The organism is Pampinifervens navoyensis (genome assembly GCF_046159715.1).
GTDB lineage: Bacteria > Aquificota > Aquificia > Aquificales > Aquificaceae > Pampinifervens.
In genome coordinates, this window is the sequence record NZ_JBJXCT010000006.1 from 56,180 (window position 1) to 111,382 (window position 55,203).

A 55,203-nucleotide genomic window follows, 5' to 3' on the forward strand; every position below is an offset into this window, starting at 1 on the left:
GCTTATGGACTTCAGCACCAGCCCACTGCCTGCGACTGAGAGGTTAAACTCAAGGTCTGAACCGCTGGTGTTTCTGATAATGAGTGTCTGGGCATAGGTGTTGAGCCTTTTTACAGCTCCAAAATCTATGTATGTGGGGCTCACGTATATGTAGTTTCCTGTAAGAGAACCAGCCACGCCTACGAAAGACCTCCGGACAGGCTCTGCTCCTATTATGGGTATTATAATACTACCGGGAAAGACGCCGGGCGTCTGTGGAGCAAAACCAATTATGGCAGTGCAGTCAACGGTCGTATTTTCCCTGCAGGTGTCGGGGCATGAGTAGTTTATCAGCCTGAAGTATGTTCCCACAACCGAGGGAGTTCCTATTTGAATAGTTCCATTCTGGGGGTTAGGTGGAACAGTAGCGGGGTCATCTGGACAAGTAAAGGTTACCCTGACCGCCTCTTGAGCTTGCCCACCCACTGGAGCGTATATATACTGCCCCAGCTGAGACCTTCCGCTAAGATAAATCGTTGCATTGGAAGGTCCACCTCCTGGACCACTGTTAAGGTCTCTTAACCTCAAATAACCGTAGTAGAGTTCTTTTTCTGGACCGCCTATACCTCCCTGTGGAGAGAAAGAGACGCTTATCTGGCAGAAGTTTTTAGAGCAGTCAGCGTTATCCGTGGCATACTGAAGCACTGCATCGTTGCAGGTGGTTGCAGTTATTCCAAAAGAGGCGTAGTCTGGACTGTCCTGTGAAAGAATTACTGCAGGGGAGGAAAACCTGAGGGGGTCACCGCTGGCATTGCATATGCGAAGGGTCATGTTTCTCTGCTCGTAGTAGGCTGTTGATGGAAACTCAAAGGCAAAGCCTGTCTGATATGGGTTTGTATCTATTCTGACGACCCTCAGCGCGGTCCCACTTCCTATCAATTGCTGCACATAGGTTTTCTGGGTGTTGCAGACTGTTCCGTCTCCATCATCGTCGTAAACTATGGCGATATTTCCCGAATAGTTCTGCTTGAACCTTGGAGTAAACCTGACGGTAAACCTGCAGTCCTGTCCATAGTTGAGGCTTGTGCTGTTGCAGGAGTTGGATATGATATCAAAGTCCGGGTAGCCGGAGCTTACATTAACAGAACATATCCTCAACACTGCATCACCCACATTGGTTATGGCAAACTCCGCCTGACTGGTGGAATCTATGGTCACAGTTCTGAAATCGTAGGGGCTTGAAGGGAAAACCCTTATTTGTGGAGCGGAAAAAACCGCAGAGCTCAGAATTGACGTTGTCAGAATAATGCCTTTCACTTTCATATCAACCCCTCCTTACTGACATGGTGTATCTGTAAAGGAACCATAAGGACTACCCTTAGGGAAATCTGCAAATTGCACTGTAAAGGGCACCCTGACAACTTTCTCTTTTCCACTGTAAAGCTCCCTTCCGTAGAATTCTATCACACCGTTGTACAGGCAGTTGTCCAGTACAGTGGTGCAGTAGTTGACCAGAGTGTTAGATTTCCATGAAGAGGGGACAACCGTGATTTCCTGAATTGACTCTCCTTTCTTGATCTCTATCCTGACCTCATCACCGTTTGCGTATTGTCTTTCAAATCTGCCTTCCGGAGATTCCGGATGAACGCTAAAACCCACGAGTCCCTCATAACCACCTGCCATTAACTGTCTGCAGTCCGGATATCTCTCGCAGTTGTTTGTGGGGGAGGCGGAAAGAAATGATACTTTATAGCGGGTAAAGGCTACAGGCGAGGGATTTTGAGTTACTGGGTTGCCCAGAGCATCTTTTATGGTCTCCGCTTTAAACTTTATAAGGACTGTGTCAGTCTGAAAGTTGTATACATCTCTCCCATTACTGCATGTGAGAAAGAAAATATCGCTCTGTAAAGCAGAGCCCGTTCTGGTCTCAAAACCCAAAACATAAACTAAAGTGCTTCCATAGACCCCGCCTATGCTTGAACCGCCACCTCCTCCTCCACATCCCGCCAGTGCCATTACTATGAGTCCAACTGGAAGCAAGAGCCTATTCATATTCCCCTCCTTGCATTGTTATAGTTATTATAATCATAAACCATTATTTCCCCTCCTGCAAGAGTTCCATGAGTTTTTTCGGTGGTTGTCTTATGGGCTCGTCACCTCTTCCTGCTGGAGCTTCCGCAGGTTTGGCGACACCTTGACCTTTCTCCCAGCTAATTTTAATCCTCTTTACGCCTTCCTCATCCCTAGCAAGGATAAAACCCCTCTGCACCCCCAGTATTTTCATACCCATGAACTCATCACCTCTTCTTAACCTCTTTACCTTGCCCTCCTCTCTCACCAATACGTAAAGCTCATTTTCTGAACTCACGTATCCCAGTATTTGCACCTTATCAATCTGAGGTTTATCGCCTTTTATCTGTGTAGGAGGATACCTTCTCTGTGGAGAAAAGGGATAGTTTTCAAGTATGGCCTGAACAGATGCAAAGCCATGAAAACTAATCAGTAGGCAGGCAATGAAAGCCCTCATACAAAAATTATAACTCAATCCCTAAGTCGCATAAGAACAATGAAGTAGCCAATAGTTCCATCCTCATACATGTTACTATGAATCCTCCATCTGTATATGAATTCTTTTAAAGTGTCCTCATGAATATGTTTAATGACTTTATCATACTGAGCAGCCAAGGCATCGTAGAAAACATACCTTGTTTTTATCACATTTTGAGTTATTTCCTGCAGGACCATAATCTCAAAACCTTCTCTTTCCGCATAGCCAATAAAATCTGATACGATATGAAAATTTGCTCTTTCGTCGAACCTCTTTAAAAACTCATCACACAGGAGTGTATATCCTCCAAGCCTTAACAAGTTTTTGGCTCTGCTAAAGAGAACTTGTTTATCTTTTATGTACTGAGCAGATTCACAGAAGAGCAAGAGGTCATATTGTTTTTCCCTCTTATATTCTTCAAATGTGGTTATGTAAAATCTGTCTGCACATTTTTTGTGTGTAGCCTTAGCGTAGTTTACAAGACCTTCATCTGGTGATATGCCCTCTGGGTCGTATCCCCTGTGCAGAAGCTCGCATACGCTTGTTCCCAGACCACATCCAACGTCAAGTATGCTATGAACCCCCTGTGGTATTAAGCCATATAGCCTTTCCGCCAATCGTTCCTGGGCGGTAAGTATAGATATGTCTGAATCACTATCCCAGAAACCATAATGCAGGTATCTAACCTCTCCATACTTACTGAGAAGTAGAGCATAGAAATTAAACGGGAATTCAAGCAGCCGGTAAGCCTTCTCTGAACCTTTCCTGCCAAAAAGCATCTTTAATCTCTTGAACATGATAGCATTATAATAAAGCACATGCGTGCAGTTATAATTGAAAACTTTGGGGGTCATGAAAATCTTAAATATGTTGAGGATTTTCCAGAACCACATATAAGGGAAGATGAAGTCCTCATAAGGGTAGAGGCTGTAGCCCTCAATCACCTTGACATATGGGTCAGAACTGGAGCCCTTGCGGTGAAGCCAGAGCTTCCGCACATACTCGGCTCTGATGTGAGCGGTGTGGTGGAAAAGGTGGGAAGCCTCGTAAGGGACATAAAGGAGGGGGATGAGGTGGTAGTGGCTCCAGGTCTTTCCTGTGGGGTGTGTTACGAGTGCCAGTCAGGGCACGACAACCACTGCAGGCACTACGACATTCTTGGTCTGAAGTCCAGAGGAGGCTACGCCCAGTATGTGAGCGTGCCTGCAAGGAATGTGATAAAAAAGCCCTCAAACCTGAGCTTTGAGGAGGCAAGCTCTTATCCCCTTACATTCCTCACTGTTTGGAATGCCTTTGTGAACAAGGCACGGATAAAGCCTTACCACAGAGTTTTAATATGGGGAGGCTCTTCTGGCGTGGGGGTGGCGGGCATCCAGCTTGCAAAGCTCTTTGGTGCCTTTGTTATAGCCACCGCAGGCTCAGAGGAGAAGGCAAGAAGGTGCAGAGAGCTTGGAGCGGATGTGGTCATAAATCACTATGAAGAGGATGTGGTCAGAAGGGTCAGGGAGCTCTTCAAAGAAGGTGTGGACATAGTTATGGACCACGTGGGGAGCAAGACCTTCTGGAAGAGCGTGGAGTGCCTCAGAAGGGGTGGAAGGCTTGTCTTTTTTGGAACCACTACCGGCTCAGAGGCTCGTATAGATATAAGACATATCTTTGTCAGGGAGATTGAGCTTCTCGGAGTATACATGGGACCAAGGGCTGACCTTTTTAAAATAACGGAGCTCTTTGAAAGGGGTCTTTTAAAGCCCGTTGTTAGCAGGGTTTTTAAGCTTGAGGAGTCTCAGGAGGCCCACAGATACTTGGAGGAGTCAAAGCACTTTGGAAAGGTGGTGCTGAGAGTGGAGTGATGGGTTCCTAATTATAGCCTTTAAGGCGTTTACACGAGCGGCATCTATTCTGAGTGAGATTTTCGCTTTTGAAAGAACGAAGTACCTACCCACGTGAAACACAGTTTTATCTGGCAATTTCTTTATGATGTAAGAGGCAAAGCCATCTGGTATATCCCATAAAATGATATTTTCTGTATTAATATTTTTCAATAAATTTACCAGACTATATATATCCTCAAAGTTAAGCTGAACTATTAGAGAGGATTTGAAGTTAATCGGACATTCTAAACTACAACTTGAGGTAATCAGCACAGAATCGCTCAGATCTTGTGTAATCAACCACTCAACCGCAGTAATTTCTGGAACAGGATTTCCATCCAGGTAGGCTATGCCGTATCTTCTGTCAAACTCCCCTAGGGGGAGCATTTTTTGCCAATCCAGATCCTTTTTCTCGGGAAAGGGTGGTAGTAAAAGGCTACCGTATCCTATAAAGGTTATAAAGTTCTGTGAAACGTATTCTACAGCACTCCAACTCATATGATTTCTGGTCCAGTTTATGCCTACAGGAAACGGACTTTCAACTACCTTGAGGAAACCTTTAGCCCTTATTACATTTCTTGGGAGTTTATTCAAAAAAACCTCAATATCGTACATGGAATAATATCCGCTCAGGTATAATGTTGTCTGAGAAAACCTATTTCTGGCACTTTCTGACAGCCTATTCTTGAATTTATCGGTTCTTCTCATGGGTATTGCTTCAACAAAGTTAAAAAAGTTGTCTTCCACTACACCCTCGCAGCACAGGAAAGCTGGTTTTTCGTCAAGAGCTTCCATGAGCTCTTTTAGTTCCCTGTTAGTTACCGTATCACATTTAGTTATAACTATGCAGTCTGCATACTGAAGCTGTGCTGTAAATACGGGCTCGTTTCGTAAATCGCACCAATTATCTGCAGGTACCACACATATAACTATGTAGGAATTAAAGCCCGATAACTCCATAGCTTCCATAACAGGGAAAGGGTCAGAAAGCCCAGATGTTTCAATTATGAGTGCCTCCGCAGTATTTCTTACTCTATACAGAGCTTCAAGTAGCTCTCCAGAACCATCACAACAAAAACACTTACCCTCAATCCCCATTACTGGGAGGCTTTCCAGATAGAATCTTATCCTGTCGTAACTAACATCCCCAAAGTCGTTTACTATGATAGCAGGTTTTCTGTCCTTATACTGAGCCAATAAACTGTTAAGTATGAATGTGGTTTTACCACTACCTAAAAACCCTGTTACTAAGAAGGCAGAAGCATTCATATTAAGAAGGCTCTCGCTACCCTTTCAAATACTTGATAAAAGTCTCTCACCACCTGCCCCTGAGCCTGTCCAGATGCAGCAGTCTGAATCCTTTTGATTATTTCCCAGTTAATTGTATCTACTACAAATACGCTGTCAGCCAATCTGTTCGTTATATACATTTTGTTTCCAACAAAAACAGCATGCCCCATGTGCCTGCCAACACCAGTATCCACAACTTTAACTGTTCTCCTCTGATTCAAATCAATAACCTCAAACTTAGTATCTCCATACTGTGTTATAACAGCATACCTGTTATTCGGTGTCACGTAAGCATGTCCCACACCTTTTACAGCCGAGTTTATTTTCGCAAGTTCCAGTCTCGTATCGGAGTCATATATAGCTATTGTTGTACCTTCAAAGGGACTTGCCCCTCTATTGCACAGAATAAATAGCTTTCCATCGTTTGTAAAATTGCCATGATGTCCCTCTATCCTCTGGATATTTTCTGTCTCTGGTGGACTTAAGGATGGAGCAAGTATGGTTAACAGAGATGGTGATGCATAATTCGTTACGTTGAAAATATATACATAGGGGACAGACGTTGTAACCTTAGGCTCGTTAAACTCAACAGTGACCCAGAGCTCCTTTCCTCTCCAGTCAAAGTAGTGTGGATTTCCTGCTACGTTAACCTCTGCAAGAACATCCCCATTTCTGCTGATAAGATAAAACTTATTATCTGCGTAGTTGCCGATAGCGTATACTGCACCGTCTGGTGACCAGGAACCATGCATTGTAAAATCGCCAGTATGAGTCGTATTTTGAACTGGTAGGTCTACAGTTCTCACAATCCTATTATCGGAAGTTCTTATAAAGACTACCCTCGTAGCATTACCGTCCAGACCAGAGTGATTTACAGCAACTAAAGCTCCGTCCGGGGACACAACAGGATGTTTTGGTCTGTTGCCTGTTTCCACGTTTGAAATTAATTGAAGTCTTTCTGTATCTATAATACTGACGGTTCTATTGCTAGGTGAATTGTTTGCTACATATAAAAACTTACTATCCTTTGATACAGAACCCAACGTGCCACCAGCACCATTAGTTTCTATGACTCTTATGATTTCATCAATATCTGGGTCAATAACTACAACTTTACCATCTCCCCTTAATGCAAAAACTGGAAGTTTTCCGCCTCCATTGCCCCCACATGATACAGCGTTAATACTGAGTAAGAGATAGGCACCGCTGAAACCTGCTGTCACCAAAAGCTGTCTTCTAGTAACCATGCTTTTTACCTCCTGGAATTTTGTGAATTGAAGTATACATAATTATGTATGTAATGTCAATAATTTTTGATTATAGGACCTAAACCTTGTATTATATAGTAAATTCAAAATATTTGTATAAATAATTTTCTTTAGATAATTGACCTTTAAAATGTTTATATTATAATATTTAAATGCCCATACAGGAAAGCTACAGGCAGGTGGCTCTTGAGAGGCTTGAAAATCTATGTGGTGAGCTGAAAAGCAGGCTAAAGAGCCTGATTGAGGAAGTTGACCCAGAAGACCTTGAGTTTGGCGTAAGGCTTGAGCTGGAGGCACCGGAGCTGGAGGAGCTCTGGAGGCTGGCGGTGGAAGAAAACAACTACATGGAGGTGGTTTTTACAGAAGTCATGGAGCATCACGACGGGGCTTATCTGAAGGCTACTTTCAGAAATTCTTTAGAGGGATGTTATTCGGAGAGATATGTGAACATCTGGAGCTCCGGCAGAGTGGAACTCTCTCATGCCTTATTTATGGAGCTTGAGGGTATTAGGGTAAGGATTGAAAAGAAGGGAGAAGGCATCTTCAGCGTGTTTGCCCAGTCTGAATGAATGTTTTTGTATCTATTGGTGAGAGGTCAGCCAGCAACTACGTGTATGAGATATTCAGGGATGTAGAGGGTATACACTTCACGGGCATAACGGATGAAAGGCTGGAAGCCATAGGCTTCAAGAGCATTGCCCGTATAGAGGACCTTTCAGTGGTGGGTATAGTGGAAGCACTGCCAAAAATCCCTCAGGTCCTGAGTCTCTGGAAGAGAATAGAAAACATACTTCCACAGATGGATGCCCTTATTCTGTGCGATGCTCCAGCTTTTAACCTTCCACTTCTAAAAAGGGCAAGGGGAAAGGTTAAGAAGATAATCTACTTTATTTCCCCACAGGTCTGGGCGTGGAAGGAAGGGAGAGCAAGACTTATTTCAGAGCTTGTGGACCACCTGGTGGTCATCCTTCCCTTTGAGGTGGACTTTTACAAAAAATATCGGAGGGATGGATTCAGGGTGCACTTTGTAGGTCACCCCCTCGTGGACATGGCAAAGCCAAGCCTGAAAGAAGTGGAGGTAAAGTCCTTTGCAGGCTCTGAAAGCTACATTGCTCTCCTGCCGGGCAGCCGCTGGAGTGAGATAAGAAGGCACACACCATGCCTGAAAGAGGTTCTCCGCTGTCTCAGACCCCAGATGCCTATACTCATACCCACCTTTCAAAACTTCAGGGCTTACCTTACAGAAGAGTTCAAAGACTATTCCGTAAAGGTAATAACTCAGCGGGATATGGAAAAGCCCTCTTACAACGCCATGGCTTATGCAGAGCTTACCCTCCTTGCCAGCGGAACTGCAGAGCTCGAAGCAAGTCTTCTCTCTTCTCCCCACGTAGTCTTTTACAGGGTAAACCCCATCACCTATTTTTTGGGGAGACTCCTGGTTAGGGTTAGGAATATAGCTCTTACCAACCTCATACTACAGAAGGAAGTGGTGCCTGAGCTTGTGCAGAAGAGTCCTTCAGAGCTCTGCAGAGTTGCACAGGATTATCTAAGAGATGGGGGGCTGAGAAGCTCAATGAGGGAAGAATTTAAAAGGCTCAGAGAGTTGCTGGGCGGTGAGGGAGCCATCCACAGGCTAAGAAACCTCCTCCTCCAGCTTCTTTACGAGGGCTAAGGTGCTTTTGAAAGGCTCTTGGTCCTCTATCTGAAAGCTCATTTTCTCTCCAGTGGCGGGGTGTTCAAAGGAAAGGTGGTAGCTCAGAAGCATATGGCAATCGCCCATTGCCTGAAGGACTCTTCTGTCCACAGAGTTTCTCCTGAAACCGTAGGTGGTATCACCAAGGACGGGAAAGCCCAGAGATGAGAGGTGAACTCTTATCTGGTGAGTCCTGCCAGTGTGAATCTTCACCTTCAGCAGGCTTATACCCTGACGGAAGAACCTCTCCAGAACCCAGATTTCACTCTTTGCTGGCTTTCCATCATCTTTTATGGAAAACTTCTTCCTGTCTGCTTCATGCCTGCCTATGGGTGCTTCTACGAACCTGTAGTCCCAGTCTGGAAGACCTTTCACTATTGCCCTGTATAGCTTTTCAACCCTTCTTTCCTTGAACTGCTCTGCCAGCCTTCTGTGTGCCGTGTCCGTCTTTGCCACCACCATGAGCCCCATTGTATTCCTGTCAAGGCGATGAACTATGCCGGGCCTTTCCACGCCTCCTATGGAGGAAAGCTCCTTTACATGATACAGAAGGGCGTTCACAAGAGTTCCGGAAGTATAGCCCGGAGAAGGGTGCACCACGAGCCCACAGGGCTTTATGAGAACTAGTAGGTGCTCATCTTCATAAACTATTTCCAGAGGGATGTCTTCTGGCAAAACTTCAAGAGGCTCAGGTTCTGGGATATGAAGGGTGATATTCTGTTGTGGTTTCAGTTTCTTTGAGGGCTTTCTGACCTCCCTCCCATCAAGGAAAACATAGCCCTCTTCTACCAGCCTCTGAAGGTAGCTCCTTGAAAGCTCTGGATATACCTGTGCCAGAAACTGGTCAAGCCTGAGTCCTTCCTGCTCTTCCTGAACTTCAAAGCTCAGGCTTTCCTGAATTTTCTTCTGAAAGTCTGACATAAACCTGTATTTCCTCTGGTTGTTCCTCAAGGTTCAGGCTGTTTACGTAGCCAAGGAGAAGGTTGTAAAGGACCCTCTTTGGAAAATCTTTGAGTCTGACTTCCTTGCCATTTATGAGAATTTTTACCTGCATCTTGGCACTATCTGACACAGTATAAATTCTACTGCCTTAGCTGAAGTCTTTCAAGGGTGCCGGATATGGTGAGGCTCATACCCCCACCTGATACACGACCGTTTATCTGGGATTTTAGCGGGTCTGAAGGTTTATAAACTATTTGCCCATCACCCACAAGTTCAAAACCCATAAATTTAGCCCTTGCGGTGAAAACTCTCCCCCTCATTTCAAGGGAAAGCTGGTCTAGCTTCGCATCCTGAAGTTTTAAACCGTTCATAAGGAGAGTGCCGTATATACCCTCTCTGAGGGTTATGTCTGCAGTGGTGCTATCAGCACTAGAGAAACACGTAAAATCCTGAGCTCTTAGCTTGATTGCCCATGGAGACAATTCCCCTTTCAGTGTCTTTCCTTCGCATAAACCGTAGAAGTTCAGCTTTAAAAAACCAGCGGATATGTTTAACGCGTCAAAGCGCAAAAGCCTTGATGTCTGGTCGTAGATGTTCACGCCTCTGAGGTTCAAGTTCAGATAACCCTCATGCACGCTGTTTGCAGTGAGATACAGACCACTTTCTGATAGCTTTTTGTCAAGAAAGAGAAACTTTGGAAAAGTAAGAAAGGTCAGGAGAACAAAGAAGACAAAGACGAGAATAACATAGAGCAGGAAGGATTTAGGGCCTGGTCTTTTCATTCTTTCTCTGGCTCTCCATAAGCCTTCTAAGTTCTTCAGCAATTTTCTGATGTTCCTCGGTTATCTTGCTGAGTTCCTCTGGGCTCTCCACCACATAGGGAGTCAGGAATATAAAGAGAGAGACCTTGTCTTCTGTCTGCGAGTCTCTCCTAAAAAGTCTTCCAAAAAGGGGGACATCCTTGAGCCCAGGCACTCCCTCCTGACTGTTTATACTCCTTGTGCTTACAAGCCCACCTATTATTATGGTCTGACCGTTTTCCACCACCACGTCGGAGTTTACCTGCCTGTTGGATGTTACCGGCACCGCATAGCTTAGCTGACCCACCTGAGGTCTTATAAAGTCCACAATTTCCTGCACCTGAAGCCCTATCATAAGCCTGAGGTTGTTCTCCGCTATGGTGGGGGTGATTTTGAGGTCAAGCCCCACCTCTTTATAGTCATAGGTTATGACAGGCTGTCCGTTTATGTCAAACTTAACGCCCGATGCGAAGGGCACCACCTGACCTACCTTTATCTCAGCAGTCTGGTTATCAAGGGTCAGCACCTTGGGGTTTGAGATGAGGTTAAAGCCCGAGCCCTTCTCAAGAAGAGAAAAGAGGAGCACAAGGTCAGGGAAAAAGAGGGTGGACCCTCCTATGGTGATGGTCCTTCCCACGTTGTTGATAAAGCCCAGAACGAAGTTCCCCGCAAGTATGGAGCTGTAGAGGTCCTGAACGCTCCCAACACCAAAGCCACCGCCACCCTTTGAGCCTATTGCCTGCCAGCGAACACCCAGCTCAAGAGCTCTGCTTGTGGACATCTCTACAACAGAGGCGGCGATAAGCACCTGCCTTCTGCGGACATCAAGCCTTTCAATCAGCGACTTGAGCCCTTCAAACTCCTGAGGGGTGGCGTAAATAAGCACTGAATTCGTTCCTCTGTCAAAGCCTATACGCAGTCCTTCTTTTGTTTGTATGGCAGGTATGGGCTGGGGCTGTCTGGGTTGTTGGGTTTGCTCCCTTCTCAGGGGAGTTTCAAGACCTCTTATCTCCTGAGGCTGGGGCTGGGGTGCGGGGGATGGCTGTGCCACCGCCGGACTTACACCGGACAGAAGGCTCTGGAGGCTCCTCTGAAGCTCCTCTGCGGAGATGAACTTTAGGGGCAGAACATAAAAGCTCCTGTCTTCGATGACCTGCGTGGACTGGTCTATGGTCTTTATGACCTCCTCCACCACTGCCTGCACATCCTCGCGGGCAACCACTATAATGGCGTTGGCATCCTTGCTTATGGTGGCTATGCCCGGAACTCCTGTCTGCTGTTGAAGGGCAGTTATAACACCCTGCACGCTCTGAAGCACGTTCTCAGCCTTTGCCCTCTGCAGGGGATATAGCTTTACCCTCAGGGTCTTCTGGGGAGAGTCAAGCTCTCTGAGAATCCCCTTTATCTTTTCTATGTTCCTTGCTATGTCGGCGATTATTATGGTGTTGGACTGGGGATGGATGCCTATCTTGGCAAAGGGAGAAAGGAAAGGCTGAATAGCCTGCTGGAGCTGAACCGCCTGTGTGTTCTCTGCGGTAAATAGGTATATCACTATGTCCGCACCCGTTGTGGGCTTTCTGGGTTCTGCAAGGGGGACTGCCTGAGCAATAGGAACTATGCGAACGAAATTTCTGTCCTCCACCACTCCATAGCCCTGAAGGGTGAGAGATATGACAAAGAGCTCCCATGCCTGCTGGAGGCTTACAGGCTTTGCGGAGCTAATGGTAATATTACCCTTCACATTGGGGTCGAGCACTATGTTTTTGCCCGTGAGCTCTGACATGAACTTGACCACAAGGGATATGTCAGCGTTGTTGAAGTTAAGGAAGACCCTCCCAGTCCTTTTCTGCTCCTGAGCCTGTTTTTGCAACTGCTCTGCATCCTGAGCCCTGCCGGCAGGCGCCAACAGAAATATCAGCAAAAGAAAAGCCACAAACCTTCTCATCATTCCACCCTCAGGGAAAGGTCTATGAGTTCATTTCCTCTCTGCAGGTTCAATTTTATACTGCTTTCGTTGCGTAGCACCTGAAGAATCCTGAAGGCGTCCTCACCGCTCTTTATTTCCTGGTTGTTTATGGAAAGGAGCACATCCCCGGGTCTTATTCCAGACCTTTCAAAAACGCTTCCCGGCTCCACCCACTCAAAGAGAAAGCCCCTTGTCCTACCATCCTGCACAAAGGGCACAAGCCTTATCATCCGAAACATTATTCCCGGGTCAGCGGTTATGCGTTCAAGTTCTCCCTTTGGAATGCTTGCCTGAAGGCTTCTTGAAGCCTGTGGGGAGGGGAGGGTGGGGGATGGTGCAGACGCCTGAGGAAGGGGCTCTGGACCAAACCTGAAGCCAATAGCCACCTTCTGCTCACCCTTTGAGAGCAAAAGATAGTTCCTCTCTATATTTACAACCCTGTAGCCACCCACCTGAGAGCCTATGCGGAGGGTTTTTGTCTGCCCATCCACCACCGCAAGGGCAAGGCGGGCTGAGCCGGTGGCGGTGGCAAGAAGGGTTATTGAGGGCATTTTTTCTTCTTCTTTCTTCTCTTCTTTTGGATAAAGGCTATCAAACTTTGCAAAAAGAGTCTGAGGCTGAACCTCCTCCCTGTGGAGCTGTGGTGGGGTGAGTTTTATACCATTTAATAAGAATGTATAAAGGAGCAAAAGCACACCAAAGGAAAACAGTAGGGCTGGATAAATCGTCAGCATCGGGAAGATATTATAAACTTAGCTTTAAACTTCTGCCCCCCAACCTTACCTCCACCCACTGGGGAATGCCCCTGAACTCTTCCAGATACTGCCCGTTGGCATAAACCCTGAAAGAAAACTCATCAAATCTCCCCAGCTTTATCAGTCTGTCCTCTTCATAAAAGGTTATTTCCCCATAAGGATATGGAAACTCATAGTAGTAGAGCCAGCCATCCTTATACAGGTATGCACACTTTACCACACCCTCATAGTAGTCCCCGGAGGATGTTATCACAAAAAGGGCATCCTTCCTCATATACAGGTCCACCGCACCCACAAGCTTTTTCTGGAGATTCCAGAAGAGAAGAGCTTCTTCCTTTGTGAGTTCTGCAGATTCAAGAAGAAGGTAAGAGTTTCTGACAGAGGAGTAGAAGCTGTAAGAGAGCACACCAAAGAAAACCCCTATCAGGGTAATAACCAACAATACCTCAAGAAGAGTAAAGCCCCTTTTCATCTTCTGAGCTGATAGACAAGTATCTGTGCAGAACCCAGTTTGTAGGAGACCTCCTCTATCTCCGGGTAGTCCTCAAGGGTTTTCCTCTCTATTTGAAGTCCCTCAGTTTTTCCCTCCACCAGGGCGTTGTTGAGTTCCAGCATATCCCTCTCAAGCTCCTGCGCCTGAGCGTAATCAAGCCTTGCCCCTGAAATGGTCTCAAAGACCACAGAAAAGCCCACCGCAAGGACCACGATGGCAACCATAAGCTCAAGTAGGGTAAAGCCCTTACTTTTCTTCACCCTCTGGAACATCAAAAAGCCTCTCTATCCATTCTTTTCTCAAGGTTTGCCACTGCCACTGTTCTTTCAAACATCTGTATATTACTTCCAAACATCTATGTCGTCCTCTGTGCCTTCTTTTCCGTCAGGACCCACAGACCTAAGCTCAAAGGGTCTTCCAATGCCCGGAGACATGTAAATAAAATCCCTGTCCCATGCATCCTTTGGCACCTTATCCAGATACTGCCTCCAGCGGGTGGGCACGGGAGGGGTGGCAGGCTTTTCCACAAGGGCTCTTAGCCCCTGCTCCGTGGTGGGATAAAAGCCGTTGTCCAGCTTATACTGCTCGAGGGCATCCTTTACTGCCTTTAGCTGAACCCTTGTGGCTTCTACTTTTGCCTCGTCCACCCTTCCGGTAATGCGCGGAACCACAATTGCGGCAAGAATGCCGAGGATTATGATAACCACCAGAAGCTCTATAAGCGTAAAACCTTTCTGTCTCATAGGAAAATTATATCTGACTTGTCCTCGTGCTACCTTCTGACCCCCGCCGATATCTCCGAAAGGGGTAGGACAACGCTGAGGACCACCACCGCCACCAGAGCTCCCACCACCAGCATGGCAATGGGTTCTGCAAACCTGAGCCAGAAGGATATGGTCCTCTCCGCCTGACGCTCGTATAGCTCTGTAAGCATCTGAAGGCTCCTTTCCAGCTCACCACTACGCTCACCCATTGAAAGAAGGTTTACAAAGGTCTCAGGAAGCACCCCCCTATCTCTCAGAGATGCACTCAGGCTTCTGCCTCTTGAAACCTCAAGCTCCAGACCTTCTAAGGATTTTCTCAGGTATGCGTTGGAAAGACTGCCCACGCTCAGGCTTATTGCCCTTGTGAGGGGAATGCCAGAAGAGAGTGCCATAAGCATAGTGCCCGCAAGGCGAGAAAGGTTATAGTATAGAGATAGCCTCCCAAAAAGGGGAAGCCCGAGAAGGTATCTGTCCCAGACCTCCCTTCTTATAAATTTGTGACGGAAGACATAGGCGAGCAAAAGGAAAGGCAGAAGGTAAAGCCCATACGAGAGCCCCTCTGCAAAAAGCACCAGAGCCTTTGTGATGAGAGGAAGCTCCTTTCCAAGCCCCTGAAGGACGCTGGCAATCTTTGGCACCACCACCCTGACCACCACCAGCACAGCCAGCAAGCTTGCGCATATGACAAAAAGGGGATAGGCAAGGGCAGTCAGGAGCTTTGCCCTTGTTTCTGCAGTCTTTTGCAGGTATTCGCCAGCAATCCTGAGAACCTGCTGGAGGTTTTCCCCCCGCTCTGCGGTCTTTAGCATCTCAAGGAAAAACTGGGGGAATACGCCTGCCTGAGAGAAAGCCTTGTGTATGCTCATACCCTTCTCTATGGCTTCCCTGACCCTGAGGAGAGCCTGCTTTATAGTTCTGTTTTCAGTCTCTGAGGAGACTACTTCTAGGGCTTTCAGAAGGTTGAGACCTCCAGCTAAAAGCATGGATATTTCAAGGAGTATATAAGACATTTCCTGTGGCGTGTAACTTTCGATAAGTGTATTTCCTGTCCTTCTATGTTTCTTTAGAAATTGAAGAATGTCGTCAATTACATCCATTGTTACTATATAATTATTACTCATGGAAAAGCGAAACAGTTTAGGATTCACACTGATAGAGATACTAATAGTCGTTATTATTATAGGCTTACTTGCAGCATTGGTAGCGCCAAGACTCGTAGGCAAACTTACAGAGTCGAAAGAAAAAATAGCAAGGCAACAGATAGCTATGCTTTCTACTGCTTTGGACCTTTATAGAGCTGATGTGGGCAGGTATCCAAGTACTCAAGAGGGATTGGAAGCTCTAATTAAGAGGCCAGAATCCGTTCCCGTAGATAGATGGAAAGGTCCCTATTTAAGGCAAAATAAATTACCTCTAGATCCATGGGGACATTCCTATGTTTATTATGGTCCAGAAGACCCTCGGGCGATTGAGAAAGGCGTGGATTATATAATAATATCCTATGGAGCAGACGGTAAAGAAGGAGGTAGTGGTGAAAGCAAGGATATATCTAATTTAGATTGAGTATGTCTTATGTCTTAGAGGCAATTGGTTTAACCAAGATATACAAGATATACAGAAAGCCAGCGGATAGATTAAAAGAAATAATTACAGGTAAAAAGTATCATCAGGAACACGTGGCGTTGAATAATGTTTCGTTAAAGTTAAAAAAGGGGGAAGTTCTTGGTATTATAGGTGAAAATGGAGCGGGGAAAAGCACCTTACTTTCAATACTGGCAGGAGTTCTCCCTCCTACCAGAGGTATAGTTAGAGTAAATGGGAAGATAGCCGCAATATTAGAGTTAGGTGCAGGATTCCACCCAGACTTATCGGGTTATGATAATGTATTTATGTATGCTAAACTCATCGGCATGTCTGGAAGTGAAATCAAGAAGAAAATGGATTTTATAGAAGATTTCTCAGAACTAAGGGGCTTTCTAGATAAGCCGATAAAAACATATTCTACTGGTATGGTCGTGAGGTTAGCCTTTTCAACTGTGCTTGCAGTTGAACCTTCAATATTTATAGTGGATGAGGCCCTTGCGGTAGGTGATATACACTTTCAATACAAATCTTTTAATGCACTCAGAGAATACAGAGAAAAAGGAGGAGCTATCATCTTCACTAGCCATTCTTCTTACCAGGTTACCAACATATGCGATAGAGTAATTTGGCTTAGACATGGGGAAGTAGTAATGGAGGGTGACCCACTTCATGTGGTCAAAGAATATGAGGATTATATGAGAGAAAAAAATAAAATAGGGGATAATACAATAAATCAAAACGTTCAATTTGAAAGCCCTGCATCTGCTCCTGCTTGGATTTCATATGTAGCAACTAATAAGGAAATAATAAAGCCAGGTGAAAGTCTTCAGATAAGGGTAGAAATTAGCTCTAAGAACCATACCAAATTGCATATAGGAGTTGTCTTTAAGAGAAATGATGGATTGTGGGTATCGGTTTATAGCACCAAACATGAAAATAAGCTGGTTAATATGATTAAAAAAGCTACAGTGTATTTTTCGTTTCCAGATTTTCCAATACTCCATGGACTATACAACATAGAGATATATTTATTGGACGAAACAGGTAGTGTGATATACGATGTAAAAACTTTGCCTTTAAACGTGCAAAAAAGTGATTTGTTAGACATGGGTGTTTTTAGATTACGAGGCAATGTTGAAATTGAAAACAAACCCAGCTAAGCCACTAGTAAGCCCCTTCCCCTCTTATTACAGCCCATACGGTTTTTATGATTATAAAAAAATCAAGCCATAGGGACCAGTTTAGAATATAGAAAACATCCATGGCAACCCTTGTCTCATAGTCAACTTTACTTCTACCACTCACCTGCCAATATCCTGTTATCCCAGGTTTTACCTGAAGATAGAGATTTGAAAATTCTTTGTAATATTTTTCTAGTTCATCCTCTGTTACAGGTCTTGGGCCTACTAGACTCATCTCGCCCTTAAGCACGTTTATGAGCTGAGGAAGTTCATCAAGCGAGGTTTTTCTTAAAAATTTTCCAAATCTGGTAACTCTTGGATCATTTGTCATTTTCCTTTTTTCTTCCCACTCACTCCTCAAATCCTCATTTGTAGCTAAAATATCTTTCAGAATCTTCTCAGCGTTCTTATACATAGTTCTGAATTTATAAACCTTTATTACTCTACCGTCCTTTCCTATTCTATTTTGACTTATTATAATAGGCCCTGAGCTATCTAATCTTATACCTATGGATATAAAAATACCTATTATTAACGCAATTGGCAGCATAATAATAGTTAAAATGTAGTCAATTAAAGTTTTTAATGCAATATTTACTCCTGATTTGAGATTGTCTTTAAATTTTAAAAAGAGGAACTGAGGGAAATACATGGGTATTATTTCTAAATTCAGCACATTATATGTCCTTATGGAAGGTATAATAATAACTTCTTTGGCTACTTTCTGACATTGTATAACAAGGCTTGACAGTTTTTCATTGCTAATGCCCTCTGAGAATATGGCAACTGTATGTATTCTTTTTAAAAGATTCAATTTCCTTATGATATCATAAGTTCTCACTTTATATTTTGTGTCGTTTAAAACCAGATTGCCTTTCTGTTCAGCTACTATTCCTATTAGTCTGTATCCCAAATACACATCCTTAAGCAACTTTTCTATATCTTCCCTGTATCTTTCTTGAAAACCAATAAGTAAAAGAGTTTTAATTCCTATTCCTAACTTATGAAGCAATAGTTTGAACAGCAGTCTGGCCATGGGAAGTAAGATAAAAAGGTAGGAAAAGGTAAAGAAAACCAACAGTCTTGATATTTCGTGCTGAAGTTTTGCCACTCCAACTATAAAAAATACAGTTATAAAAGAAAATACTACAGCTTTGAGCGTTCTTCTTAATTCTTCCTGATAGGGGAATTTTTCAGAATAAAGCCTTTCATAGAATAAAAAAAGCAATAATGTAAATGGTATCCAAACTATCTTAATAACATCATCAAAATCATTATTAAATTCTGGTAGTATATTTTTAAACTTATTCCCAATACTCAATCTACTTTCAAAGGCAAGATAAAGAGAAATATAATAGATGATTAAATCACATAATAACATACCCAAAACATATAAAATGTCCTTATGATTGTAAAACTTTCTCATATATGTTCACAAAATTATTTGTTACTCTCTCAATGCTAAAGATATTAGCTCTTTCTTTAGCTTTTTTACTGTAGATATTATAGTTTTCCTCATTTTCAAGTATTTTTATTATTGCTTCAGCTAAACCTTTACTGTCTCCCGGTTCTACACATAAACCTGTTTCTCCATGCAGATTTACTTCACAAACACCTGATCCTCTTAGTTTTGTGCTAACAACTGGCTTACCAAAACACATGGCTTCTACTTGAACTATACCGAAAGCTTCTGTTTTATATTTGGACGGCAGGCAGAAAACATCACACCTCTTGTAACAAGTTACTAGTTGCTTTTGATTTAATTTTCCGAGTAAAAAAACTTTTCCCTTTAATCCAAGAAACTCTACCATTTCCTCTAAATTTTTTTTTAGAGGCCCATCTCCAGCAATCAGAATAACAACATTTTCTGGTAAAAATTTGGCCGAATTAATGAGTACATCAAAGCCCTTATAATACACAAGTCTTCCCACAGAAAGGACAATTTTTCTGCCCATTGAGAGTTCTCTTATATAATCCGCATAATAGTAGTCTTCCTCATATTGATGCAACTCATTTATGTCAATTCCGAGGGGTATAACAGTTGTTTTATTCTGCATAAATTTAGAAAATTCTGATTCTTCTCTTAAATTATTTGATGATACTATTATATGCTCAGCCCTATTAAAGAGCCATTCCAAAAGAGGTTTATAAAATATCATAAGAAGCCTATATCTGTATATTTCCATGTGCCACTGTAAAATAATTTTTGCTTTAAGTTTAAGTTGAGAGAAGAACAACGCAAGATTTGCCATAGGATCGGGCATATGGACATGTATTATATGATATTGATTAGAAATTTCTTTAAGTTTTGTAATCATATGCGGTGCTATGCTCGTGGATGCTAAACGAAAGTACGTTGGTACTTTGATGACTCTATAATCATCATAGTTTATTTCCTCATAAGCCGCACTGTCATTTGCACATAGAACATCGCATCTTATGCCTTTCCTGTTCAAAGAGACTGTTAGTTCTTTTATAAATCTTTCCGTGCCCCCAATAAATGGAGGATAATGTTTCCCTAGCTGTAATACTTTATACATCTTCATCACCGTAAGTGTAAAAAAATTTCCCTTTAAGTTCTTCAGCCCTCGGTCCGGTTACGGCATTTGCAACTAGGGTAGGGCCATCTATTACTTTAAGTATCTTCAATCCTCTGAGTTTATCCAAAGCCCAGGGCATGAACCTCATGTTTAGCGGAGTATTGTATAATTTTGCCACCGCATTTAAGGACTCACTTAAATATTTTATAGAACCAACATAATCGTATATCTTTTTTACTTCTGTATCTTCCCTTACTACTAAAAATGACACGGGAGAAAGAAACTTAAAAGTGCAGTAGAAAGAAAACTTTGCACCTGGTTGAGAATACCTCCATGCTAATGTCCTGTAATCTCTATAATTTATTATTAAATCATACATTTCTTTCTTCATTACGTCCCATAACGGCTCAATGAATTCCTCCGTTAGGGTGCATTTCCTAACTGAATAAATAAATTTAAGCAGACCGTTACCATAAATAAATTCAACTTCAGTAGAATTCTCTACTTCTTCATAAAGTCCAAGTCTTACACCAATATCTCTGGCTCTAATCGTTGGAAAGCCATACGGGAGAATTATTTTTCTTTCGTCTGAGTTTGGGCAAAATTTTATTATAGACTGCTCAACTAGCCTGAAAAAAATCCCTCTTTTCGTAAAAGCTCCTCTCTTTGAAGAATGCACCATGACATCGGAGACCACTGCAGAAAGGCCCTCTAATTTTTCAAATTTCACCCTTCTTGGAACCAATCCATAGTGACCTATTATAGCATCTCCTTCTTCAGCCACTGTTACGAAAGTCCCCAATCCATGGTTCATATATTTCCACTTCCAAAGTTCTATAGGCAAATCCTTGCCAAAAACCTCGTGAAAAAGATTTAATATTCTCACTTCATCGCCATGCTTATACTCCCTTATGATAACATGTTTACCCATTACCCATTAACCTATCGTAAAGATTTCTGAGTATCCCACCCTTCGGCATGATAAAATCTTTAATTTTCTGGTATTTCATCATAATTTTATAGAACTTAGAAGCTTTTATACAAGCAAGCTCTTGTTCCATGTTGTTTTTGATATGCATAAGTGAGTTGTAATTATGCCATAAATCCTCCAGTTCCTTCTTATAGTGTGCCAACTCCTCATTTTTCTTCTGTAATTCATTTTCTAAAAGTCTAATGTTTCTTAATATATCAAGATAAAAAAATTCTCCAAGGAGGTATACTACTAAGTCTTGAACTTCCCAACTATCCTCCAGTAGTATAAAGCTTTCGTAGAATCTTCTAGGGTATCTAAGAATTAAACCATTAAATTTTCTAATACTTATGAACTTATCTCCAATACCATAAAGCTCCTTGAGGCTATTTTTATACATGGAAATACTTTTTATTAATCTGTCCATATATTTTGAAACATCTACATTAAAATTGCCTATAATATCATTATAAACAGAATAGAATGAAAACTTTATGGTGGGTAGTTCAGTATGAAGTTTTATACATAAACTTCCTAAAATCCTATGGTCTTCATGAAAATCATAAGGCGCTGTGGAGAATATAAAATCAACATCTTGTTTTATTGCATAAGTCTTTATTTTTTCCTTTATATCTTGCTCGTAGAACTTTAGACCCCCATCTGGATATGTCCAAAACTCCACGCGGTCATAGCCAAGTTCCTCTCTTACCTTAAGTGCTTCCATCTTTCTAATTTCTGGGTTTCCTGCCTTCTCTCCTACGGATAAAAAGATTGTATGTATTTCTTTCCCCATTTCCTTAAGAACGCATATGGTTCCACCGCAACCCAAGAGCTCATCGTCGGGATGTGGGGCAAGCACCAATATTTTCCTTATTTTTTCAAGGTCTAAACTTGCCGGTGTATTGAAGCCAATCATTTTACTTTGGATACTTTTCTGCTATATTTTTAATCATGCTCTTAATTATACCTCATACAAGGCAAAGCTATTTTATCAAAAGAAGTATATAATTCAATAGGGATGTTAAGCCTGAGTTTAATTTTCAACAATATAAAAAGGGAGTTGAAATTTAATTTCGCTGGTTCTCAACTGGGTCTGCTCTGGTTTCTTATTACTCCACTAATCCAGACATTCATTTTTTACTACATTTTTGAGCATGTCCTTAAGGCCAGATTTCCAAAAGAAGTAACGGCAAATATACCTTATGCAGCTTATCTAATAATCGGTATAGCTTTTTGGAATGGTTTCTTGCAAGGTGTTAGTAAAGGCTCAATTGCTATATTGGATAATAGATATTTAATTAAGAAGACTCCTATCCCTCCCTATACATATGTTGTATCCTCCTCCACAGTAGGTTTTATGTATACACCTATCGTGCTTTTATACACAATACCATTACTTAAAGCAGAGGCTATTAGTATAATTTTTAAATTGCTACCAATGATTTTTTTGTGGTATTTCCTATGTATAGGGTTTTCTCTAATACTTTCGTCTCTGGCTGTGTATATAAGAGATTTACCATATGTAATCGGTCCCATAATGAATTTCCTGTTTTATACTGTTCCAATAGTGTATCCATATTCTTTCATTCCAGAAAAAATAAGAATATTTATAAACATAAATCCGTTTTTTCACATGGTTAAAGGCATCTATCTCCAAGCTTCTGGAGAAGCGACCCTTACTACCTTAATAACCTGTTTTGGAATATCCATTATATCGTTATTAATAGGCATTGTCACATATACAAAGCTTAGGCAGGGTTTCTTAGACGTACTCTAAGAGCTGCATAACGCTAAGTATAATGCTATAATAAAAAGCATGAGAAAATTTGCAGGCATAGAATTAAGCAAAGCAGGTCTAGATGTGCTTTTAAGCAGCGGAGAAAGGTATTTTTTCAAAACTATAGATGAATTCTTGGTTTCTCCATACTCTAATATAGAATCTGCAGTCGCCATAGCCAGAGATTTATTAATTGTTAGAAAATGGAAATTACCTAAAGAAGCGGAAAACAATATTAAGGAAGCCATATCTTTAAATGCTGATGACATCTTTCCTTATAATATAGAAGAAATAGAATTTTTATATCAAATCATTGATCATGATAACAATATAGAAGTGATAATAATTGCAGTGGAAAAGACGCTGATAGAAAGCATTAGAAGGATTAAAAAAGTAAAACTGATAACTCCTTCTGCATACATATATCCCGTGATTGATGCCGAAGAGTCATTTACGATAAAAAGAAGAAACTACAGCGAAGTAGTTAAGTTTAAGCACGGACAACTCATAGATTGGTTTATAAGAAATGGTATAGAAGAAGGAATTGAAATAGATACAGCAAAATTACTTATTGATGTATTGAAAAGAAACTATGTTCCAAAATTGACCTATCTGGATAGAAGGCTTATCTTCAATAAATCACATGTCGCTTACGCTGCTTTTGTAAGTGCAATAACTTTATTCACGCTGATGGTGTCAGTTGGAAATTTTATATACTGGAAGTATAAGATAGCTAACGTAGAAGGGAAATTAAAAGAAACAGAAAATCTAGTTGCTGAGTACACAATGCTCAACGACAGGCTTTCATCTAGTAAGCATATTGTTGAAAAAGTATCTGGTATAAAAACTCTTGAGTTGATTTCATTGATGGCAAAGATGTTACCTAAAGATTCATGGATAATAGGTCTATCTATCAAAAAAAGCGAAATCAGTATAATGGGAGAAACAACTGATGCTCAAACGTTAGAATCAAAATTCAGACAGAGCTTTAGGAATATAGAGTTTCAGGTAAGAAATAAGACTGGAAATGTTTATGAATATACAATTAACATTAAGGCGGGGAAAATATGATGGAATACAAGTATAAAGCATTCTACAACGGGCAATTAATAGAAGGGGTTGCTGAAGGAGAAAGTAAATGGGATGTGGTTAGTCAGCTAAAAAATCAGGGTATTATGGTGCTTCATATAGATGAGTTGGCTCCAAGAGATGCTTCCATAGATTATAAGTTCTTAGAAAAATTTACAAGACAGTTGTATCAACTCTTAAAATCTGGTTTAACCACAGATAGAGCTATACTGTTCCTTTGTAAGTCAGAAAAAAAATATGGAAGAGAACTAAATGAAATCCTGAATTCACTTAGAGCTGGTGATGCCTTCAGCACTGCCTTAAAAAAGGTTGGTATATTTCCTAGAAGCTATACTGAGATGGTAAAATCTGGAGAAGAAAGTGGTAATCTCGAAGATATCTTGGAACTATTACTTTATGCAATACAGGAAAGAAATGAATTAAGAAAACATATAATAAACGCATTAATTTATCCATCTTTTTTGTTCATTGTCAGTATATTATCCTTTATGCTGATAAGTTTATACGTCATACCAAAATTCAAAGTTGTACTACAGAGTGCAGACATAAAACTACCATTTTTAACTAAAATTGCTTTTGCCATATCTGATATTTTTAGTTATATAGTTATTTCTTCGTTAATATTTTTTCTTTTAATCTTAATTTCTGTGAGAATATTAATCAAGAAATATAGACAACCTTTAGAAATTTTTCTACTCAAGATGCCTTTTGTGGGAAATGTGATATTAAAACTTGAATTAATAAAGTTTTCACAGAGCATGTATTTTTTATTGAAAAGTAATTTGCCATTAAATATTGCTATAGATATAGCTACAGGAACTGTGAACATGTTGGCTGTAAGGAATAAGTTAGTGGAGGTTAAGGCTGAAGTTTTAAAAGGTTCAAGCCTGAATCAGGCTATTATTAAACAAGAGTTGTTCCCTGATATATTTACAGAAATTATATCAATAGGTGAACAAACTGGTGAGTTACACCGCGCATTTCACACGCTATACACACAGTTCAGTAACGATTTTAAAGATATGACCAAGAAATTTATTAGCCTTTTAGAACCTGCAATAATAATCGTAATGGGTCTTCTTATTGGCTTTTTAGTGTTTTCAATGATGCTTGCAGTGTTCAGTATATCCTCCGGTATTTAATTTAAGCTTTTTTTGTTGTTTATTGCTCCGAAGAAACGATAAAACCGAGTAAAAGTTAGAAGATAGAAATTCAATCAGCTAGGTGACGCTGAACAATTTGAGAAGTGTGGTATAATTTGAGTCGATGCCCTGGAGTAATCCATCTCAAATAAGTAAAGTTCTTGAAATAGTTCTTCGTGAAAATCCTTATAAAATACTTGACTTAGGTTGTGGTATGGGGATTTATGGCTTTTTATGCAGAATATTTCTTGAGCAAATTGACCTTGTTATTATAGACAATATAGAATCTGCTATTCTAAAGTTTAATTCAAAATCCTATGATATGGTTCTATTTCTGGATGTGATTGAACACTTTGACAAAGATACCGGTATGTGGATTTTGAAGGAGGCATTCAGAGTGGGAAGACAAGTTATTGTAACTACACCTAAGGAGTTTTTCGCGCAGGTGGTTGAGGAGAACCCTCTTGAAAACCACAGATCACACTGGAGTAAGCAGGATTTTATGACATTCGGAAAAGTGGAATTTTTTGACCATCCCGAGAGCTTAATAGCCCTTATCTCAGGATGATTCTTTAATGTTATAATTTCAAATATGCGCATAGAAGACCTAAGGCATTCTGCGTGGAGGTTTAACGAGAGGCTCAACTTCCTGAAAAACAGAGGGCAGGTCCTCACAGAGGAATACGAGCCAGTGGTGAAGGAGATAATTCAGAGAGTCCAGAAGGAGGGGGACGCTGCAATCATAGAGTATACGGAAAAGTTTGACCGCATAAGGCTCACGCCAGAGACTGTGGAGATTCCATACGAAGAGCTTGAGAGAGCCTACAATGAGATAGAGGAGGATGTGAGGTCTGCCCTCGAGATCGCCCATGAAAGAATAAGAAGGTTTCACGAAAAACAGCTTGAAAGAAGCTTTTTTGTAGAGGAGGAGGGCATAATCCTTGGAAACAGGGTTCTGCCACTGGATAGGGTTGGTATATACGTGCCGGGTGGTAAGGCGGCATATCCCTCCACTGTGCTCATGAACGCAGTTCCTGCGGTGGTGGCTGGTGTCGGGGAGGTGATAATGGTCTCCCCAAAGCCAAACCCCTACACCCTTGCGGCGGCTTTTATAGCAGGGGTAAGCAGGGTCTATCAGATAGGTGGAGCTCAGGCGGTTGCAGGGCTTGCCTTTGGCACAGAAAGCCTCCCAAAGGTGGACAAGATAGTGGGGCCGGGAAACATATACGTTGCCCTTGCCAAAAAGCTCCTTTATGGAGTGGTGGACATAGATATGATAGCAGGACCCTCTGAGATACTCATAATTGCAGATGGGACCGCTGACCCGAGATGGGTTGCCGCTGACCTCCTGTCTCAGGCAGAACATGATGAGCTTGCCGGTGCCTTTATGGTGACCACAGACGAGGAGTATGCAAGGGAGGTTTCTCAATGGGTAGAGAGGCTCCTTGAGGACTTCCCCAGAAAGGAGATAGCTCAAAAGTCCATTGAGAGGTTTGGCACTTCCTTTCTGGTTGAGGACCTGTATCAGGCATGTGAAGTGGCAAACTACATAGCCCCGGAACATCTTGAGGTGCTTACAGAGGACCCCTTTTCCCTCCTTCCCTACATAAGGCATGCGGGTGCTGTCTTTCTTGGAAAATACGCCACTGAGCCCCTTGGTGACTATCTGCTTGGCCCAAATCACACTTTACCAACTGGTGGAACTGCAAGGTTTTTCTCTCCGCTGGGTGTTTATCACTTTCTGAAAAAGAGTTCCGTCATATACCTCTCCAGAGAGGGCTTTGAAAGGGTTGCAGAGCCTGCTGAGAGTATTGCTAGGGCGGAGGGGCTCTATGCCCATTACTATGCAGTCAGGGTAAGGAGGGAGCTTTAGCCATGAAGCTGTTTGTTCTGTTTCTTCTCTTTCTGGCCTCCTGCGCACCCCTTGTGTGCCCTGAGGGGGAGGAGGTAAAAAGGGCCTACTCTGAATATGGTGCTCCACAATCCTATACTGCGGCTCTTTCTCTCAGGTATGGACTTCTGAGGATTCCTGTAAGTGTTCAGAAGTCTGAGGGCAGGTTTACAATAAGTGGTGAGGGGAAAAGTGCTGAAGTGTCCCTCAACAATCTCTGTGTGGGAGGTGCCTGCGTTGACCTTCCTGTCAGCCCGGACGGCATAATCTTTGGCAGAGTGCTCAGAGGTGATGAGAAGATGGGTTGCTCTCCCTCTGGAGTCTATTTTGAGAGGGATGAGGGACTTTTCAGGTCAAGGTATGTCTTCAGAGATGGAAGGCTCAGCTTTGCAGAGTTTTACGATAAGAATAGAGACAGAAAGCTTACTCTCAGCTATCTTGAATGGTCAAGGGAAGGTTATGCAAGAGCCATAAGAATTCATACAGAGGGTATAAGCCTTACCCTCACAGTGGATAGTTTAAAATTTTAGCTATGTATCCTGTACTGATAGAAGTATTTGGCATAAAGATATACACCTACGGGGTTCTCGTGGCCCTGGGGGCGCTCCTTGCCTACTGGCTCATGCTCAGGTTTGCAAAGAAAGAAGCCATAAACCCAAACCACGTGGAGAATACGCTTCTTCTTGCCCTTCTTCTTGGCATAGTGGGTGGAAGGCTTTCTTATGTGATAGAACACCCCGAGCAGGTTCAGAGCCTAAAGGACATACTCGCCATATGGAATGGGGGTATGAACTTCTTCGGGGGTCTTGTGGGTGGAGTGCTTGGGGCGCTTGTGGGAATGCTAAAATACCGCCTGCCCTTCTGGAAGACCGCAGATATGGCGGTGGTTTCCCTCAGCATAGCCCATGCCATTGGAAGACTGGGATGCACCTCTGCGGGGTGCTGTTATGGTAAGCCCTTTCCAGTTGATGGTTCTGTCCTTCCGGGTATACATATTTCTGACAGGTTTCCCTTCTTCTACGTGGTCTTTCCTCCAGGTGCGGTTGCACCTCCCTATATGCCCCTCTATCCCACCCAGCTCATGGAATTCTCCGGTCTGATTCTTATCTTTCTTATACTCCTCCTGGCATACAGGAGAAAGCCCTTTGATGGCTTTGTCTTTTCCCTCTATATGCTCCTGTATGGTATTCTCAGGTTTTCCCTTGAGTTTTACAGGGGGGTAACGCCCCCAATTCCTGGAGTTGGGCTCACGTGGAATCAGGTGGTTGCCCTGCTTATGGTCTTCGCTTCTGTGGTTCTCGCCCTCTGGCTTCTGAGGGAAAAAAGACATGAAAAAGTGGCTTAGAAGGCTTTTAATTTTTGGCATAATAGTTCTGGTGCTTGGCTTTCTGAGTTCTTTGCTTTCAAGAGTTCCCGTCGGCGACAGGGTGGCAGTCATAAAGGTAAAGGGTGCCATAATTGAGCCCGACAGGATAGTATCAAGAATTCAGCAGGCAAAAGAGGACAAAAGCATCAAGGCCCTCGTGCTGAGAGTTGACAGCCCGGGAGGCTCTGTGGGAGCCTCTCAGGAGATATACAGAGCCCTTGAGGACTTTAAAACTTCCGGAAAGCCTCTGGTGGTCTCCATGGGAAATGTGGCCGCCTCTGGTGGGTACTACATATCTGCACCTGCGGACGTGATATTTGCCAACCCCGGAACCATAACAGGCAGTATAGGAGTCATAGTTCAGCATACGGAGCTCAAGGACCTCTTTGAAAGGCTTGGAATAAAGACCACAGCCATAAAGACGGGCAAGTTCAAGGACACCCTATCCCCCTTTAGGGAACTGACGCCCGAGGAAAAAGAGTATCTACAGAGGACCATAGAAGATGCCTATGAACAGTTCCTTCAGGCTATCCTTAAATACCGCTCAAAGAAGATAAGTGAACAGAAGCTAAAGGAAATAGCAGACGGGAGAATCTTCACGGGCAGGGTAGCAAAGGAGCTGGGTCTTGTGGACGAGCCTGGAAACCTTCAGGATGCCATAAACAGGGCGAGACAACTGGCAGGGGTGCCCGGGGCTAGGGTCTTCTATATGGAGGAAAGAAGAGGTCTTATAAGAAGGCTCATGGAGGAGGACTTTGAGGGCTTTTTAAATCATTACCCCTTCATGCTCTATTACATCATGAGATAAAGGCATATCCCCCATATCCCACAACTCTGCTCCTGTCCCCAGATGCCTTTGCTGAGGTGCTGTAATGCACAAGGATTGCCCTCATATTTTTTCCCTTTGCATAAAGCAGAGCGCCCTCTATGCCCTTTTTACCACAGGCTTCACACCATCCCTTTTGCTCTTTGTCCCCGTACAGAATCCACGCATGGCAGTGGCTGTCAAGTCTTTTTGCAGTTTGTTCATCATAGTAATGGCTGAGGTCCGAGCTTATCACAAAGAGTGTATCCTCCTTGCAGAAGTGTTCAATAAGTTTCTTTAATTCCTGTGCCCTGACCCTTCCATAAACTACAGGGATTAGCAGAAATTCACCGAGGGCAAGCTGGAGGAAGGGGAGCTGAACCTCAAGGGAGTGTTCCCACAGGTGCGGCTCATCCTGGAAAAATTCCCTCCTTTCCCCTGCATATTTCTCAACGCTTAACCTGTCCACAAACACCCTTCCCAGGGGTGTTTCAAAGGCTTCAAAGCTCCCAAAGGAATAACCATCAAAGTCTACAAAATGAGAGGGTCCGATGAGAAGCACCCTCCTTATGAGTTTGTCTTTGATGAGGGAGTAGACTTTCCCTGCAGTTCTTCCAGAGTAATCGTATCCCGCATGGGGTGCTATAAGACCCATTACTTCACCCCTGGGCTCTAAGGTCTCTTCCATCAGCTCTTCTACCCTTCTTTTCAACTCATACGGGTCTGAAGGGTAAAAGTAGCCCGCCACCGCTGGTTTTCTGACTATCATGGGTTTAAATTTAAACCTGTGAAAGCTGTTGCATGGCTCAGTGAAAGGAAAGATGGAAAGATATTGTGTAAAGCCTGCCATCAGAGATGCCTTCTTGGAGAAGGAGAATACGGGAAGTGCGGGGTGAGGGTAAAGGAAGGCGATAGCCTCTACCTGACAGTTTATGGACTTGTGTCCGCCATAAACGTTGACCCTATAGAGAAAAAGCCCCTCTATCACTTTCTACCTTCTACCCACAGCCTTTCCATAGGCACAGTGGGCTGTAACTTTTCCTGTCAGTTCTGCCAGAACTGGGAAATTTCCCAGTATCCCCAGACGCACAATTACGAGGTTTTTGGTGAAGAGATGAATCCGGAAGAAATCGTGAGACTCGCAGAGCTTTACAGAACCCCCTCCATATCCTACACCTACAATGAGCCTGTAATCTTCTTTGAATTTGCCTATCATGTGATGAAACTTGCAAGGGAGAAAGGTATAAGGAATGTTTTTGTCACGAGCGGATACGAAACTGAAGAGGCAATAGACACAGCCTTACCCTGCCTTGATGCCATGAACATAGACCTGAAGTCCTTTTCAGATGATTTTTACAGAAAAGTGTGCGGTGCAAGGCTAAAGCCAGTTCTGAAGACCATAGAATACGCTTTCAAGAGGGGAATATGGATTGAGATAACCACGCTTCTGATACCGGGATACAACGACTCTGAGAGGGAGATAAAGGAAATAGCCCGTTTTATAGCAAGTCTTTCTAAAGACATACCCTGGCACGTATCCAGGTTCTTCCCCGCATACAGGATGCTGGATGTTCCCCCAACCGCAATAGAAAAGCTGAAAAGAGCTTATGAGATTGGCAAGGAGGAGGGGCTTAACTTCGTCTATGTAGGCAACTACTGGAATGAGGACCTTGAGTCCACTTACTGCCCAGGCTGTGGTAAAAAGGTAATAGAAAGGCTTGGCTACAGGACAGTGAACCACCTTAGAGACGGAGCCTGTTCTCAATGTGGATACAAACTACCTGGCGTATGGTCATGAGCGTGCCCGGGGGGATTTGAACCCCCGACCTTGGGTTCCGGAGACCCACGCTCTGTCCAGCTGAGCTACGGGCACTGAGGGGAATTATAATATACCCATGTTCAGAGAAAAGGTCAAAAGCTTTCACTTTGTGGGAATTGGCGGAATCGGAATGAGTGGTATAGCCCAGATACTTCTTGAGCTCGGCTATGAGGTCTCTGGCTCAGATATAAGGGAGAACAAGAACACGGAACTGCTAAGAAAAAAGGGTGCGAAGGTTTACATAGGACACTCGGAAGAAAACCTGAAAGATGCTCAGGTTGTAGTCTACTCCTCGGCGGTTTCGGAAGAAAATCCAGAGATAAAAAGGGCTAGGGAGCTTGGTATACCCGTCATACCCAGGGGTGAGATGCTCGCAGAGCTCTTCAGGCTGGGCGAGGGCATAGCCATATGCGGCTCTCACGGGAAAACCACCACCACCTCCATGATAGCTCATGCCTATCATGAAGCCGGACATGACCCCACTGTTCTCATAGGCGGGGTCCTTCAGAGGTTTGGCTCCAACGCAAAGCTGGGTAAGGACAATCTCATAATCTCAGAGGCGGATGAGAGCGACGGCAGTTTTCTAAAACTTCTGCCCACAGTGGCAGTCATAACCAACATAGACAGGGAGCACATAGGCTTTTACAGAGACCTTGAGGATATAAAGCAGGCATTTCTCAGGTTTGCAGATGCTGTGCCCTTTTATGGCTTTGTAGTGCTCAATTGGGACGACGAAAACTGCAGGTGGGTAGCAGAGAGGACTCATAGAAGGGTGGTGAGCTTTGGTATTCGGTCAGTGGCAAACTACACTGCTGAGAATCTCAGGCTCGTAGATGGCAGATATGCCTTTGAGGTCTGGCACGATGGGCAAAAGCTTGGTGAAGTTCATCTTGGTGTGCCTGGCAGGCACAACGTTTACAACGCCCTTGCCTGCTTTGCCGTATGCCATCAGGCAGGGCTCAGTTCTGAGGATGTGGTCAGAGCTCTTGAAGGCTTCAGGAATGCAGAGAGAAGGCTTGAATTCAAGGGCTACTTCAGAGAGGCCCCAGTTTATGACGACTACGGACACCACCCTACGGAGATAAGAGCGGTTATAAATGCCATAAGAGATATGCATCCTGAAAAGCGTCTCTTACTCGTTTTTCAGCCTCACAGGTATTCAAGAACTTACCATCTTTTTGAGGACTTTATCAGCGTGCTGAAGGAGGCAGACCTCTGCCTTCTTGCGGACATATACCCTGCTGGTGAGAAAAACTCCTATGGAATAAAAGCAGAAGAAATTGCAGCCAGGGCAGGCTGTGTTTACTGTCCTACAAAGGAAGAACTCTTTGAAGCCCTTGAGGAAAAGGTTTCTGATAACCATGTGCTTCTCTTTATGGGTGCAGGCAGCATATCAAAGTGGTGCGAGGAGTTTCTGGCTCTGAAAAGGGTATGAAAGGTATTTCTGGAAAAGAATGGGTTCTTCTCAGCGAGTTTATAAAGCCTGAGGCGGACCTTTCTGAAAGGCTTGGACCTCTGAAAGCTCAACTCCTCGCCAACAGAAATCTCGGTGAAGAGGCTCTGGAAAGCAGGCTCAGTAGGCTTCTTCCACCCTTTGGCATTCCAAACATACAGGAGGCTGTAGAACTCATAGGTAGCTACGTAAAGAGGGGCAAGAGGATAGTGATATTTGGAGATTACGATGTGGATGGTATAACGGGCACAGCCATACTCTACCACCTTCTGAAAAAAGCTGGTGCAAGGGTTCTGCCTCTTCTCCCTTCAAGAAAGAGGGGCTACGGGCTTACAAAAGAGCTTGTCATCAAGCTCAGCAGGTATGCGGACCTTCTCATAACCGTGGACAACGGAAGCACTGCAGTGGAAGAACTGAGCCACTCAACTATACCCGTTATAGTGCTTGACCACCACAATCTGCCTGAGGATATGCCAAGAGCTCTAATGGTGAACCCAAAGCTCGGAGAGGGGGGAGAACTCAGAGAGATAGCCTCCTCAGGACTTGTTTTTTATATGTCTGCACTTCTGAGGAGGAGCCTGGAGCTTGACCTGGATGTGCGTAACTATCTGCACCTTGCCTGTATGGGAACTGTGGCAGACGTTATGCCCATGAACTTGATAAACAGGATACTTGTCTCTAACGGTATAAGACTTCTGAACCATGTGCTGAAGGGTGGCTTCCATGCACCCGGCATAAGGTTTTTGATGGAAAGGTCAGGCATTAGGGACGAAGTGAGCTCAAGGGACATTGCCTTTTCCCTTGCACCGAGGCTGAACGCACCCGGCAGGGTTGCCAAGCCTTATGTGGCACTCAAGCTGCTTCTCGAAGATAAGGAAGAAAAGGCAAGGGTCCTGGTGGAAAGGATAGACAGGCTAAACCAGCACAGAAGGCAGTTGAGCCATCTGGCCTTTGATAAGGCTATCCAGCAGGCTCGTGAGCAGAGCCAGCAGAGTGTTATCATAGTCAAGCTTGAGGACTGGGCTGGAGGTGTTGCGGGTATAGTGGCTGGCAGGCTCTCGGCACTCTTCTCAAAACCTGCCGTTGTCATATCAGTGGGTAAGGAATATTCAAGCGCCTCCGTGAGAGGAGTGGAAGGTATGGATGTGCACTCAATACTCAAAAGACTTTCCCATCTTTTTGTTAAATGGGGTGGACATGCCTCTGCGGCAGGCTTCACCATAAGAACAGAAAACATACCAGAATTTGAAAGCCTGGCAATACCTCTTTTCTCCGAACTCTCTTCAGAGGAAGGAAAACTATACATAGACATGACCCTTCCCCTGTGCCATGTGGACCAGGAGCTATACCAGACCATTAAAGAGCTTGAGCCCTACGGTGAAGGTTTTCCTGAGCCTGTATTTCTGTCTGAGCCCCTGAACCTCAGGCTTGTGGGTGGCAGCAGGGAGAGGCTCATGTTTAGGGTTGAGGGCTTCAATCTGCTTTCCTGGGACAGCAATATAAATGGAAGACTACCCCTTCCCGGGGCAAAACCAAGAAGAATAGTCTATCAGCCAGACAGGAGAAGACCCAACACGCTCCTGCTGGTGGATGTGGAGGTCTGATTGGCTCTGGGAAGAAGTCACGACTTTGTGAACCTCCTTGCCCTCCCTGCATGTCTGTATTACCTGCCAAAGGAGTTCTACCTTCCCTTCACAGCTGGATACCTCTTTGGAACCTTCTTTCTCTCTCCAGACCTTGACCTTTCCCGTTCAAAACCATCAAAAAGGTGGAAGACTCTGAAAATTGTCTGGAGACCTTATCAGCTCCTTTCAAAGCACAGGGGAGCATCCCACATACCCCTTCTGGGCACTTTTCTAAGGCTTGCATACTTTTCCTTCATGTTTCTGTTCCTTTACTTTGTCCTGCTGGGTATTTCCTCTGAGTATCTGCCCCAGTTGAAGGACCTTCTCCTTAGCTTTGACCCCTTTGACTTTTTCTCAGAGCTTGCCCATAGAGAAGAGGTCTTCTACTTTGCACTGGGAGTGGTCCTCTCTGAAGTTTTTCATGTGCTTCTTGACCTTTTGACCAGCACCTTTAAAAGGTTTAAAATATAGAGGGTGAGACTTTTAATACTTGCCTCCGAATCAAAGAGGAGGGTTCAGATACTCAGCATGCTTGGCTTTAAGTTTCTGGTGATACCTTCTTATGTGGAAGAGAGCCATCAGGGCAGGCCCATACTTACCGCAAGGAGGCTCGCCTTCAAAAAGGCTTTTACCGTATGGAAAGATTACAAGTTTGCCACTGTGCTGGGAGCAGACACGCTTGTGGTGCTTGGAAACAGAATAATGGGGAAGCCCAGAGACAGGGAAGAGGCAAGGCAGATGCTTGTGAACCTTTCGGGAAGATGGCACAGGGTGATAACAGGCGTCTGCATAATATCTCCCAGAAAAAGGGTGAGCTTCCATGACACAGCATGGGTCAAATTTAGACAGATGGGAAGGGAGGAGATAGAGGAATACATTTCCACCGATGAACCCATGGACAAGGCAGGTGCCTATGCGGTGCAGGGCATGGGTGCGAGGTTTGTGGAAAAGATAGTGGGGGACTTCTACACGGTTATGGGTCTTCCTGCCAGCAGAACCTACAGGGTGCTTAAAGATGTTCTGGATTAGTCTTCTGATTCTGTTTTTGACGAGCTGCTCAGCGGTGGTAAGCAGAGAGGAGGGCAAAGTGGACGTGGGTGGAGGCGTTCAGATACAGATTCAGCACAGGAGGTGACGCATGCCGCTAAAGTTGGGAGAAAAGGCGAAGGATTTTGAGCTGCCAGAGAGAGAGGGCCACTTCCATTCTCTGGCAGAAACTGTTGGCTATAAACTTCTTGTTTTCTATAAGGTTACCTGCCCTGCCTGTCAGCTCACGTTGCCTTTTGTAGAAAGGCTCCATAAGCTCTACGGGCATGTGGTGACAGTTTGGGGCATAGCTCAGGACCCGGAGCATGCGGTGCGGGAATTTGCAAAAAAATACGGATTGACTTTCCCTCAGCTCGTAGACTATCCAGACTACTGGGTATCTGTTGATTATGATGTGCAGATTGTGCCCACCATCTATCTCATAGACCCGGGAGGACAAGTAGACTTTGTAAGCCACTCTTTTGTGAAGTCTGAACTCAGAGAGCTCAACGAGAGGCTCGCCTCCATATCTGGACAGGCTCCGGAGGATATCTTCGCAGGTCAGCGTGTCCCCGAGCTAAAACCTGGCTGAGGCTCAAGAAGCAGGCGTTAGGTTAACGCCATGAGCTGTGATAGATTGAGGGAGATAGAGGAGAGAATTGAGAGAGCCTGTGAGCGTGCAGGTAGAAAAAGGGAAGAGGTGCTCCTCCTTGGAGCCTCAAAGGGCGTTCCCTCTGAAAAGCTCAGGGAGTTTTTCCACTGCGGGCTGAAGACTTTTGGAGAAAACAGGGTTCAGGAGTTTCTCAAAAAATACCAGGAGCTTAGAGACCTTCCCATAGACTGGCACTTTATAGGCAGGCTTCAGAGCAACAAGGTAAAGTATATCATAGACAAAGTTAGCCTCATACACTCTCTGGACAGGGAAAGCCTGCTGGAAGAGCTTCAGAAAAGGGCAGAGAAACTTGGCAGGGTTCAGGAGGTTCTCATAGAGGTCAACTTGGGGGGTGAAGAGACAAAGGGTGGAGTTGAACCAGAAAACCTCAGGTCTTTCTTTGAAAATTGTCTTCAGATGCAGAACATAAAGGTTCTGGGTCTCATGTGTATCCCACCCTACAGGGAAGACCCTGGGGAGGTCAGAATCTACTTTGCCCTTCTCAGAAGGCTAAGAGAGCAGCTCCAGGAGGAGTTTAAGTTGGAACTTCCCCACCTCTCCATGGGTATGTCCCAAGACTTTGAGACCGCAATAGAAGAAGGTGCCACCATAGTGAGGATAGGGACACTACTGTTTGGAGGCAGAAGTTAGATAGACCTCCCTTACAGGGAAAGGTATCTTTATACCTTCTTCCTCGTATCGTCTTTTAAGTCTTTTTATAAACTCGTGCCTGAGAATGTGCTGGCTGTCAAAGTCCTTTGCCCTCAGTATCACGTTAAAGTTGATGGAAAAATCCCCAAAGGCAGTAAAGCGAATTCTTGGTTCAAAGTCCGGCACAGCACCCTCCACTTCTCTCTGCACCTCTCTTGCTACTTCTAGGGTGACTCTCTCTACCTTCTCCAGATCACTTTCGTAAGATACTCCCACAGGGACTATCACATTCATCTCCGGCTGGGGCATGTGGAAGTTGGTTATGATGGAGGTGGATATCTTGGAGTTGGGCACTATTATGAGGTTGTTGGCAGGCTGTCTGAGGATGGTGTTTCTCCAGGTGATGTCTTCCACAAAACCCTCCTCGCCACTCTGAAGCCTTATGTAGTCTCCAACCTTTATCTGCCTTGTGGCAAGCACATGAAAACCTGCAAAGAGGTTTTCCAGCGTGTCCCTGAGAGCCAGAGCCACCGCCAGACCTCCCACACCGAGGGCCGTAAGTATGGGGGTTATGGCTATGCCAATCTTGTCAAGAGCAACGAGCACACCCACGAGGAGAACCACCACACGGGCAAACTGCACCACAAGAGAGGTGGCTGGCATATCCTCCCTGTAGCGACTCATATACAGTTTCAGAAAGCCTCCTACGAGTCTTGATAGAAGTAGAGCAAAGGAGAGGATGAAGATAACCCACAGGAACTTATCTTTGAAGGCAATCATGCCTTTTGGCAGCCTGACCTCTTCAGAAAGGAGATAGATAGCAAGCAGAAAAGACCATAAGGTGGGCATAAATCTTAACGCATCCACAAGCACCTTATCCCAGCCCCATGGTGTTTTCTGGGAAAGTTTTCTCAGCTTGTAAAACAAAACCTTTTCTGCAAAGAATCCGGCAACAGGAATAGCCAGGAGTATCAGGACGAGCGGTGCATACTCTCTGAATATGTTCATCTTTTAGATTTTATCAGGGCGGGCAGACGCCCGCCGGAGCTTTTATACGTAGTTTCTGGCTATGATAATGAGGCCTGTGCCGATAAAGACGACCGCCCAGAGTATGACTATGAAAACAGAGGCCTCTCCAAGGTGGTATTCTGTCTCGCTGGCCTGGTAGACCTGACCCTTTGGAGTCCTGCCTGCCCTGTATGCCATCCACCAGGCATAGGCATAGAGAATAAGACCGGTAAGGGTTGTTCCCAGAAAAAGCATGGGACTGAGCCACTCAAGGTTTACCTTGTATTCGTATATGGAGTATCCGAAGCGTGCGGTGGAGGCAACCCTCAGGTATTCTCTAAAGACTGCAATAAGAAGAGTTGCCACCGTGCCTGCTACAAGAGAAGGGATTGCCATACCAACAGGATTTTTCTGGGCTATAAATATTACCCCGGCGCAGAGCAGTAGTCCAAGAACCGAGAGCCATGAAAAGATGCTTCCCTTTGCCTGCCACTCAGAAGGAATTGAAAGTATGTAGAGGATATGGAAAACAATCCAGCCAGCACCGCCCACAAGAGCCAATTTTGCACCCAGCCTTGCGGAGAAATCCACATAGCTCTTTTCAAACTCAGGTCTTTTGCCAAAATACCATGCGTAGAGCATCATAAACACGCCTGTGACTGCCACGGCGGGGAAAACCAGAAAGGCAAGATATCTGAATATGTTGAACTTATAGATGTTCCATCCAGAGTGGTTCATGGTTGTCCCGCCAGAAGTATACCATTCTACCCACTTTTCAGGATAAAGAGCCTGATAGTTGACTACGTGGATAATAAAGCCTACAAGCAAGAGAAAGATGACACCACCTATGGAAAAGAAGATAGCCAGTTGAGGCTTCATCTTTGTAAAGTATGCACCCCATATAAGATAGTAGCCAATCAGAAGAAAAACTATGAACATAATATACCAGCTTGCCGAGAGGTTGGCAGAGGCATACCAGAGGGGGTCGTATATGACCTGATAGAATAGAAGCGGTGCCACACCAAGCACTATGGCAAGAGAAACTGAGACCTTGGAAAGCTCCAGCATGGCTCGCGCAAGCCTCTGGTGGTTTTCATCTCTTCTCGTAAAGCCATAGATGGCATAGAAAAGCCCACCTATTGAGGTCCAGACAAAGAGTATGTGAAGAGCCCATGTGAGCACCTGCAGAACCTGCATCACCACAGGGAAAAAGGGTGCTCCTGCCGGGTCAGCCATCGCCTTTAGCATAGCACCCACCTCTGCGGGGGACTGCCCGGCGAAGGCAAGCCTGCCACCAAGGAGCATGAGAGCAAGCAAACCAAGCAAAAACCACCTTGTAAGGTTTTGATAGACCGTAATACTCATGACAGCACCTCCTTATCTATGTGCCTCAAGACTGATTTTTGGCACTTCAATCTTTGCAGAAACCCGTCCGCCCTTTGAGACCATGTCCGCTATGTAGGCGGAAAGAGCTCTGAGCTCCTCATCCTTACCCACAAAGTAGGGCATGTAGGCAGGGTGGTTCTGAGGTGTGAGGTAGTTAGAAAGGAAGCCATAGACGGCTTCTTCGCTGGTCATACCCTCAAACTTCTTCGCAAAAGGTCTTAGACCCGTATTACCCGTCACGTTGTGGCAACCAGAACACTGAAGTATTGCCACCGCCTTGCCTGCCATTATTTTGTTCTCCGGTGTGATGGTCTTTAGACCCTCCGGCACAAAGGCGTTTACTCTCAGAAAACCCTTTTCGTTTATCGTGTTTATCTCAGAGTGTATGCCCTTTGCAGGCACATCTCTGGCTATAATCTGGTTTACCCATACAAACTCACCAGCCACGTAGGGCTTGCGGATTGTTTCCCTTATCTTCTCCTCTGGGTAGACGCCCATGAAAAAGATAAGAGCATATATGGGGTATGCGATGTAGGGTCTTGCCAGCGTGGGTTTTATTGAGGTCAGCACAAAGTGTGCAAGAACTACGAGCAATATGGCAAATATAAGGGCGTAATACCACTTGGGAATTATGCCCGCAAGCATTATAAGACTTCTTTCTGGCAGTGTGGAGACATACCATCCAAAGAACATGCTTCCAAATACAAGCCCACCAATGCCCCAATAGGACATGGTCCTGACTATATCCTTGTAGACCTTTTCTGAGATATCCTTTTTCATCAGGCTTGCGATGACTATGCCTATGGTGCCCGCTATGGCAAACATGAAGGAGCTTCTCATCAGAAGATGGGGGAAGTAGTTTTTGTTGTAAAAAGCGTCCAGGATGTTGCCGGTTGTAAACCACTTTTCATGTCCGGGGGAGAGCATAAAGGAGAGTATGCCCACGATAATGTACATGGTCGCCCATGAGCCTACGGCAAAGGTCCAGGCAAGCCTGAGCCAGCTCCTCTGGTCAATCCTTCCAAGGGTGTAATACAGAATATAGACAAGGGTAACCTCTGCCACAAACCATATCCACTCCGCCGCCCAGACCCACACAAAGTTGTGAATAAGGGCTGAGATTCCCCGTGGGTTTGCTACTGTGGCAGAAAACCATATTCCAGGACCGGTTATGGAACCAGACACATAGGAAAAGACCAGCAGTGCCAGAAGATACTTCTTGATGTAGTCGTATATCTGGGGGATGTTCTCTCTGTAGGCTTTGGTGGCAAGGTAGGCAAGCAGGATTGACGCACCCACTGAGGTGTGGGACGCCAGCACATGAATAGAGGCTATGATGGCAATGACCGTGGCACTGCCTACTGTGGGCACATACCACATGGGCTGGAAACCAAGCACATCCATGTTAGCACCTCCTGTGGTTTTAACATGACTTTAACATTAATATAACATGATTTTTCTCAATGTCAATCCTGAACTCTGTCTTTTGACCACAGGCTATAATTGACCTGATGGAGAGAAGAGCTGGCATACTTCTTCACATAAGCTCTCTGCCTTCAGACTTTGGTATAGGAGACCTCGGACCTTCCGCTTACCGCTTTGTAGACCTTCTTGCGCAGTCAGGTCAGAGCCTCTGGCAGGTTCTGCCCCTCAGCCCCACAGAGCCAGAGCACGGGAACTCTCCCTACTTTTCCAGCTCCCTCTTTGCGGGAAACCCCATCCTCATAAGCTCCGAGCTACTCTATCAGGATGGGCTCATAGACAGAAACACCCTAGAGAGCATCAAGTTAGAGCCCTCAGACCGCGTAAACTATCAAGAAGTCTACAGGCTCAAAGAGTTTGTGCTCCAGAAGGCTCTTGAAAACTTTAAAGAAGACGAAGACTTCCAGCGCTTCTGCGAAGAAAACCGCCTCTGGCTTGAGGATTACGCAAGGTATACCGCCATAAAGAAAAGGACCAGAAAGCCCTGGTGGGAGTGGAAGGACATGCCGGAGATATCAGAGGAGGACATAAGAAAAGAAAAGGCAGTTCAGTATCTTTTCTTCAGGCAGTGGAGTTCTCTCAAAGCCTACGCCAGCTCAAAGGGGGTGCTTCTTGTGGGAGACCTGCCCATATACCCTGCACCCGACAGTAGCGACGTGTGGGCAAACAGAGAGCTTTTCAAGCTGAGAGAAGATGGGCTTCCGCAGGTGGTTGCTGGCGTGCCCCCTGACTACTTTTCAAAAACTGGACAGCTTTGGGGAAACCCCGTCTACCACTGGGAAAGGCTAAGAGAGAGGGGCTTTGACTGGTGGCTTTTTAGGATAAGGCATGCTCTTAGGCTCTTTGACGTGGTCAGGCTTGACCACTTCAGGGGCTTTTCCGCCTTCTATCAGGTGCCCTACGGAGAAAAGACCGCAGAAAAGGGCTGGTGGGAAAAGGCGCCGGGTTATGAGCTCTTTGACGCCATAAAGAGGGAGTTTCCCCACATGCCTTTTATCGCAGAGGACCTCGGAACCATAGATGAGGAGGTAATAGCCCTCAGAGACCACTTTGGTCTGCCGGGCATGAAGGTGCTCGCCTTTGCCTTCTTTGAGAAAAACTCCACTCACCTTCCCCACAACCACAGGGAAAACTCTGTAGTCTACACCACCACCCACGACAACATGCCCATAAAGGGCTGGTTTTTTAGAGAACTCAGCGAATGGCAGAGAGCTAGAGTGCTTGACTACCTTAGCTATGCGCCAGATAGCATAAGCCATGCCATGGTCAGGCTTGCCCTGATGTCTGTGGCAAAATACTGCATCATCCCTATGCAAGATTTTTTAGGACTCGGAGAGGAGGGAAGACTTAACACGCCAGGTGTTTCTCACGGAAACTGGGAATGGAAGCTAAAAGCGATGCCAGAAGAAAGGCAGTGGGATTCTTTAAGGCACATCTGTGAGATTTATGAAAGATGTTAAAATATTAGTGTATGAAGGAAATCCTAAAAAAAGCCCTCAGGGAGAGCATAAATAGTCTTTATTCTCTTGAAATAAACCACTGTAACCTTGAACCACCCAGAGAAAGGGAGCATGGAGATTATGCTACAAACATAGCCTTTCTACTGGCGAGAGAGCTCAGGAAAAGCCCTGCACAGATAGCTCAGGAGCTTGTCAGCGTCTTGCCGGCAAAAGATTTTACCGCAGAGGCGGTAAGAGGTTTTATAAACTTCCGCCTTAAGCCTGAGTTCTTGAAGGCAGAATTTTCAAAGCTTCTGAGAGATGGAGGTAACTACTTCTTTCCTCCTGTAGAGAAACCAATCTTTCTTCAGGTGGAGTTTGTCAGTGCAAATCCTACAGGCCCTCTTCACGTGGGACACGGAAGGGGTGCGGTGGTGGGAGATGTGCTATCAAGGGTCCTCAAGAGGCTGGGGCACAGGGTAGTGCGCGAATACTACATAAACGACGCAGGCAATCAGGTCTACATGCTGGGGCTTTCTGTGCTTTACCGATACTACGAGCTTTTTGGAAAGGAGGACCCACAGCTTAGAGAGACCTTTGAAAAGGAAGGTTACAGGGGCAGGTATATTACAAAACTTGCAAAGGACCTCAAGGCCTTTTATGGAGAAGATTTGCTTGGAATAGAAAGGGAAAGGGCAATAGACATTACAAGAGAATACGCCCATAGAAGACTCCTTGAGGATATAAAAGATACCCTTGACCTTCTTGGTGTGAGTTTTGATGTGTGGTTCAGTGAAAGAAGCCTGCACAAAACTGGTCTTCTTGAGGAGGTAATAAACCTGCTTGTGGAGAAGGGCTATACCTACAAGCAGGAAGGGGCTCTCTGGTTTAAGAGCACAGCCTTTGGGGATGACAAGGATAGAGTTCTGAGAAAGTCTGACGGTTCATACACCTACTTTGCCTCCGACATAGCCTACCATTACCATAAGTTTCAGAGAGGCTTTGAAAGGGTGATAAACCTCTGGGGTGCGGACCACCATGGATATGAGAAAAGACTTATGGGGGCTCTGAAAGCCCTTGGAGTTCCAGAGGACTGGCTATGGGTGGAGTTTGTGCAGATGGTAAGGCTTATGAGCGGAGGGCAGGAGGTGAGGATGTCCAAGAGAACTGGGGAGTTTATAACACTTCAGGAGCTTCTTGAAGAGGTGGGAAAGGATGCGGTAAGGTTCATATTCCTCACAAAGACAGGCGATACACCCCTTGATTTTGACATAGACCTGGCAAAGAAAAACACCACAGAAAACCCCGTCTTTTACGTGCAGTATGCCCACGCAAGAATCAGGGGAGTCTTCAGGGAGGTTAGGGAAAGGTATGGAATAGACCCGGACGGTGAGGAGCTTACTCCCCATGTGCAGAGGCTGAGCTCTGAGGAAGACCTCAGGCTTATCAAGAGGTGCCTCTACATGAAGGATACCTTTGAGGCAGTAGCCCAGACCCTTTCCCCACACCTTATCACCTATTCACTGCTGGAGCTTTCAAAGGACTTTCACCACTACTACAACCACAACAGGGTAATGGTAGAAGACAGGAATTTGATGTTCTCAAGGCTTGCCCTCTTTAAGGGAGTAGAGGTTACTCTGAAGACCGCCCTTGACCTGCTTGGTGTGTCCGCTCCTGAGAAGATGTGAAGAGGTGCCTTAAAATATAAGCCATGAAGCTGACTGTAGTTGGAGGAGGATACGTAGGGCTTACCACGGGGGTTTGCTTTGCCCACCTTGGGCACGAGGTAATGGTGGTGGAGAAGGTTCCGCAGAAGGTGGTGCTTTTAAGTGCCGGCAAATGCCCCATCTACGAGCCCGGTCTTGAGGAGCTTCTTCAGGAGAACCTGAAGGCGGGAAGGATAGCCTTTACCACGGAGCTGAGGGAGGGCCTGGAGTTTTCCCAAGTCATATTCATATGCGTTGGCACGCCTCAAAAGCCAGACGGCTCTGCGGACCTCTCTCAGGTGGAGGAGGTTGCCCGTGAGACTGCAAAGCTCATGACCTCTTACAAGCTCCTCATAGAGAAGTCCACCGTTCCCATAAACACCCACACGCTCATAAAAAAGACCGTCCAGAGGTATTTGAGAGACCCGGGCATTCCCTACGACGTGGCGTCAAACCCCGAGTTTCTCAGAGAGGGCTCTGCGGTGGAGGACTTTTTAAAGCCCGACCGCATAGTGGTAGGAGTGGAGAGCGAAAGGGCAAAGAAGGTCTTTGAAGAACTCTACAAGGAATTTGATTGTCCCATCATCTACACAGACCCATCAACCGCAGAGCTTATAAAGCATGCCAGCAACTCCTTTCTGGCTATGAAGATATCCTTTATAAACATGGTCGCCGACCTGTGCGAGAGGGCGGGTGCGGATGTAAAGCTGGTGGCAGACGGTATGGGCTACGACAGGAGGATAGGCAGAGCCTTTCTCAACGCAGGCATAGGCTACGGGGGTTCATGTTTTCCAAAGGATGTGAAGGCTTTCATCAGGATGGCACAGGATTACGGGCTTGACTTTGGGCTTTTGAGGGAAGTGGAAAGGGTCAATCAGGAAAGACCCGTAAGGTTCGTGGAAAAGGTCAAGGGCGTCCTCTGGAGCGTCAGGGGCAAAAGGCTTGCTGTGTGGGGACTTTCTTTCAAGCCCAACACCGACGACATAAGAGAAGCACCCTCTATAAGGATAGTGGAAATGCTCCTCAGAGAGGGTGCAAGGCTAAGCCTATACGACCCAAAGGCCATTCAAAATTTCAGGCTTCTGTTTCCAGAGGGTGGGCAGATAAGCTATGCAGAAGACATGTATTCTGCGGTGGAGGGTGCGAGCGCGCTTCTTATCCTTACCGAGTGGGAGGAGTTCGTAAGGGCTGACCTCAGAAGGGTAAAGGAGCTCATGGAGCTTCCCATCATAGTGGACGGCAGGAACATCTACGAACCCCAGGAGGTCAGAGCCCTGGGCTTTGAATACTACCCCACGGGAAGATGAGGGTTCTGATAACCGGCGTTGCGGGCTTTATAGGCTCGCACCTTGCGGAGAGGTTTCTGAGGGAAGGCTTTTTCGTGATAGGCATGGACAACTTTCTGACGGGTTCTCCCGACAACATAGCCCACCTTTTTGAGAACAGAAATTTCCACTTTATCCACTACAACGTGGTCAACTACCTGTATGTGGAGGGTTCGGTTGACCTTGTTGTTCATCTGGCGTGCCCCGCTTCACCTGTGGACTACATGAACCATCCCATACACACCATGAAGGTGGACTCTCTGGGCACCCTGAACACCCTCGGTCTTGCAAAGTTGAAGAAGTCACGCTATGTTTTTGCCTCTTCCTCCGAAGTCTATGGTTCTGCTCAGGTCCATCCTCAGCCGGAAGATTACTGGGGCTATGTAAACCCGGTAGGACCAAGAAGCGTATACGACGAAGCCAAAAGGTTTTCCGAAGCCCTGTGTATGGCATACCATCGGGAGCACGGGCTTGATGTGAGAATTGCCAGAATCTTCAACACCTACGGTCCAAGGATGAGAAGGAAAGATGGGAGGGTAATACCCACCTTCATAGAAAAGGCTCTCAAAGGTGAACCCCTGCCAGTGTATGGAGACGGCTCGCAGACAAGGAGCTTCTGCTACATAGATGACCTTGTAGAAGGTCTTTTCAGACTTTCTACCGTGGAAGGTCTTGCAGGGGAAGTGGTAAATCTGGGAAAGCCCGAGGAGGTTTCTATTCTTGAGCTTGCCAGAAAAATCGTTGAGCTGTCAGGTTCTACCTCAGAGATTGAATTTCTCCCGCCCAGACCCGATGACCCACCAAGGAGGTGTCCCGATACGCGCAAGGCGGAGAGCCTGTTGGGATGGTCTCCCAGGACCCAGCTTGAAGATGGTCTGAAAAAGACTGTGAGCTGGTTTATGAGATTATAATTATTTCTAAAGGAGGGTAAATGTGAAAAGGGAAAGGTTTATAATCCTTCTTGGAATACTTGTTGCCCTTGTGTTTTTTTACCTTGGTCTGAACGAGTGGCTAAAGACTAAAGAAGAACAGGTTCAACCACCACCTCTGGTTGTTAAACCATTGCCCCAAGAAAAGGAGACTGCTAAACCTGTTCCTCAAAAGGAAGAAGTGCCGCCTGTAGCTAAGGAAGCAAAGCAGGAAACATCTCAGCAAAAATCCGAGGGGAAACAACCCCCAAAAGGCAAAGAGCAGGATGTTATAGCTCAGAAGATAAGGGAGGAAAGAAATACGGTGAAGCCTGCTGAGAACAAGGCTGAGCCTAAGACTTCTGAGAGGAGGGAATCTCCAACCACGAAGCCTAAAACTTATACGGTTCAGCTAGGTGCTTTTAAAGGTAGGGAGGGTGCAGAAAGGGTGGCTGAAAAGGCAAAAAAGATGGGATACAGGGTAAACATAGTTGAAGAAGACAATTTTTACAAAGTCAGGCTTTCAGTCCGCACGGAGAACATAGAAGATGAATTGAGGAAGCTGAGGTCAGTCTTTGGCAGTGCAATACTAAAATGATAAGGGTATTTCTCCTGCTTATGTTTATCTTCTCCCTTTTTTCCTGTGCCGCAAGGCAGGAAGAAAGCACTAAAGGCCAGTGGCAGTATTTTTATGACCTCGGCATGTCTTCCTACATTGCCAAAAATTACTCGGAGGCAATAGCCAACTTCTTCAGAGCTTCACAGCTTGCACCCACAGAGTCAAAGGTCTGGAATGCCCTTGGTCTTGCCTACATGGAGGTGCAGGAATACCAGAAGGCGGAGAACGCCTTTTTGAGAGCGCTTCAGGTAGATAAGACTTATACGGAGGCAAGGCTAAATCTTGGAGTGCTTTATTACAGACAGAAGGACTACGAAAGGGCTCTGAAAGCTCTCAGAGAAGTCATAGAGGATGAAGCCTTTCCCCAGAAGCACATGGCCTTTTATTCTCTGGCAAAGGTCTATCAGGCCACAGAAAGGCGTGAAGATTATCTTGTTAACCTGCGCAAGGCTGTTGCTTACAATCCCATGTTCCTTGATGCACAGCTCGAGCTTGCACAGTTTTATGAAGGAGAGGGAGATTACAGCTCTGCAAGAGATGTTTATCAGCGTCTGATAAACAATGGAATGGGGAACCCATCCATATACCTGAGCATGGCGGGAGCCGAATACAGACTTGGGAACTACTCTTCTGCAAAGGATTACGTGAGAAGGGTTATTGAAGACAGGCAGACTACATCCCAGCTCAAGTCCCGGGCATATGAACTTCTCAGTCTCGTCCTCATAGCCGAGCAAGGCAGACAGAACATGCCAGGAATTCAGGAAAGAAGTGACACACAGCTAAGGCTCACACATCCACCTCAGCCATCAGAACCTCCTGCCCCTTCCAGAGACAGGACTGGCACACATCCAAAACCTCAGGAGACTGAGTCCACCCAGAAAACTGGAAAATTCTACAGAATACAGATTGGAGCCTTTTCTTCGGTCAATGCTGCAAAAACGTGGAGAGACAGGCTTGAGAGGGAGCTAAACCTCAAGGATGTGGTGATTGTAGAAAGCACGGGTGTATTCAAGGTTTTTTATGGCAGGTTTGAAAGCAGGGAGGAGGCCCTCAAAGAACTTGAGAGACTTCAGAGTCTGAACCTTTATGGCTTCATAGTTTATGAATAGTTAAAGGCTTTCCTTGGTTGATGGTATTCCACTGCCAGTAAGGCTGACAGCCTGCCTCAGGCTCAGCGCAAGTGCTTTAAAGCACGCCTCCGCCACATGGTGGAGTATCTTTCCAGCCAGGACCCTTATATGGATGGTGCTCTTGCTCTCCAGGGCGAAACCTTTAAAAAACTCCCATATGAGCTCAAAGTCAAAATCAGTTATCTTCCCCCTCAGGTTCATATCCTCGTAGAAAAAGAGAGGTCTTCCGGAGATATCTATGCTTGCAAGGGCAAGGGCTTCATCCATAGGAACTATGGCATATCCGTAGCGGTTTATACCCCTCTTATCTCCAAGTGCCTGCAGAAAAGCCATACCCAGGACAATGCCGGCGTCTTCAACTGTATGATGGTGTGAAACATGCACATCGCCCTCGGCATAAAGCTCTATGTCAAACCTTCCGTGTCTTGCTAAGGTTTCCACCATGTGAGTGAGGAAGCCGATTGGCGTCTCTACCCTGTAGTTTCCAGAGCCGTCAAGGTTCAGAGTCAGCTCTATTCTGGTCTCCCGTGTCTGCCGGGTAATATGGGCCTTCCTCATGTAGTATGTATTCTATCACAAATTCCCTCAGCGCCTGTGCTGGGTCCGCGTAGTAAACTTTTATGCCCATGTCAAGAAGGTAAAGCCTTCTGAGTAGTGAGCGGAGCTCTTCAGAGGAATTTTCAGCAATGTATTTTTTGAAGTTCATAACCTGAAACCTGTGCCTGACATCTACCTCAGAGAGGGCTTTTTCTAAATCCTGTCCACCTTCAACCAGGACCTTTGCAGTGTAGAGCTTTATGGTGTAGTTGACAAGAAGAGTAAGTATCTGGAGGGGGTGGGTTCCAGATCTCAGGATTGAGGTAAGGGAGTTAAGGGCTTTTTCGTAATCCTTGAAAAATACGGCGTCAACAAAGTCAAATATGCCCATCTCCCAGTCTGCCAGCACTATAGCTTTAACATCCTCAAGGGTTATGTGTTTTTTCCCATAGAGTATAAGCTTGTCAGTTTCGCCCTTCAGGGTCATAAGCTGATAGGAGGTTGCATCCAGAAGGTATTCGAGGGCCTCCTCCTCTATACCTATTCCTTCCCTCAGCAGTTTGTTTTTCACGAGCTCCCTTACCCTTCTTCTGTCTAGCTTGCCTGCATACAAAACATCACCTAGCTTTGACAGGCTCAGGAAGGGCTCCTTCTGAAGGTCCTTCTCCGTGAGTTTATAGCCCACGTAGAAAAAGACCTTCTTACCCCTTACCCTCTCAAGGTAAGATATAAAAGTCCTGTAGTCCTTAATGCTCTTGAAAAGCTCCTCAGCTCTGTAAAGGAACAGGGCCTCCTCACCCGTAAACATACCAGAGGTGCTTACGGCGCGGACAAGGTCCTGAGGGGTAAGTTCATCCCCCCACAGGATTCTTGTGGGCATTAGCTCTCTGAGCCTGTCAAGAAATGTCTTTACAACATACTCTTCTTCGCCATGTATGAGGTTTACTGCCTTTATCTGCCTCTTTTCAAGCCCCTTCTGATATTCAAGCAAGTTCATCAGCTGTGCATTGCCTTGAGGAAGTCTTTGTTAGTCTTGAATTTCTTGAGCTTGTCAAGGAGAAACTCCATGGCTTCTATGGGGTCCATGGTGGCAAGGAACTTTCTCAGAACCCATATCCTCTGGAGCTCCCAGTCTTCCAGAAGAAGCTCCTCTTTTCTTGTTCCAGACTTTTCTATGTTTATGGCTGGGAATATCCTCCTTTCCATGAGCCTTCTGTCCAGGTGTATTTCCATGTTGCCAGTGCCTTTGAACTCCTCGTATATAACATCATCCATCTTTGACCCCGTCTCTATCAGAGCGGTGGCTATTATGGTCAGTGACCCGCCCTCCTCTATGTTCCTTGCGGCACCAAAAAACTTCTTGGGTCTCTGAAGGGCTGTGGCCTCTATACCGCCGGTGAGCACCCTTCCTGTTGGGGGAGTCACCGCGTTGGAAGCCCTTCCAAAACGCGTCATAGAGTCAAGGAGTATGACCACATCCTGCTTGAGCTCCACGAGCCTTTTTGCCTTTTCTACCACAAGCTCTGCCACCTGCATGTGTCTCTCTGGAGGCTCGTCAAAGGTGGATGCAACCACCTCCGCACCCTCTCCCACTATCCTCCGCATCTCTGTGACTTCTTCTGGCCTTTCGTCAATGAGAAGAATGATGAGGTGCACCTCAGGGTGGTTTTCTATGAGGGCCTTTGCCACCTTCTGAAGAAGGACGGTTTTACCCGCCTTTGGCGGTGCCACTATCATACCCCTCTGCCCCTTGCCTATGGGGGCAATGAGGCTTATGACTCTGGTAGAGAGTTCTGTTGGGGATGTTTCAAGGTTGAACCTTTCTGTTGGATGGTAAGGGGTGAGCTTTTCAAACTGAGGTCTTGCCCTGAGCACTTCAGGGTCTGGCGGAAGGCCATTGACAGACTCAATCTTTATAAGAGCCTGATACTTTTCTTTCTCCTGAGGTGGTCTTGCAAAACCTATTATGGTGTCCCCGGTTCTCAGGCCAAACCTTTTTATCTGTGAGGGAGCCACATAAACATCCGTATAGCTTGGCATGTAGTTGTTCTCTGAGCTCCTTATGAAGCCGTAACTCTCTGGCAATATTTCAAGCACGCCCTTTACAAAGTTCAGGCCTTCCTCTTTTGCCTGCACTGTGAGTATTTTCTCTATGAGCTCTTCCTTCCTGAGCCCTGTTACCCTTGAAAGCTCAAGGTCTCTGCCTATTTTCTGCAGTTCCTGAAGGGACAGCTTTTTAAGCTCTTCAAGATTATAGACCTTCTTTTCCTGCACCTGCTCCATACTCAAAAACCTCCTTTATTTTCCTATACAGAACCTTGAAAATATACTTCCCAGCACATCTTCAGTGCTTATAACCCCAAGAATTTCTTCCAAGTAGCTAAGGGCTTCCCTCAAATCAAGCATGATTATCTCTGGAAATATGTCTTTTCTCTTCAGTCTGTATACTAATGATTTTAACACTTCCAGGGATTTTTTCAAGAGGTTTTCGTGTCTGACTGTTATGTAAACCTGTAGACCGTTGCTTATGTGAAGGCCAAGTTTCTGTAATATTGTTTCCTTCAGCTCCTCAATTCCGTGATGGGAAAGTGCGCTCACCCTTATAGCCCCGGGAAAGGTCTCCAGCACACTGTGCTTAATACCCCTGTCCACTTTGTTTGCCACCACCATATGCTCCAGCCCTTTTACCATGGAGTATATCTCCATATCTTCTTCTTCCAGCCAATTGCTGGCGTCCACCACGAAGAGCACCATATGTGCCTCCTTTAGCTTTTGCAGGCTTCTCTCTACCCCTATCCTTTCCACCGGGTCTTCTGTATATCTTATGCCTGCCGTGTCTATAAGGTTTACCGGCACGCCCTTCAGTGTAAGCGTTTCCTGAAGAAAGTCCCTGGTTGTGCCTGGAATTTCGGTGACTATTGCCCTTTCTCTGCCAAGGAGGGCGTTAAAAAGGGAGGACTTTCCCACGTTGGGTTTTCCTACAATGGCAAGGTTTATGCCCTTTCTGAGATACTCTCCCGTTTTTACCGTGGAGAGAAGTAGCTCCACGTCTCTCATGAAACTTTCAAGAAGCTCTAAGACCTGCTCTCTGCTCAGCGTGGGTATATCCTCCTCGGAGAACTCTATGTCTGACTCTATGTAGGCGAGGAGTTCAAGTAGTCTTTCCCTGAGAGAATTTATGAGCGAGGATAGCTCGCCCTGAAGCTGTCTCTGTGCAGATTTGAGTGCAAGTTCAGACCTTGCACCTATGAGGTCCCCTACCGCCTCAGCCTGAAGGAGGTCCAGCTTTCCGTTTAGAAATGCCCTTTTTGTAAACTCCCCGGGCTGTGCAAGCCTTATACCTCTTGAGAGGAAAAGCTCAAGGGCTCTCTTTAGAATGAGAGGGTTTCCGTGCAGGAAAAGCTCCACCATATCCTCGCCCGTGTAGCTCCTTGGTGAAGGGTAGAATATGAGAATCCCCTCATCCAGCACGCTTGAGTCCGCATCCTTTAACTTCACCAGATGGGCATACCTGGGCCTTACCTTTCCTTTCAGAACCAGCAGGTCCCTTATCCTCTCCATCACGCCCAGACCCGACAGCCTTATGGCTCCTATGGCACTTTCACCAAAGGGTGTAGCTATTGCCACTATGGGTTCTCTCTGCTTGACCATGGAGGTTTCAGGGAATAACTATATTCAGTCCATAACCAGCGTCAAGCCCTCTGCATACTCAAGGGCTTCCTCGTATTCCCTTCTGTCTATTCTCCTTGAAAGCTCAGGGTATTTGTGAGCCTGATAGTAGGGCATATACTGTTCCATCACATTGACAGCCATGCGCGGAGAGATTGCCCTCAGCTCTTCCATTATTTTCCGTGTTCCCGCTATGCTGCCTGGGAGAAGGAGATGTCTTATCAGGAGGCCCTTTATGGCTATGCCTTCTGCGTTTAGCTGAAGGTCGCCTACCTGTCTGTGCATTTCCCTTATGGCGGAGAGGGCTACTGTGTGGTAATCTCTCACCTTTGAATACTTTTTACCTGCATGGTCGTCTGCATACTTGAAGTCTGCAAGGTATATGTCCACTATGCCATGGAGGAGCTTCAGGCTCTCTAAGCTATCGTAAGAGGATGTGTTGTAGACTATGGGAATTCTCAGCCCGCCCTTCACCGCCAGGTAGAGGGATTCCAGTATCTGGGGCACCACATGGGAGGGACTTACCAGGTTTATGTTATGACAACCAAGCCTCTGCAAACTGAGGAATACCTCTGCAAGCTCTTCAGGCCTTAACTCTTCCCCCTCTCCAAGATGGCTTATGGTGTAGTTCTGACAGTAGACGCATCTCATGTTGCAGTAGGAGAAGAACACGGTTCCGGAGCCTCTCCTTCCTCTTATGGACTTTTCCTCGCCCCTGTGGGGGAAGTAGTCCGCCACCACCACATACCTACCAGTTTTGCAGTATCCTGTTTCATTTTCCAGTCTGTTTACACCGCACATGTGAGGGCATACTTCGCAGTGGGAGAGCATTTCAAGAGCCTTACCTATACGCTCCTTCCATTCCTCCTCACTCAGATTCAGGTATGAGGGATGTTTTCTTTTCATGTTTTTTGAGGTGCCAACTGAGTTATAATATAAGCCATGAAACTAAAAATTGACAGGGGAGAGTTTCTGTCCGCTCTTCAGAAGGCGAAGAACGCCACAGAAAAGAAGTCTGCCCTGCCCATACTCAACAACTTCCTCCTGAGTGCAGAAAACGAGACTTTGAGCCTGAAGGCAACCGACCTTGAAAACTTCCTTTCCCTGCAAGTCCGGGCTGAAATTGATGAGGAGGGAAGGACTGCGGTCAACGCAGACAAGCTCACAGGTATAGTTAAGAGCCTTCCAGGTGCTACCGTATCCCTTGAACTGAAAGAGGACAAGCTGGTTTTAGGGGGAGGAAGGAGCACTTTCAGGCTTACAACCCTTGACCCGGAGGATTTCCCTGAGTTTCCTCAGCCAGAAACCTCTGCAGAACTCCCTGCCATGGACCTTTTGAGGGCGATAGAAAAGGTGGAATACGCCATATCAAAGGATGATGCCAGGTATGCGCTCCAGGGTCTTTATGTTCACGAGGTGAACGGGAAAACTCACTTTGTGGGTTCAGATGGGCACAGGCTTGCCCTTTTCTGGAGAAACTCCCCCTTTCCTGTGGAACTTCTAATACCAAGAAAGAGCCTCAGGGTAATTCAGGGGCTCATGAAGGACTATATCGGTCCTGTTTACTCTGGCAAGGATGAGTCCTTTGCCCACTTCACAGGCGAGGACTGGAGCCTTTCTGTAAGGCTTCTGGAAGGTGAGTATCCAGACTACATGGCGGTTATACCAAGAAGCTTCAACCATGAGGTGCTCCTGAAAAGGGAGGACTTTCTTGAGAGCCTAAAAAGGCTCTCCGCCATAGCAGAATCCTCTGCCTTTCCTGTAAAGATAAACTTCTCAGACCATCTTGCCCTTCTTGAGATCTCTGACCCCGAGTATGGGGAGGGAAGGGATGAGGTGGATGTGGATTATGGCGGTGAGCCTGTGGAAGTGGGCTTTAATGGCAAATATCTCATAGAAGCACTTGACAGCTTTGACGCAGAAAGGGTCTGGGTAAAGATCGTGGACCCCGACAGCGCAGTGGTAATAGAATCTGATGACGCAGAGAAAGACCCCTATCTCTGCGTTGTTATGCCCATGAGGCTCTGAGAACTGGCTTTCTGTTAGCCTCAGCCTCTTTTATCCTTCTTACTGGAGTTCTGGTAGGCGAAGCCTTCAGATACTCTGGATTTTTGAGGGCAGTCTCTACTATATCTCTCATTGCCCTGGCAAAGCCTTCAAGGGTCTGGGGGCTTTCTGTCTCCGTTGGCTCTATCATGAGGGCTTCTCTCACCGTCAGGGGGAAGTATACGGTGGGTGCATAATAGCCCCTGTCTAAAAGCGCCTTTGCAATGTCCATGGCTTTTATGTCCAACTTCAACAGGTTCTGAGCAGAAAGCACAAACTCGTGCATACAGGGAACATGCCCGTAGGGGTCAACAAAAAGGTCTTTAAGTAAGCTTCTCAGATACCTTGCGTTCAGAACCGCATACTTTGCCACCTGGTCTATCTCAGAGCCGTAAGAGAGTATGTAAGCCAGAGCCCTTACAAAGACCCCCACATGTCCGTAGAAGGCAAGTAGCTTTCCCACGCTCTTTGGTCTTTCCCAGTCAAGCCTGTATACTCCATCTTCAAAAACCACCTGTGGCACGGGAAGATATGGCTCAAGCCTTTCTGAAACCCCTACCGCACCACCCCCCGGACCTCCGCCACCATGTGGCGTTGAGAAGGTTTTGTGGAGGTTAAAGTGCATTACATCCACACCCCAATCTCCCGGTCTTGCCATGCCCACAAGGGCGTTCATGTTGGCACCATCCATGTAGAGAAGGGCATCCTTCTCATGAAGAGCCCCTGCCATATCTCTTATTCTTCTTTCAAATATACCCAGCGTGTTGGGGTTTGTTATCATGAGGCATGCCACGTCATCGCTCAGCTTTTTTTGAAAGTCCTCCCAGTCAAGCTCTCCATCTTGGTTGCTCCTTACCGTTATCACCTCAAAACCACACAGAGCTGCGGTTGCTGGATTTGTCCCATGGGATGTGTCGGGGACCAGCACCTTCCTTTTATGAAGGTTTCCCCTGTCTCTGTGATAAGAGAGTATCATCAAAAGCCCCAGAAGCTCCCCCTGAGCTCCCGCAGCGGGCTGGAGGGATACTTCTTTAAAACCTCCTATTTCCTTGAGAAGCTCCTTTAGCTCATACATGAGCCTGAGAGTTCCCTGGGCGTGCTCCTCTGGTGTCATGGGGTGCAGGTTAAGAAAGCCCTCAAGACCTGCAAGCTCCTCGTTTATTCTTGGGTTGTGTTTCATTGTGCATGAGCCCAGGGGCACCATGGTGGTGTCTATGGCATAGTTGAGCTGGGAAAGTCTCGTGTAGTGCCTTACCACATCCAACTGTGAGACCTCAGGAAACCTGAGTTCCTCCCTGAAGTGTTCACCCAGATACTCTCTAAGGTCAACCTCTTCCACATCGAGCACCGGCAGGCGGTAGCCTCTTGTGCCCTTTGAAGAGAGCTCAAAGATTAGCATTCAGAAATTATACACCTTATATTTTTATTAGCTATGACTGATGCAGGATATGCTTTCAGGGGTTATGCATTTCTGGTAGTTTCCTTTCTTCTCTTTACTGCCGCTGTTATTGTGGGGCTTTTCCATCTTGAGGAAAGAGGACTTTTCTATTTTGCCCTCCTTGGTGGCACCTCTGCCCTTTTTAGCTTTGCCCTGTTCTCTTATGCAGTGGGCGTTTATAAGTTTCTGAGGGAAGAGTATTCAAGGAAAAGGAGCCTGTGGTCTTTCCTCTTTGACTTTCTTGCGGACCTGAGGCTCGCCATCTTTATAATGCTGGTGCTTGCCATTCTTTCCATGCTGGGCTCCACCTACGTGCAACAGAACCAGCCCATAGAGTTCTATCTTGACCGATTTGGTGCAGATATAGGCTACTGGCTATGGAGGCTGTGGATAACCGATGTGTTTCGTTCCTGGTATTACATTGGTTTTATAGTGCTTCTTGCAATAAACCTCATAGCCTGTTCCTTTAAGAGGCTTCCAAGGGTATGGATTCAGACCTTTACAAAAGAGAGGTTCCAGAAGCTTGACGAACACATGGAAAGGCACCTCAAGCCCATATCTGTGGAAGTA

Annotated in this window: 57 protein-coding genes and 1 tRNA gene (2 of these 58 only partly in view); 28 read left to right on the forward strand and 30 right to left on the reverse strand. The window is 45.5% G+C overall.

Going from position 1 to position 55,203, the window contains the following annotated elements:
- The 4 genes in view from ACKRDP_RS05815 to ACKRDP_RS05830 are tightly spaced (at most 43 nt apart) and all read right to left on the reverse strand, a layout consistent with a single transcriptional unit that may run on beyond the window.
- Positions 1-1,302 carry the 5' portion of a choice-of-anchor D domain-containing protein gene (locus ACKRDP_RS05815; RefSeq protein ID WP_409153832.1) on the reverse strand. Its footprint begins 411 nt before the window's first position, so 1,302 of the gene's 1,713 nt are visible here — the first part of the coding sequence; the start codon lies at positions 1,300-1,302; its stop codon lies beyond the left edge, outside the window.
- Positions 1,303-1,314: 12 nt separating this feature from the next.
- Positions 1,315-2,031: a hypothetical protein gene (locus tag ACKRDP_RS05820; protein ID WP_409153833.1), complete on the reverse strand. Its 717-nt coding sequence runs from the start codon at positions 2,029-2,031 to the stop codon at positions 1,315-1,317.
- A gap of 43 nt (positions 2,032-2,074) precedes the next feature.
- Positions 2,075-2,506 (reverse strand): hypothetical protein, encoded by a 432-nt coding sequence (locus ACKRDP_RS05825; protein WP_409153834.1) that lies wholly within the window; start codon positions 2,504-2,506, stop codon positions 2,075-2,077.
- A 14-nt stretch (positions 2,507-2,520) separates the two neighbouring features.
- Positions 2,521-3,324 carry a class I SAM-dependent methyltransferase gene (locus ACKRDP_RS05830; protein ID WP_409153835.1) on the reverse strand — a complete coding sequence of 268 codons (804 nt, stop codon included), beginning with the start codon at positions 3,322-3,324 and terminating at the stop codon, positions 2,521-2,523.
- A 21-nt stretch (positions 3,325-3,345) separates the two neighbouring features.
- Between ACKRDP_RS05830 and ACKRDP_RS05835 the strand changes: the two genes are divergently transcribed.
- Entirely contained in the window at positions 3,346-4,377 is a 1,032-nt protein-coding gene (locus ACKRDP_RS05835) for a zinc-binding dehydrogenase (RefSeq protein WP_409153836.1), read from the forward strand.
- On the opposite strand, the gene ACKRDP_RS05840 is transcribed toward ACKRDP_RS05835, so the two are convergent.
- Positions 4,339-5,667, reverse strand: a complete 1,329-nt coding sequence (locus tag ACKRDP_RS05840; RefSeq protein WP_409153837.1) for a CobW family GTP-binding protein — start codon at positions 5,665-5,667, stop codon at positions 4,339-4,341. The two genes, ACKRDP_RS05835 and ACKRDP_RS05840, sit on opposite strands and share 39 nt — an antisense overlap.
- Positions 5,664-6,935: a YncE family protein gene (locus ACKRDP_RS05845; RefSeq protein ID WP_409153838.1), complete on the reverse strand. Its 1,272-nt coding sequence runs from the start codon at positions 6,933-6,935 to the stop codon at positions 5,664-5,666. Before ACKRDP_RS05845 ends, ACKRDP_RS05840 begins: the two co-directional genes overlap by 4 nt.
- 173 nt (positions 6,936-7,108) lie before the next feature.
- Between ACKRDP_RS05845 and ACKRDP_RS05850 the strand changes: the two genes are divergently transcribed.
- A complete protein-coding gene (locus ACKRDP_RS05850; protein WP_409153839.1) occupies positions 7,109-7,525 on the forward strand; it encodes a hypothetical protein in 417 nt (138 codons plus the stop codon).
- The gene (lpxB, locus tag ACKRDP_RS05855) at positions 7,522-8,628 is read left to right on the forward strand and encodes a lipid-A-disaccharide synthase (protein ID WP_409153840.1); all 1,107 of its coding nucleotides are present in this window, start codon (positions 7,522-7,524) and stop codon (positions 8,626-8,628) included. Before ACKRDP_RS05850 ends, lpxB begins: the two co-directional genes overlap by 4 nt.
- Here lpxB and ACKRDP_RS05860 read toward each other — a convergent pair.
- The 9 genes from ACKRDP_RS05860 to ACKRDP_RS05900 all read right to left on the reverse strand — a co-directional run bounded on the left by ACKRDP_RS05860 (position 8,590) and on the right by ACKRDP_RS05900 (position 15,379).
- Positions 8,590-9,570, reverse strand: coding sequence for an RluA family pseudouridine synthase (locus tag ACKRDP_RS05860; protein WP_409153841.1), 981 nt, complete (start codon positions 9,568-9,570; stop codon positions 8,590-8,592). The two genes, lpxB and ACKRDP_RS05860, sit on opposite strands and share 39 nt — an antisense overlap.
- Positions 9,527-9,703 (reverse strand): hypothetical protein, encoded by a 177-nt coding sequence (locus ACKRDP_RS05865; protein ID WP_409153842.1) that lies wholly within the window; start codon positions 9,701-9,703, stop codon positions 9,527-9,529. Before ACKRDP_RS05865 ends, ACKRDP_RS05860 begins: the two co-directional genes overlap by 44 nt.
- Before the next feature lie 28 nt (positions 9,704-9,731).
- Complete coding sequence (locus ACKRDP_RS05870; protein WP_409153843.1) at positions 9,732-10,373, reverse strand: hypothetical protein; 642 nt, start codon at positions 10,371-10,373, stop codon at positions 9,732-9,734.
- Positions 10,354-12,339, reverse strand: a complete 1,986-nt coding sequence (gspD, locus tag ACKRDP_RS05875) for a type II secretion system secretin GspD (RefSeq protein WP_409153844.1) — start codon at positions 12,337-12,339, stop codon at positions 10,354-10,356. The genes ACKRDP_RS05870 and gspD overlap by 20 nt, the downstream gene beginning before the upstream one ends.
- Entirely contained in the window at positions 12,336-13,091 is a 756-nt protein-coding gene (locus ACKRDP_RS05880) for a PDZ domain-containing protein (RefSeq protein ID WP_409153845.1), read from the reverse strand. Before ACKRDP_RS05880 ends, gspD begins: the two co-directional genes overlap by 4 nt.
- Positions 13,092-13,101: 10 nt before the next feature.
- Positions 13,102-13,584 carry a type II secretion system protein gene (locus ACKRDP_RS05885; protein ID WP_409153846.1) on the reverse strand — a complete coding sequence of 161 codons (483 nt, stop codon included), beginning with the start codon at positions 13,582-13,584 and terminating at the stop codon, positions 13,102-13,104.
- Positions 13,581-13,877 carry a type II secretion system protein gene (locus ACKRDP_RS05890; protein ID WP_409153847.1) on the reverse strand — a complete coding sequence of 99 codons (297 nt, stop codon included), beginning with the start codon at positions 13,875-13,877 and terminating at the stop codon, positions 13,581-13,583. The genes ACKRDP_RS05885 and ACKRDP_RS05890 overlap by 4 nt, the downstream gene beginning before the upstream one ends.
- 69 nt (positions 13,878-13,946) lie before the next feature.
- Positions 13,947-14,348 (reverse strand): type II secretion system major pseudopilin GspG, encoded by a 402-nt coding sequence (gspG, locus tag ACKRDP_RS05895; protein WP_409153848.1) that lies wholly within the window; start codon positions 14,346-14,348, stop codon positions 13,947-13,949.
- A 29-nt stretch (positions 14,349-14,377) separates the two neighbouring features.
- On the reverse strand, positions 14,378-15,379 hold the full coding sequence (locus ACKRDP_RS05900) for a type II secretion system F family protein (protein ID WP_409153849.1): 1,002 nt from the start codon (positions 15,377-15,379) through the stop codon (positions 14,378-14,380).
- Positions 15,380-15,488: 109 nt separating this feature from the next.
- Here ACKRDP_RS05900 and gspG (ACKRDP_RS05905) point away from each other — a divergent pair, with 109 nt between their 5' ends.
- Positions 15,489-15,932, forward strand: a complete 444-nt coding sequence (gene gspG / locus ACKRDP_RS05905) for a type II secretion system major pseudopilin GspG (RefSeq protein WP_409153850.1) — start codon at positions 15,489-15,491, stop codon at positions 15,930-15,932.
- A 2-nt stretch (positions 15,933-15,934) separates the two neighbouring features.
- Entirely contained in the window at positions 15,935-17,113 is a 1,179-nt protein-coding gene (locus tag ACKRDP_RS05910; protein WP_409153851.1) for an ABC transporter ATP-binding protein, read from the forward strand.
- Positions 17,114-17,117: 4 nt separating this feature from the next.
- Here ACKRDP_RS05910 and wbaP read toward each other — a convergent pair whose 3' ends face one another.
- The 4 genes from wbaP to ACKRDP_RS05930 are packed head-to-tail and all read right to left on the reverse strand — an operon-like array spanning position 17,118 to position 21,560.
- Positions 17,118-18,560 (reverse strand): undecaprenyl-phosphate galactose phosphotransferase WbaP, encoded by a 1,443-nt coding sequence (gene wbaP / locus ACKRDP_RS05915; protein ID WP_409153852.1) that lies wholly within the window; start codon positions 18,558-18,560, stop codon positions 17,118-17,120.
- Complete coding sequence (locus tag ACKRDP_RS05920) at positions 18,538-19,674, reverse strand: glycosyltransferase (RefSeq protein WP_409153853.1); 1,137 nt, start codon at positions 19,672-19,674, stop codon at positions 18,538-18,540. Before ACKRDP_RS05920 ends, wbaP begins: the two co-directional genes overlap by 23 nt.
- Positions 19,667-20,605 carry a GNAT family N-acetyltransferase gene (locus ACKRDP_RS05925; protein WP_409153854.1) on the reverse strand — a complete coding sequence of 313 codons (939 nt, stop codon included), beginning with the start codon at positions 20,603-20,605 and terminating at the stop codon, positions 19,667-19,669. The genes ACKRDP_RS05920 and ACKRDP_RS05925 overlap by 8 nt, the downstream gene beginning before the upstream one ends.
- Positions 20,598-21,560 (reverse strand): PIG-L deacetylase family protein, encoded by a 963-nt coding sequence (locus ACKRDP_RS05930; RefSeq protein WP_409153855.1) that lies wholly within the window; start codon positions 21,558-21,560, stop codon positions 20,598-20,600. The genes ACKRDP_RS05925 and ACKRDP_RS05930 overlap by 8 nt, the downstream gene beginning before the upstream one ends.
- Before the next feature lie 102 nt (positions 21,561-21,662).
- Here ACKRDP_RS05930 and ACKRDP_RS05935 point away from each other — a divergent pair, with 102 nt between their 5' ends.
- The 8 genes from ACKRDP_RS05935 (at position 21,663) to sppA (ending at position 28,717) form a co-directional block, all read left to right on the forward strand.
- Entirely contained in the window at positions 21,663-22,421 is a 759-nt protein-coding gene (locus tag ACKRDP_RS05935; protein ID WP_409153856.1) for an ABC transporter permease, read from the forward strand.
- 39 nt (positions 22,422-22,460) lie between these two features.
- Entirely contained in the window at positions 22,461-23,492 is a 1,032-nt protein-coding gene (locus ACKRDP_RS05940) for a type IV pilus biogenesis protein PilM (RefSeq protein ID WP_409153857.1), read from the forward strand.
- Positions 23,489-24,652: a type II secretion system F family protein gene (locus ACKRDP_RS05945; protein ID WP_409153858.1), complete on the forward strand. Its 1,164-nt coding sequence runs from the start codon at positions 23,489-23,491 to the stop codon at positions 24,650-24,652. The genes ACKRDP_RS05940 and ACKRDP_RS05945 overlap by 4 nt, the downstream gene beginning before the upstream one ends.
- A gap of 124 nt (positions 24,653-24,776) precedes the next feature.
- Complete coding sequence (locus tag ACKRDP_RS05950; protein WP_409153859.1) at positions 24,777-25,220, forward strand: class I SAM-dependent methyltransferase; 444 nt, start codon at positions 24,777-24,779, stop codon at positions 25,218-25,220.
- Positions 25,221-25,244: 24 nt separating this feature from the next.
- The gene (gene hisD, locus ACKRDP_RS05955) at positions 25,245-26,525 is read left to right on the forward strand and encodes a histidinol dehydrogenase (RefSeq protein ID WP_409153860.1); all 1,281 of its coding nucleotides are present in this window, start codon (positions 25,245-25,247) and stop codon (positions 26,523-26,525) included.
- Between the two features lie 2 nt (positions 26,526-26,527).
- Complete coding sequence (locus ACKRDP_RS05960; RefSeq protein WP_409153861.1) at positions 26,528-27,073, forward strand: hypothetical protein; 546 nt, start codon at positions 26,528-26,530, stop codon at positions 27,071-27,073.
- A 2-nt stretch (positions 27,074-27,075) separates the two neighbouring features.
- Entirely contained in the window at positions 27,076-27,888 is an 813-nt protein-coding gene (gene lgt, locus ACKRDP_RS05965) for a prolipoprotein diacylglyceryl transferase (RefSeq protein WP_409153862.1), read from the forward strand.
- Complete coding sequence (gene sppA, locus ACKRDP_RS05970) at positions 27,872-28,717, forward strand: signal peptide peptidase SppA (protein ID WP_409153863.1); 846 nt, start codon at positions 27,872-27,874, stop codon at positions 28,715-28,717. The genes lgt and sppA overlap by 17 nt, the downstream gene beginning before the upstream one ends.
- Here sppA and amrB read toward each other — a convergent pair.
- The gene (gene amrB / locus ACKRDP_RS05975; RefSeq protein ID WP_409153864.1) at positions 28,707-29,483 is read right to left on the reverse strand and encodes an AmmeMemoRadiSam system protein B; all 777 of its coding nucleotides are present in this window, start codon (positions 29,481-29,483) and stop codon (positions 28,707-28,709) included. The genes sppA and amrB overlap by 11 nt on opposite strands.
- A gap of 18 nt (positions 29,484-29,501) precedes the next feature.
- Between amrB and amrS the strand changes: the two genes are divergently transcribed.
- Complete coding sequence (gene amrS, locus ACKRDP_RS05980; protein WP_409153865.1) at positions 29,502-30,512, forward strand: AmmeMemoRadiSam system radical SAM enzyme; 1,011 nt, start codon at positions 29,502-29,504, stop codon at positions 30,510-30,512.
- A 1-nt stretch (position 30,513) separates the two neighbouring features.
- On the opposite strand, the gene ACKRDP_RS05985 is transcribed toward amrS, so the two are convergent.
- Positions 30,514-30,587, reverse strand: a tRNA-Arg gene (locus ACKRDP_RS05985).
- A 22-nt stretch (positions 30,588-30,609) separates the two neighbouring features.
- On the opposite strand from ACKRDP_RS05985, the gene murC reads away from it, so the two are divergent.
- The 6 genes from murC (at position 30,610) to ACKRDP_RS06015 (ending at position 35,940) form a co-directional block, all read left to right on the forward strand.
- Complete coding sequence (gene murC, locus ACKRDP_RS05990) at positions 30,610-31,968, forward strand: UDP-N-acetylmuramate--L-alanine ligase (protein WP_409153866.1); 1,359 nt, start codon at positions 30,610-30,612, stop codon at positions 31,966-31,968.
- Positions 31,935-33,590, forward strand: coding sequence for a single-stranded-DNA-specific exonuclease RecJ (locus ACKRDP_RS05995; protein ID WP_409153867.1), 1,656 nt, complete (start codon positions 31,935-31,937; stop codon positions 33,588-33,590). The genes murC and ACKRDP_RS05995 overlap by 34 nt, the downstream gene beginning before the upstream one ends.
- A complete protein-coding gene (locus ACKRDP_RS06000) occupies positions 33,591-34,082 on the forward strand; it encodes a metal-binding protein (protein ID WP_409153868.1) in 492 nt (163 codons plus the stop codon).
- Positions 34,083-34,085: 3 nt separating this feature from the next.
- A complete protein-coding gene (locus ACKRDP_RS06005) occupies positions 34,086-34,640 on the forward strand; it encodes a Maf family protein (RefSeq protein WP_409153869.1) in 555 nt (184 codons plus the stop codon).
- Between the two features lie 109 nt (positions 34,641-34,749).
- Positions 34,750-35,229 carry a peroxiredoxin family protein gene (locus tag ACKRDP_RS06010; RefSeq protein WP_409153870.1) on the forward strand — a complete coding sequence of 160 codons (480 nt, stop codon included), beginning with the start codon at positions 34,750-34,752 and terminating at the stop codon, positions 35,227-35,229.
- A 30-nt stretch (positions 35,230-35,259) separates the two neighbouring features.
- Positions 35,260-35,940, forward strand: a complete 681-nt coding sequence (locus ACKRDP_RS06015; protein ID WP_409153871.1) for a YggS family pyridoxal phosphate-dependent enzyme — start codon at positions 35,260-35,262, stop codon at positions 35,938-35,940.
- Here ACKRDP_RS06015 and ACKRDP_RS06020 read toward each other — a convergent pair.
- From ACKRDP_RS06020 to ACKRDP_RS06030, 3 genes are read right to left on the reverse strand one after another with little or no spacing between them, the layout of a single operon-like run.
- Positions 35,917-36,948: a mechanosensitive ion channel family protein gene (locus tag ACKRDP_RS06020; RefSeq protein ID WP_409153872.1), complete on the reverse strand. Its 1,032-nt coding sequence runs from the start codon at positions 36,946-36,948 to the stop codon at positions 35,917-35,919. The genes ACKRDP_RS06015 and ACKRDP_RS06020 overlap by 24 nt on opposite strands.
- Positions 36,949-36,990: 42 nt before the next feature.
- Positions 36,991-38,313: a hypothetical protein gene (locus ACKRDP_RS06025; protein ID WP_409153873.1), complete on the reverse strand. Its 1,323-nt coding sequence runs from the start codon at positions 38,311-38,313 to the stop codon at positions 36,991-36,993.
- A 12-nt stretch (positions 38,314-38,325) separates the two neighbouring features.
- Positions 38,326-39,738, reverse strand: coding sequence for a c-type cytochrome (locus tag ACKRDP_RS06030; protein WP_409153874.1), 1,413 nt, complete (start codon positions 39,736-39,738; stop codon positions 38,326-38,328).
- 107 nt (positions 39,739-39,845) lie between these two features.
- Here ACKRDP_RS06030 and malQ point away from each other — a divergent pair, with 107 nt between their 5' ends.
- Genes malQ through ACKRDP_RS06060 form a run of 6 tightly spaced genes read left to right on the forward strand, consistent with a single transcriptional unit; the run spans position 39,846 to position 46,922 of the window.
- Positions 39,846-41,276 carry a 4-alpha-glucanotransferase gene (gene malQ / locus ACKRDP_RS06035; RefSeq protein ID WP_409153875.1) on the forward strand — a complete coding sequence of 477 codons (1,431 nt, stop codon included), beginning with the start codon at positions 39,846-39,848 and terminating at the stop codon, positions 41,274-41,276.
- A gap of 11 nt (positions 41,277-41,287) precedes the next feature.
- Complete coding sequence (gene argS, locus ACKRDP_RS06040) at positions 41,288-42,943, forward strand: arginine--tRNA ligase (protein ID WP_409153876.1); 1,656 nt, start codon at positions 41,288-41,290, stop codon at positions 42,941-42,943.
- 23 nt (positions 42,944-42,966) lie between these two features.
- Complete coding sequence (locus ACKRDP_RS06045; protein ID WP_409153877.1) at positions 42,967-44,268, forward strand: UDP-glucose dehydrogenase family protein; 1,302 nt, start codon at positions 42,967-42,969, stop codon at positions 44,266-44,268.
- Complete coding sequence (locus ACKRDP_RS06050; protein ID WP_409153878.1) at positions 44,265-45,197, forward strand: UDP-glucuronic acid decarboxylase family protein; 933 nt, start codon at positions 44,265-44,267, stop codon at positions 45,195-45,197. Before ACKRDP_RS06045 ends, ACKRDP_RS06050 begins: the two co-directional genes overlap by 4 nt.
- Before the next feature lie 22 nt (positions 45,198-45,219).
- Complete coding sequence (locus ACKRDP_RS06055) at positions 45,220-45,792, forward strand: SPOR domain-containing protein (RefSeq protein WP_409153879.1); 573 nt, start codon at positions 45,220-45,222, stop codon at positions 45,790-45,792.
- On the forward strand, positions 45,789-46,922 hold the full coding sequence (locus tag ACKRDP_RS06060; protein ID WP_409153880.1) for an SPOR domain-containing protein: 1,134 nt from the start codon (positions 45,789-45,791) through the stop codon (positions 46,920-46,922). Before ACKRDP_RS06055 ends, ACKRDP_RS06060 begins: the two co-directional genes overlap by 4 nt.
- On the opposite strand, the gene hisB is transcribed toward ACKRDP_RS06060, so the two are convergent.
- From hisB to ACKRDP_RS06085, 5 genes are read right to left on the reverse strand one after another with little or no spacing between them, the layout of a single operon-like run.
- Positions 46,923-47,501 carry an imidazoleglycerol-phosphate dehydratase HisB gene (hisB, locus tag ACKRDP_RS06065; protein WP_409153881.1) on the reverse strand — a complete coding sequence of 193 codons (579 nt, stop codon included), beginning with the start codon at positions 47,499-47,501 and terminating at the stop codon, positions 46,923-46,925. It abuts the gene before it with no gap.
- Positions 47,437-48,477 (reverse strand): DNA polymerase III subunit delta, encoded by a 1,041-nt coding sequence (gene holA / locus ACKRDP_RS06070; RefSeq protein ID WP_409153882.1) that lies wholly within the window; start codon positions 48,475-48,477, stop codon positions 47,437-47,439. The genes hisB and holA overlap by 65 nt, the downstream gene beginning before the upstream one ends.
- Entirely contained in the window at positions 48,477-49,763 is a 1,287-nt protein-coding gene (gene rho, locus ACKRDP_RS06075; protein ID WP_409153883.1) for a transcription termination factor Rho, read from the reverse strand. The genes holA and rho overlap by 1 nt, the downstream gene beginning before the upstream one ends.
- Before the next feature lie 15 nt (positions 49,764-49,778).
- Positions 49,779-51,131, reverse strand: coding sequence for a tRNA uridine-5-carboxymethylaminomethyl(34) synthesis GTPase MnmE (gene mnmE, locus ACKRDP_RS06080; RefSeq protein WP_409153884.1), 1,353 nt, complete (start codon positions 51,129-51,131; stop codon positions 49,779-49,781).
- A gap of 24 nt (positions 51,132-51,155) precedes the next feature.
- Entirely contained in the window at positions 51,156-52,055 is a 900-nt protein-coding gene (locus ACKRDP_RS06085) for a radical SAM protein (protein WP_409153885.1), read from the reverse strand.
- A gap of 36 nt (positions 52,056-52,091) precedes the next feature.
- On the opposite strand from ACKRDP_RS06085, the gene dnaN reads away from it, so the two are divergent.
- Positions 52,092-53,177 carry a DNA polymerase III subunit beta gene (gene dnaN, locus ACKRDP_RS06090; protein WP_409153886.1) on the forward strand — a complete coding sequence of 362 codons (1,086 nt, stop codon included), beginning with the start codon at positions 52,092-52,094 and terminating at the stop codon, positions 53,175-53,177.
- Here dnaN and gcvPB read toward each other — a convergent pair.
- Positions 53,158-54,594 carry an aminomethyl-transferring glycine dehydrogenase subunit GcvPB gene (gcvPB, locus tag ACKRDP_RS06095; protein ID WP_409153887.1) on the reverse strand — a complete coding sequence of 479 codons (1,437 nt, stop codon included), beginning with the start codon at positions 54,592-54,594 and terminating at the stop codon, positions 53,158-53,160. The two genes, dnaN and gcvPB, sit on opposite strands and share 20 nt — an antisense overlap.
- Positions 54,595-54,627: 33 nt before the next feature.
- Between gcvPB and resB the strand changes: the two genes are divergently transcribed.
- Positions 54,628-55,203, forward strand: the 5' portion of a protein-coding gene (gene resB, locus ACKRDP_RS06100; RefSeq protein ID WP_409153888.1) for a cytochrome c biogenesis protein ResB. It continues 1,092 nt past the right edge of the window; the window shows 576 of its 1,668 coding nt (coding positions 1-576); the start codon lies at positions 54,628-54,630; its stop codon lies off the right edge, out of view.

What these genes read in the sequence shown, in the direction of transcription:
- ACKRDP_RS05820 (WP_409153833.1), bottom strand. Translation starts at nt 2,031, where the DNA reads ATGAATAGGCTCTTGCTTCCAGTTGGACTCATAGTAATGGCACTGGCG.
- ACKRDP_RS05825 (WP_409153834.1), bottom strand. Translation starts at nt 2,506, where the DNA reads ATGAGGGCTTTCATTGCCTGCCTACTGATTAGTTTTCATGGCTTTGCA.
- ACKRDP_RS05830 (WP_409153835.1), bottom strand. Translation starts at nt 3,324, where the DNA reads ATGTTCAAGAGATTAAAGATGCTTTTTGGCAGGAAAGGTTCAGAGAAG.
- ACKRDP_RS05835 (WP_409153836.1), top strand. Translation starts at nt 3,346, where the DNA reads ATGCGTGCAGTTATAATTGAAAACTTTGGGGGTCATGAAAATCTTAAA.
- ACKRDP_RS05840 (WP_409153837.1), bottom strand. Translation starts at nt 5,667, where the DNA reads ATGAATGCTTCTGCCTTCTTAGTAACAGGGTTTTTAGGTAGTGGTAAA.
- ACKRDP_RS05845 (WP_409153838.1), bottom strand. Translation starts at nt 6,935, where the DNA reads ATGGTTACTAGAAGACAGCTTTTGGTGACAGCAGGTTTCAGCGGTGCC.
- ACKRDP_RS05850 (WP_409153839.1), top strand. Translation starts at nt 7,109, where the DNA reads ATGCCCATACAGGAAAGCTACAGGCAGGTGGCTCTTGAGAGGCTTGAA.
- lpxB (WP_409153840.1), top strand. Translation starts at nt 7,522, where the DNA reads ATGAATGTTTTTGTATCTATTGGTGAGAGGTCAGCCAGCAACTACGTG.
- ACKRDP_RS05860 (WP_409153841.1), bottom strand. Translation starts at nt 9,570, where the DNA reads ATGTCAGACTTTCAGAAGAAAATTCAGGAAAGCCTGAGCTTTGAAGTT.
- ACKRDP_RS05865 (WP_409153842.1), bottom strand. Translation starts at nt 9,703, where the DNA reads ATGCAGGTAAAAATTCTCATAAATGGCAAGGAAGTCAGACTCAAAGAT.
- ACKRDP_RS05870 (WP_409153843.1), bottom strand. Translation starts at nt 10,373, where the DNA reads ATGAAAAGACCAGGCCCTAAATCCTTCCTGCTCTATGTTATTCTCGTC.
- gspD (WP_409153844.1), bottom strand. Translation starts at nt 12,339, where the DNA reads ATGATGAGAAGGTTTGTGGCTTTTCTTTTGCTGATATTTCTGTTGGCG.
- ACKRDP_RS05880 (WP_409153845.1), bottom strand. Translation starts at nt 13,091, where the DNA reads ATGCTGACGATTTATCCAGCCCTACTGTTTTCCTTTGGTGTGCTTTTG.
- ACKRDP_RS05885 (WP_409153846.1), bottom strand. Translation starts at nt 13,584, where the DNA reads ATGAAAAGGGGCTTTACTCTTCTTGAGGTATTGTTGGTTATTACCCTG.
- ACKRDP_RS05890 (WP_409153847.1), bottom strand. Translation starts at nt 13,877, where the DNA reads ATGTTCCAGAGGGTGAAGAAAAGTAAGGGCTTTACCCTACTTGAGCTT.
- gspG (WP_409153848.1), bottom strand. Translation starts at nt 14,348, where the DNA reads ATGAGACAGAAAGGTTTTACGCTTATAGAGCTTCTGGTGGTTATCATA.
- ACKRDP_RS05900 (WP_409153849.1), bottom strand. Translation starts at nt 15,379, where the DNA reads ATGTCTTATATACTCCTTGAAATATCCATGCTTTTAGCTGGAGGTCTC.
- gspG (WP_409153850.1), top strand. Translation starts at nt 15,489, where the DNA reads ATGGAAAAGCGAAACAGTTTAGGATTCACACTGATAGAGATACTAATA.
- ACKRDP_RS05910 (WP_409153851.1), top strand. Translation starts at nt 15,935, where the DNA reads ATGTCTTATGTCTTAGAGGCAATTGGTTTAACCAAGATATACAAGATA.
- wbaP (WP_409153852.1), bottom strand. Translation starts at nt 18,560, where the DNA reads ATGAGAAAGTTTTACAATCATAAGGACATTTTATATGTTTTGGGTATG.
- ACKRDP_RS05920 (WP_409153853.1), bottom strand. Translation starts at nt 19,674, where the DNA reads ATGTATAAAGTATTACAGCTAGGGAAACATTATCCTCCATTTATTGGG.
- ACKRDP_RS05925 (WP_409153854.1), bottom strand. Translation starts at nt 20,605, where the DNA reads ATGGGTAAACATGTTATCATAAGGGAGTATAAGCATGGCGATGAAGTG.
- ACKRDP_RS05930 (WP_409153855.1), bottom strand. Translation starts at nt 21,560, where the DNA reads ATGATTGGCTTCAATACACCGGCAAGTTTAGACCTTGAAAAAATAAGG.
- ACKRDP_RS05935 (WP_409153856.1), top strand. Translation starts at nt 21,663, where the DNA reads ATGTTAAGCCTGAGTTTAATTTTCAACAATATAAAAAGGGAGTTGAAA.
- ACKRDP_RS05940 (WP_409153857.1), top strand. Translation starts at nt 22,461, where the DNA reads ATGAGAAAATTTGCAGGCATAGAATTAAGCAAAGCAGGTCTAGATGTG.
- ACKRDP_RS05945 (WP_409153858.1), top strand. Translation starts at nt 23,489, where the DNA reads ATGATGGAATACAAGTATAAAGCATTCTACAACGGGCAATTAATAGAA.
- ACKRDP_RS05950 (WP_409153859.1), top strand. Translation starts at nt 24,777, where the DNA reads ATGCCCTGGAGTAATCCATCTCAAATAAGTAAAGTTCTTGAAATAGTT.
- hisD (WP_409153860.1), top strand. Translation starts at nt 25,245, where the DNA reads ATGCGCATAGAAGACCTAAGGCATTCTGCGTGGAGGTTTAACGAGAGG.
- ACKRDP_RS05960 (WP_409153861.1), top strand. Translation starts at nt 26,528, where the DNA reads ATGAAGCTGTTTGTTCTGTTTCTTCTCTTTCTGGCCTCCTGCGCACCC.
- lgt (WP_409153862.1), top strand. Translation starts at nt 27,076, where the DNA reads ATGTATCCTGTACTGATAGAAGTATTTGGCATAAAGATATACACCTAC.
- sppA (WP_409153863.1), top strand. Translation starts at nt 27,872, where the DNA reads ATGAAAAAGTGGCTTAGAAGGCTTTTAATTTTTGGCATAATAGTTCTG.
- amrB (WP_409153864.1), bottom strand. Translation starts at nt 29,483, where the DNA reads ATGATAGTCAGAAAACCAGCGGTGGCGGGCTACTTTTACCCTTCAGAC.
- murC (WP_409153866.1), top strand. Translation starts at nt 30,610, where the DNA reads ATGTTCAGAGAAAAGGTCAAAAGCTTTCACTTTGTGGGAATTGGCGGA.
- ACKRDP_RS06010 (WP_409153870.1), top strand. Translation starts at nt 34,750, where the DNA reads ATGCCGCTAAAGTTGGGAGAAAAGGCGAAGGATTTTGAGCTGCCAGAG.
- ACKRDP_RS06015 (WP_409153871.1), top strand. Translation starts at nt 35,260, where the DNA reads ATGAGCTGTGATAGATTGAGGGAGATAGAGGAGAGAATTGAGAGAGCC.
- ACKRDP_RS06020 (WP_409153872.1), bottom strand. Translation starts at nt 36,948, where the DNA reads ATGAACATATTCAGAGAGTATGCACCGCTCGTCCTGATACTCCTGGCT.
- ACKRDP_RS06025 (WP_409153873.1), bottom strand. Translation starts at nt 38,313, where the DNA reads ATGAGTATTACGGTCTATCAAAACCTTACAAGGTGGTTTTTGCTTGGT.
- ACKRDP_RS06030 (WP_409153874.1), bottom strand. Translation starts at nt 39,738, where the DNA reads ATGGATGTGCTTGGTTTCCAGCCCATGTGGTATGTGCCCACAGTAGGC.
- malQ (WP_409153875.1), top strand. Translation starts at nt 39,846, where the DNA reads ATGGAGAGAAGAGCTGGCATACTTCTTCACATAAGCTCTCTGCCTTCA.
- argS (WP_409153876.1), top strand. Translation starts at nt 41,288, where the DNA reads ATGAAGGAAATCCTAAAAAAAGCCCTCAGGGAGAGCATAAATAGTCTT.
- ACKRDP_RS06045 (WP_409153877.1), top strand. Translation starts at nt 42,967, where the DNA reads ATGAAGCTGACTGTAGTTGGAGGAGGATACGTAGGGCTTACCACGGGG.
- ACKRDP_RS06050 (WP_409153878.1), top strand. Translation starts at nt 44,265, where the DNA reads ATGAGGGTTCTGATAACCGGCGTTGCGGGCTTTATAGGCTCGCACCTT.
- ACKRDP_RS06060 (WP_409153880.1), top strand. Translation starts at nt 45,789, where the DNA reads ATGATAAGGGTATTTCTCCTGCTTATGTTTATCTTCTCCCTTTTTTCC.
- hisB (WP_409153881.1), bottom strand. Translation starts at nt 47,501, where the DNA reads ATGAGGAAGGCCCATATTACCCGGCAGACACGGGAGACCAGAATAGAG.
- holA (WP_409153882.1), bottom strand. Translation starts at nt 48,477, where the DNA reads ATGAACTTGCTTGAATATCAGAAGGGGCTTGAAAAGAGGCAGATAAAG.
- rho (WP_409153883.1), bottom strand. Translation starts at nt 49,763, where the DNA reads ATGGAGCAGGTGCAGGAAAAGAAGGTCTATAATCTTGAAGAGCTTAAA.
- mnmE (WP_409153884.1), bottom strand. Translation starts at nt 51,131, where the DNA reads ATGGTCAAGCAGAGAGAACCCATAGTGGCAATAGCTACACCCTTTGGT.
- ACKRDP_RS06085 (WP_409153885.1), bottom strand. Translation starts at nt 52,055, where the DNA reads ATGAAAAGAAAACATCCCTCATACCTGAATCTGAGTGAGGAGGAATGG.
- dnaN (WP_409153886.1), top strand. Translation starts at nt 52,092, where the DNA reads ATGAAACTAAAAATTGACAGGGGAGAGTTTCTGTCCGCTCTTCAGAAG.
- gcvPB (WP_409153887.1), bottom strand. Translation starts at nt 54,594, where the DNA reads ATGCTAATCTTTGAGCTCTCTTCAAAGGGCACAAGAGGCTACCGCCTG.